Source organism: Streptomyces mutabilis (assembly GCF_014649815.1).
Taxonomy (GTDB): domain Bacteria; phylum Actinomycetota; class Actinomycetes; order Streptomycetales; family Streptomycetaceae; genus Streptomyces; species Streptomyces mutabilis.
Window position 1 is genome coordinate 170,002 of sequence record NZ_BMTT01000013.1, and the last position, 55,519, is coordinate 225,520.

The following is a 55,519-nucleotide window of genomic DNA, read 5'->3' on the forward strand; positions in this document are numbered from 1 at the left end:
CAGGCCCCTGCGGTCGTACGTCACCGGCTCACCGTCGACCGTCAACCGCCCGGCGCGCGGCCGGAGTCCGCCGCTGAGCAGCCGCATCAGCGTGGTCTTGCCGCTGCCGTTGCGCCCCAGCAGCGCCAGGGCGCGCCCCTCGCGCACCGCGAAGTCCAGGCCGGTGAGCACGTCCGGCCCCTCCTCGTACGCGAAGGACGCGCCCCGCAGGGCGACCGGGGCAGGGGGGTGCGGTGACTGCGCCGGTTCGCTCATGACAGCGGTCCTTCCAGTACGAGGGTGAGGGCGGCCAGCGCCGCCAGCAGCGCGACGCTCGCCGCCGTGAACGGCACCGACACGCGCGTCTCGGGCACCAGCACGCGCAGGGTCCCGTCGTAGCCGCGCCCGGCGAGCCCGGACTGGAGCCGCGCCGCCCGGTCGAAGGCCCGCACGAACGCCGTGGCCCCCAGCCCGCCGAGCGACCGCCAGGCGGCGGCCCGGGTGGTGTGCCCCAGCCGCGCCGCCTGCGCCTGACGCACCCGGCGCACGGAGTCCAGCAACAGGAAACTCATCCGGTACGTCACCAGGGCCACGTCCACCACCGGCGCGGGCACCCCGGCCCGCACCAACCGGGGCAGCAGGTCGGACACGGGCGTGGTGAACGCGAACAGCAGCATTCCGAGCGAGGCCGCCGAGGTGCGCAGCAGCAGCTCACCCGCGCGCTCCGGTCCGCCGTCCGCCGCCGCGAGGAACCCGCCCGGACCCCCGACCCGCACGAGCAGCGGCAGCGCCCCCGTCACACAGAAGCCCAGCGGCACCCGGTATGCCCGCCACAGCCGCCGCCACGGCACACCCGCCGGGCCGAGCAGCACGGTGAGCGCCGCCACCAGCACCAGCGCCGCGCCCGGCCAGGGCGGCAGCGAGATCGCCAACACGGTCAGACCCAGCCCCAGCACGGCCTTGTCCACGGGATGCCGGCGGCGCCAGCGACTGCTGTGCGCCGCGGCGTCGATCGGCAGCACTCAGTTCCCTCCGGTGGAGTTCACCCCGCGGGAGCTCCCTCCGGAGGAGTCTCCCCCAGGGAAGTCCTCCTCGGGGGCATCCGCCGCGGGGAAGTGCCTCGGCGTCGCCGACGCCCGCTCCTCGCCCTGCCGGCGCCCCCGGCGCAGCCCGAAGTAGTAGGCCAGCACGCCCGCGCCGATCGCGGCCTGCAGGGCGAACAGTGCCGACTCGATCTCCCCGGACGGAGGTTCGTACAGCGGGGAGAACCACGGCTCGTAGTCCGGTTCGATCTCGGTGATCGCCGTCTCCGCCTCCGCATCGGCACCGGCGAACGGCTCCTCCTTGTGGTCGCCGAGCCCCAGCACCAGCGGCAGCACCGCGAGCGCCGCCACGGCGAGCAGCAGCAGGGCGTTGATCCTCGCGTTGCGGCTCATCGGGCCACCGCCTGCTTCTCGGTCCGCGTCTTGGTCAGCAGCACGCCCAGCCGGGTCAGTTCGCCCTTGCTGGACTGCACCAGCAACCGCATCACGATCACCGTGAGCAGGCCCTCGCTCACCGCCAGCGGGATCTGCGTCACGGCGAAGACGGCCCCGAACTTGCCGAGCGCGCCCGGGAACCCGCTGATCGGGTCGGGGAAGGCGAGCGCCAGCTGCACGCTGGTGATGCAGTACGTCGACAGGTCGGCGACGAACGCGCCGGCGAACACGGTGACCATCAGCGGCACGTCGTACCGGCGCAGCAGCCGGTAGACGCCGTATCCGGCCCAGGGGCCGGCGATCGCCATCGAGAAGACGTTGGCGCCGAGCGTGGTCAGCCCGCCGTGCGCGAGCAGCAGCGCCTGGAAGAGCAGGGTGATGGTGCCCAGCACCGCCATGACCGGCGGGCGGAACAGGATCGCGCCCAGACCGGTGCCGGTCGGGTGCGAACAACTCCCGGTGACAGAGGGCAGTTTCAGGGCCGACAGGACGAACGTGAAGGCTCCGGAGGCGCCGAGGAGCAAGGTGCTCTCCGGGTGCTCCCTGACCTCGCGGGTGAGTGACCGTGCTCCGTGGACGACGAACGGCGCGGACGCGACACCCCAGGCGATCGCGTGCGCCGGTGGCAGAAAGCCCTCGGCTATGTGCATGACTCGGCAGACCCTCTCCAGCACCTCGTGGATGGACGACGCGCCTTGGCCGGTCTCCTGGCTTACGGGTACCACCGCCCGTGCTCCGCCTTCCCGGGTCACGCATGACCCAGTGGCTGCCCGCGAGGGCCGGAGCCGGACTTCCCGATTCACAGTGGCGAGGGCCGCACCGGCATCACACCGGATTTCCCGTTCACCAAGGCGTGATGACGGTAGTGCTCCCGCAAGGGTGGTGACAAGCGGGCCTCCCGCCCCGACGGGCGCGTGTGCCGCTCTCAGCCGGGCTTGTCCCCCTGGCGCTCCATCCGGGCGTACTCCTCGTCGCTCGTCTCGCCGCAGCCCAAGCGCGTGCCGTCGTGGAGCAGCACCTCCGGGCTGGCGATGCTGTCGACGGCCTTGCCGTGCGCCTCCATGGGAGACTCCTTCGGCTGTCGGCGCGGCAACGGCGGCGCGCGTGGTGCGGCCATCGCTGAGTACCCCGGCCCCTGCGGCGGCAACCGCCGGACACGGAGCGTCGCGAACCGTGTCGGTGTTGGGCCGAACGGGTGACTTGGCGTAAGAATTGGCTGGTGCACGCAATGAAGGCGAGTGGATTTCGGGGGAACCGGTGAACAGCCACGACGTCACCGATGAACAGTGGGAAGGGCTCGCCCAGGTCGTTCCGTTGCGCGGGCGCGACGCCTGGCCGTCCTCGGTCGGGCACCGGGCGCTGCCGGAGGCGGTGACGGAGACCCGCCGCCGGTTCGTCGTGCTTCGGGTCAACGTGTTCGCGGACGCCCGCGAGGTCGCCGAGACACTGATGGCGGGCATTCCGGTCCTTCTGGACCTGACCAGCGCGGAGACGGAGGTCGCCAAGCGGGTCCTGGACTTCAGCACCGGCGTCGTCTTCGGCCTGGCCAGCGGGATGCATCGGGTGGACCGCAACGTCTTCCTGCTCACCCCGGCCGGGACCGAGGTGAACGGGCTGATGGAGGGGGCCGCGGACGTCCCCGGAGTGTGACGCGCCCGCCCGGTCCTGACGACCGCGTCCCCCGATCGTAGGAACGCCTTCCGGGCAAAACGGTTCGGCGTACGGCGCGGTCATACGGTCCGACCATGGCAGCGCCACCTGCGTCGACGGCCTCCGTCACCCCGCTCCCGAACCGGCCCCGCGTCACCGAACTGCGGCTGTCCGCCTTCGCCGGGCACCGGCGCGCCGTGCTGCCGTTCGGGCCGCTCACCGTGCTCGCCGGCCCCAGCGGCTGCGGCAAGACCACCGCCCTCAGGGCGTACGACGCGCTGGCCCGGCTCGGTGGCGGCGCCGAGCTCGCGGTGGCGTTCCCCGAGCCGGTGGCCTGCGTGCCCGAGCGGGCCCGGCCCGACGCCCAGCGCCGCCGCGGCTTCCGCATCGGCTGCACGGCCGACGGAGCGGCGGGCCCGGTCCACCTGGACGTCGCCGTGCAGGCGGAGCCCGAGCTGCGCATCGTGGGGGAACGGCTGACGGCCGACGGGGTCGTCCTGCTGGAGACGGCCCTGCGTGACCCCGGTCGCCGCGCCGTGCAGGCGGCCTGGCACACGGCCGGGCCGTCGCCCGTGACCCGGGCCCCGCTGCCGGACGACCGGCTCGGCACCCCGCTGCTGCCGCTCAGGGTGGCGGGAAAGACGGACGGGCAGCGCAAAGTGCTGGCCGCGGCGGAGCAGATGGTGGTCGCCCTGCGGTCCGTCTTCGCCTGCGATCCGCGACCCGGCCGGATGCGGAAACCCGTGCCCACCGGCTCCGGGCGACTGCTCAGCGGCTGCGACAACCTCGCCGACGTGCTGTGGCGCACCCGCACCGAGTGCGGACGGCGGCACGCGCAGTTCGTCGCCGCGGTACGCGACGGCTGTGCGGGGCCCGTCGCGGACGTCCTGGCCGAGCCGTCCGTCGGCGGCGTCGTCCGCGCCCTGCTGGACCGGGGCGACGGAACCCGCACCGGACTGGCCCGGCTCGGCTACGGCGAGCTGCGCTACCTCGCCCTCGCGCTGGTCCTGTTCACCGGGCCCGGGGTGCTGGAGGTCGACCCGGCCGGCGAGGTGCCCGCCGCGCTCCAGACGCTCACCGTCCTCGCCGACGGCTTCGACCGCGGCATGGACGTGCGGCAGCGGGCGGAACTGCTGCGGCTCGCCGCCCGGATGTGCGACCGCGGGCACATCCGCCTCGTCGCGGCCGTCGCCGACGCCTCGTGGGCGGCCGGGGCGGACGGCGTCACGGTGGTACACCTGGAGCCGTGACCGAGCAACCCCTGGACCTCGCGGTACTGCAGCGCAGGCTGGCCGAGTTCGCGGCCGCGCGGCAGTGGCAGCCGTACCACACCCCGAAGAACCTGGTCGCCGCGCTCAGCGTGGAGGCCTCCGAACTCGTCGAGATCTTCCAATGGCTGACGCCGGAGGAGTCGGCCCGCGTCATGACCGACCCGGACACCGCGCACCGGGTCCGGGACGAGGTCGCCGACGTGCTGGCGTACCTGCTCCAGTTCTGCGAGGTGCTGGGCGTCGACCCGCTGGCCGCTCTGGAGGCCAAGATCGAGCGGAACGAGCTCAGGTTTCCGGTGCGTGGGGAACCGGAAGGCTGAGCGAGGAGGAGGGGCCACCTCCGTTATCACTCTACGCAGTCGTTAACGGGCTGGAAATCAATTTGTTGTCCGAAGATTTCCGCCTTCCTCTGGCTTTTCGTCCCACACGCCTTCACTCTGGGTAGTGAACAACGGAGTTCGGGCGGACGCGCCGTGTGCGCGTCGGACACAGACGGGGGCAGCGCATGGACGCTGTGCGGCTCATCGTGACGAGTGGGCGTGCCCTGGCAGCCGGCGGCGAGGTGCCGGACATCCTGACGGAGGTATGGCAGGTGCAGGCCCTGGCGCAGGCGATCGGCAGTCGGCTGGCGGTCTACGGACCACCCGAACTGCGCGGCGAGGCGATCGGATTGACGGAGCTGGCGGGCCGCGGCTGCGGAGTGCTGCGCACCCCCGAGCTGGCGCCGGACGAGTTGCGCGCCGCCCAGCTGACCGAACTGGGCGACGCCCGCCAGGCGCTGATGCGGCTCGGCACCCTGCTCGGCGAGACCGGCATCGCCCTGGTCGGTGCGGCCTGCGCGGCGGACGACGAGGCCACGTACTGGCAGTGCATGGAGGCCATCGACGCGGCGGACGAGTCCCGGGACCGGGTCCTGGAGATGCTGCGCAAACTGGCCGACCGGGACGCGGACTTACCGGAGCGGGAGGCGGGCTAGACACGACACCCGCCACTCGCACCCGCGTACAGCCCCAGTCGTCGCGCCGCTCCTCGTCGGCCGGCCCCTCCGGGCCCCGCCGACTGGAGGCCGGCGTCCAGGGCCGACAGGTCCGCGTTCAGCGCCGCCATCAGCTCCTGCATCTGCCGGAGCAGCCCGTGCGGCCGGGTATCCGCCCCGTCCTGCCGGGGCACGCTCTCTTCGGACATGGCGGCCTCCTCGGCCCCGGCCCCCACGGGGAGGCCGACACGGTTGACGCACCGGCGCACACGCCCGGCGCGGATGCCGGACGATCCGGCTCCGCCCCGGCAAACGATCACCGTCCGGCCCGGTCACTGGCCCGGCCGCGCACCGGCCCGCGGTTGACGCGAATTCACCCTAGGAGGTCCGAGAACACCCCGGGGCGGCCGGAGCCGGTGCGGCGGACCCGCACCGAGCAGGCAGGATGGAGACATGGATCTCCGCATCTTCACCGAGCCCCAGCAGGGGGCCACCTACGACACCTTGCTCACCGTCGCCAAGGCCACCGAGGACCTCGGATTCGACGCCTTCTTCCGCAGCGACCACTACCTCCGCATGGGCTCCGTCGACGGCCTCCCCGGCCCCACCGACGCCTGGATCACCCTGGCCGGCCTCGCCCGCGAGACCGAGCGCATCCGGCTCGGCACCCTCATGACCGCCGGCACCTTCCGGCTGCCCGGCGTCCTCGCCATCCAGGTCGCCCAGGTCGACCAGATGTCCGGCGGCCGCGTCGAACTCGGCCTCGGCGCCGGCTGGTTCGAGGAGGAGCACAAGGCGTACGGCATCCCCTTCCCGAGGGAGAAGTTCGCCCGCCTGGAAGAGCAGCTCGAGATCGTCACCGGCCTGTGGGCCACCGAGATCGGCAAGACCTTCGACTTCCACGGCAGGTTCTACGACCTCACCGAGTCGCCTGCGCTGCCCAAGCCCGCGCAGGCGAAGGTCCCGGTGCTCATCGGCGGCCACGGCGCCACCCGCACCCCGCGCCTCGCCGCACGGTACGCCGACGAGTTCAACATCCCCTTCGCCTCCATCGAGGACACCGAGCGCCAGTTCGGCCGGGTGCGGGCCGCCGCCGAAGAGGCCGGCCGCCCGGCGGACGCCCTCACCTACTCCAACGCCCTCGTCGCCTGCGTCGGCAAGGACGACGCCGAGGTCGCCCGCCGCGCCGCCGTCATCGGCCGCGAGGTCGACGAGCTCAAGGCCAACGGCCTGGCGGGCTCCCCGGCCGAGGTCGTCGACAAGATCGGCCGGTACGCCGCGGTCGGCGCCCAGCGGATCTACCTGCAGATCCTGGACCTCGACGACCTGGACCACCTTGAGCTGATCTCCTCCCAGGTCCAGTCCCAACTGGTCTGAGACCGCCGCGCGGATAACCGAAGGCGCCGGTCACCCGCCCTGTGCGATGGTGTGACCGTCCTGCCGGAGCCCCCGGGGAACACCGACCCGGGGGCTCCCGCGCGTACGGCACCCGTCACATCCACCCGGCCGGAGAGGCCCTCCCCATGTTCCTGACCCTCACCACCACCGGTACCCCCGACCGCCCAGCGACCGACCTCGGTGTCCTGCTGCACAAGCATCCCGACAAGGCGCAGGCGTTCACCACCTCCTTCGGCACGGCCCACGTGCTCTACCCGGAGGCGGAGGAGCAGCGCTGCACGGCGGCGCTGCTGCTGGAGGTCGACGCGGTGGCCCTGGTCAGGCGCGGCAAGGGCAAGGGCCGCGGCGGCGCCCCCGACGCGGCACTCGCGCAGTACGTCAACGACCGCCCCTACGCGGCCTCCTCACTCCTCGCAGTGGCGCTGAGCAACGTCTTCTCCAGCGCCATGCGCGGCGTCTGCAAGGCCCGCCCCGAGCGCGCCGCCGAGCCGCTGCCGCTGCGCGTCCGGATTCCGGCGCTGCCCGCTCGCGGCGGCCCCGACCTCGTACGGCGCCTGTTCGAACCGCTCGGCTGGGCGGTCACCGCGGAGACCGTCCCGCTCGACACCCAGTTCCCCGAGTGGGGCGACTCCCGCTACGTCCGCCTCGAACTGGAGTCCGCGAGCCGCACCCTCGCCGAGGCCCTGCGTCACCTGTACGTCCTGCTCCCGGTGCTCGACGACGCCAAGCACTACTGGGTCGCCCCGGACGAGGTCGACAAGCTGCTGCGGGCCGGCGAGGGCTGGCTGCCCGGCCACCCGGAGCAGAGGCTGATCACGAGCCGCTATCTGTCCCGCCGCTGGTCCCTGACCCGTGAGGCGATGGAACGGCTGGAGTTGATCCGGCTCGCCGAGACCGACGACAGCGACGTCGAGGAGATCGACAACGCCGTCGAGGCGGAGGCCGAGCAGGAGGAGAAGCCGACCCCGCTCGCCGTACTGCGCCGCGAGGCCATCCTCACCGCGCTCCGCGACGGCGCCGCCGCCCGTGTCCTCGACCTCGGCTGCGGCGAGGGCCACCTGGTGCGCGAACTGCTCAAGGAGCCGCGGTTCACCGAAATAGTCGGCGTGGACGTCTCCGTGCGCGCCCTCACCATCGCGTCCCGGCGTCTCGGCCTGGACCGCATGGGCGAGCGGCAGGCAGCGCGCGTCAACCTCTTCCAGGGCTCGCTCGCCTACACCGACAAGCGCCTGGGGGGCTACGACGCCGCCGTGCTCAGCGAAGTGATCGAACACCTCGACCTGCCGAGGCTGCCCGCCCTGGAGTACTCCGTGTTCGGTTCGGCCCGCCCCCGCACCGTCGTCGTCACCACACCGAACGTCGAGTACAACGTGCGCTGGGACACCCTGCCGGCCGGCCACGTCCGCCACCGCGACCACCGCTTCGAGTGGACCCGCGAGGAGTTCCGCACCTGGGCCGACGCGGTCGCCGAACGCCACCGGTACACCGTCGAGTTCCGCCCCGTCGGCCCCGACGACCCCGAGGTGGGCCCGCCCACCCAGATGGCCGTGTTCACCCTGACCACGCCCACCACCTCGACCCCGACCCCGACCGCGTCCACGGCCGAGAAGGAGGCGAAGGCCGCATGACCACCACCGACACCACCGGCACCACCGCGCGGGGCCGCGCCCTGCCGGTCACCGACCTCTCCCTCGTCGTGCTGATCGGTGCTTCCGGCTCCGGCAAGTCCACTTTCGCCCGGCGCCACTTCAAGCGCACCGAAGTCATCTCCTCCGACTTCTGCCGGGGCCTGGTGGCCGACGACGAGAACGACCAGAACGCCAGCCGGGACGCCTTCGACGTCCTGCACTACATCGCCGGCAAGCGCCTCGCCGCCGGCCGCCGCACCGTCGTCGACGCGACCAACGTGCAGCAGGAGGCCCGCCGTCAGCTGATCGACCTGGCCAGGAAGCACGACGTGCTGCCCATCGCCGTCGTCCTCGACGTCCCCGAGCAGGTGTGCGCCGAGCGCAACGCCGCCCGCACCGACCGCGCCGACATGCCCCGCCGGGTCATCCAGCGGCACACCCGCGAACTGCGGCGCTCACTGCGCCACCTGGAACGCGAGGGCTTCCGCAAGGTGCACGTGCTGCGCGGGGTGGCCGAGGTCGAGCACGCCACCGTCGTCACCGAGAAGCGCTTCAACGACCTCACCCACCTCACCGGCCCCTTCGACATCATCGGCGACATACACGGCTGCGCCTCCGAGCTGGAGACCCTGCTCGGCAGGCTCGGCTACGCGGACGGCGTCCACCCCGACGGCCGCACCGCCGTCTTCGTCGGCGACCTGGTCGACCGCGGCCCGGACAGCCCCGGCGTCCTGCGCCGCGTGATGTCCATGGTGAAGTCGGGCAACGCCCTGTGCGTCCCCGGCAACCACGAGAACAAGTACGGGCGCCACCTCAAGGGCCGCAAGGTCCAGCGCACCCACGGACTCGCCGAGACGATCGAGCAGATGGACGGCGAGAGCGAGGAGTTCCGCGCCGAGGTGCGGGAGTTCATCGACGGCCTGGTCAGCCACTACGTCCTCGACGGGGGCAAGCTGGTGGTCTGCCACGCGGGCCTGCCCGAGAAGTACCACGGCCGCACCTCCGGCCGGGTCCGCTCCCACGCCCTGTACGGCGACACCACCGGCGAGACCGACGAGTTCGGACTGCCGGTGCGCTACCCGTGGGCCGAGGACTACCGGGGTCGCGCGGCCGTCGTCTACGGCCACACCCCGGTCCCCGAGGCCACCTGGCTCAACAACACCATCTGCCTGGACACCGGCGCCGTCTTCGGCGGCAAGCTCACCGCGCTGCGCTGGCCGGAGCGCGAACTGGTCGACGTAGCGGCCGAGCGGGTCTGGTACGAGCCGGCCAAGCCACTGCGCACCGAGGCGCCCGGCGGGCACGACGGCCGACCGCTCGACCTGGCCGACGTGCACGGCCGCCGAGTGGTCGAGACCCGGCACGCCGGCCGGATCACCGTGCGCGAGGAGAACGGGGCGGCGGCCCTCGAGGTCATGAGCCGCTTCGCGACCGACCCCCGGCTGCTGCCGTACCTCCCGCCGACCATGGCACCGACCGCCACCTCGGGGGTCGACGGCTACCTGGAGCACCCGAAGGAGGCGTTCGCGCAGTACGCGGCGGACGGGGTGGCGCGGGTCGTGTGCGAGGAGAAGCACATGGGCTCGCGGGCCGTGGCCCTGGTGTGCCGCGACGCGGAGACGGCGCGTACCCGCTTCGGCGTCGGGGGCGCCTCCCGCTCGAGCGCAGCCGGGAGTGGGGGAGGCCCGACCGGTTCCCTCTACACCCGCACCGGCCGCCCCTTCATCGACGACGCGTCCGTCACCGAAGCGATCCTCGACCGTCTGCGCACCGCCGTCGGCGAGGCCGGCCTGTGGGACGAACTGGCCACCGACTGGCTGCTGCTGGACACCGAGCTGATGCCCTGGTCCCTGAAGGCCTCCGGGCTGCTCCGCTCCCAGTACGCCGCCGTGGGCGCGGCCTCCGGCGCGGTGTTCCCGGACGCGCTGGCCGCACTGGAGGGCGCCGCCGCGCGCGGCGTCGAGGTCGCCGACCTCCTCGTCCGCCAGCGTGCCCGCTCCGCCGACGCCGCCGCGTTCACCGACGCGTACCGGCGCTACTGCTGGCCCACCGACGGCCTGGACGGTGTCCACATGGCGCCGTTCCAGATACTCGCCGTCCAGGGCCGCAGTCTGGCCGCCCTGCCGCACGACGAGCAGCTCGCCCTCATCGACCGGCTCGTCGAGCACGACGGCAGCGGCCTGCTGCGGACCACCCGGCGGCTGTACGTCGACACCGGCGACCCCGAGTCGGTTTCGGCGGGCGTCGACTGGTGGCTGGAGATGACCGGCCGCGGCGGCGAGGGCATGGTCGTCAAGCCGGTCGGCGCGCTGGTGCGCGACGCCGAGGGCCGCCTGGTGCAGCCGGGCATCAAGTGCCGGGGCCGGGAGTACCTGCGGATCATCTACGGCCCGGAGTACACGCGCCCCGACAACCTCGCCCGGCTGCGGCAGCGGTCCCTGGGGCACAAGCGCTCCCTCGCCCTCCGCGAGTACGCACTGGGCCTGGAGGCCCTGGACCGCCTCGCGGGCGGCGAGCCCCTGTGGCGGGTGCACGAGGCGGTCTTCGGCGTCCTGGCTCTGGAGTCGGAGCCGGTGGACCCGCGACTGTGAACCCGGGGGTCCGGCGGATGGCGGAGCCCCGCCGGACCCCCACCCGCCCGGAACCGATCCACCCGCGGCCGGGCGCTCGACGCCCGGGTCGGCCCGGCGGGAGGCCGGGAGCACACGGGTCTGCGCGAGCAAGGGGTGAACAGGCGCCCGAATGGTCAGGATGGAGTCATGGGATTCCAAGTCGACTCCGAAGCCGGGCGGCTCACCCGCGTCATCCTGCACCGGCCGGATCTCGAGCTCAAAAGGCTCACCCCCAGCAACAAGGACGCCCTCCTCTTCGACGACGTGCTCTGGGTGCGCCGGGCGCGCGCCGAGCACGACGGGTTCGCCGACGTGCTGCGCGACCGCGGGGTGGCGGTGCACCTCTTCGGCGACCTGCTCACCGAGACCCTGGACGTCCCGGCCGCCCGCCGGCTCGTCCTGGACCGGGTCTTCGACGAGAAGGAGTACGGGGTACTGGCCACGGACCACCTCCGGGCCTCCTTCGAGACGCTGCCCGCCCGCGATCTCGCCGAGGCCCTGGTCGGCGGCATGACCAAGCGGGAGTACCTGGAAGCGCACCCGGAGCCGACCTCCGTGCGCTTCCACGCAATGGAGCTGGACGACTTCCTGCTCGGCCCGCTGCCGAACCACCTCTTCACCCGGGACACCTCGGCCTGGATCTACGACGGAGTCTCCATCAACGCCATGCGCTGGCCCGCCCGGCAGCGGGAGACCGTCCACTTCGAGGCGATCTACCGGCACCATCCGCTCTTCCGGGACGAGAGCTTCCACGTCTGGTCCGAGGGGCAGGCCGACTACCCCTCCACGATCGAGGGCGGGGACGTCCTCGTCATCGGAAACGGCGCCGTCCTCATCGGTATGAGCGAGCGGACCACGCCGCAGGCCGTGGAGATGCTCGCGCACAAGCTGTTCGCGGCGGGGTCCGCACGCACCATCGTGGCCCTCGACATGCCGAAGAGACGGGCCTTCATGCACCTGGACACCGTGATGACGATGGTCGACGGGGACACCTTCACCCAGTACGCCGGGCTCGGCATGCTCCGCTCCTACACCATCGAGCCGGGCGTGGGGGAGAAGGAGCTGAAGGTCACCGACCATCCGCCGGAGCACATGCACCGCGCGATCGCCGCGGGGCTCGGCCTCAACGAGATCCGGGTGCTGACCGCGACCCAGGACGTCCACGCCGCCGAGCGCGAGCAGTGGGACGACGGCTGCAACGTGCTGGCCGTCGAGCCGGGCGTCGTCGTCGCCTACGAGCGGAACTCCACCACCAACACCCACCTGCGCAGACAGGGCATCGAGGTGATCGAGATCCCGGGCAGCGAGCTGGGCCGGGGCAGGGGCGGCCCGCGCTGCATGAGCTGCCCGGTGGACCGTCAGTCCGTATAAGAATTCAATCTCTCGTATACTGTTCCATTGAGTCCCGTCCCACGTACCTCTGGAGCACCCCATGGCGACAGTCCCGATCGCCCTCGCCGGACGCCACTTCCTCAAGGAACTCGACTTCACCGCGGAGGAGTTCCGCGGCCTGGTCGGGCTGGCCGCGGAGCTGAAGGCCGACAAGAGGGCCGGGGCCGAGACGCGGTACCTCCAGGGCAAGAACATCGCGCTGATCTTCGAGAAGACCTCGACGCGCACCCGGTGCGCGTTCGAGGTCGCTGCCGCCGACCAGGGCGCCTCGACGACGTACCTCGACCCCGCCGGTTCGCAGATCGGCCACAAGGAGTCCGTGAAGGACACCGCGCGGGTGCTGGGGCGCATGTTCGACGGGATCGAGTACCGGGGTGACAGCCAGCAGAAGGTCGAGGAGCTCGCCGCCTTCGCCGGCGTCCCCGTCTACAACGGCCTGACCGACGACTGGCACCCCACCCAGATGCTCGCCGACGTGCTCACCATGACCGAGCACAGCGACAAGCCCCTGCACGAGATCGCCTTCGCCTACCTCGGCGACGCCCGCTTCAACATGGGCAACTCCTACCTGGTCACCGGCGCCCTGCTCGGCATGGACGTGCGCATCGTCGCCCCGAAGGCCTACTGGCCCGCCCAGGAGGTCGTCGACCGGGCGAAGGCGCTCGCCGAGACCAGCGGGGCGCGCGTCACCCTCACCGAGACCGTGGACGAGGGGGTGCGCGGCGCCGACTTCGTCGTCACCGACGTCTGGGTCTCCATGGGCGAGCCCAAGGAGGTATGGGCCGAGCGGATCAAGGCCCTGGCCCCGTACGCGGTGACCATGGACGTCCTGCGCGCCACCGGCAACCCGGACGTGAAGTTCCTGCACTGCCTGCCCGCCTTCCACGACCTGGGCACCAAGGTCGGCCAGGAGATCTTCGAGACTCACGGGCTCGACTCCCTGGAGGTCACGGACGAGGTCTTCGAGTCCGCGCACTCGGTCGTCTTCGACGAGGCGGAGAACCGGCTGCACACCATCAAGGCCGTCCTCGTCGCCACGCTGGCCTGACCAGGGCCGTTATCCTGACCGACGGCCCCGGAGCCACCCCTTCCGGTGCCGTCGGCCGCGACCACCGTCGCGCCCCCCGCACCACCAGAAACGAGCACCACCCGCAATGCCCGCTTCCCGCGTCAAGTCCCCCCACCTCCTGGTCGCCGAATCCGGCGCCGACCGCGAAGGCCACGGCCTGAAGCGCACGATGGGGCTGTTCCAGCTCGTCTGCTTCGGCGTCGGCGCGATCGTCGGCACCGGCATCTTCGTCGGGCTCTCCGACTCGGTCGCCGAGGCCGGCCCCGCCGTCGTGGTCTCCTTCGTCCTGGCGGCGATCACCTGCGTCTTCACCGCGTTCGCCTTCGCCGAGCTGGGCGGCGCGATCCCGGTCTCCGGCTCCTCGTACTCCTTCGCCTACGCCGGCCTCGGGGAGCGGACCGCCTTCCTGGTCGGCTGGTGCCTGCTGCTGGAGTACGGCGTCTCCGTCTCCGCGGTCGCCGTCGGCTGGAGCCAGTACGTCAACGAACTGCTCGACAGCGTCCTCGGCGTCCAGCTCCCGCACGCGCTCTCCGCCGGCCCCGGCGACGGGGGCGCGGTCAACCTCCCCGCGGTCATCGTCATCGCTCTGGCCTGCGTGCTCCTGGTGCGCGGCGTACGGGAGAGCGCCCGCGCCACGGCCGCGATGGCCGTTCTCAAGCTCGCCGTCCTGATCGCCTTCTGCGCCATCGGCTTCTACGCCTTCGAGGACGGCAACCTCAGCCCGTTCTCCCCGGCCGGCCTCGGCGGCATCGGCGCCGGCACCACGGCCGCCTTCTTCTCGTACATCGGCTTCGACGCGATCACCACGGCCGGCGAGGAGGCCAAGAACCCGCGCCGGGACATCCCCATCGCGATCCTGGTCTGCATCGGCCTGGTCACCCTGCTGTACTGCGCGGTCGCCGTCGCCGCGATCGGCGCGGTCGGCGGGGACGCGGTCGGTGACCGGCCCGCCGCGCTGTCCTACGTCGTCAACCAGGTCACCGGCTCCACGGTCGGCGGCGGCGTGGTCGCCTTCGGCGCGGTCGTCGCCATCGCCTCCGTGGTGCTCGCCGTGATGTACGGCCAGACCCGCATCCTGATGTCCATGTCCCGGGACGGCCTGATCCCTCGCGTCTTCGAGAAGGTCTCGCCGCGCACCGCGACCCCCGTCGCCGGCACCCTGATCGTCGGCGTGGTCTTCGCCCTCCCCGCGGCCTTCGCCCCGCTGGACGCGGTGGTGAACCTGTGCACCATCGGCACCCTCGCGACCATGGCCGCCGTCAACGTCGCGGTGATCGCGCTGCGCCGCCGCGAGCCCGGCCTCGCCCGCACCTTCCGTGTGCCGCTGTACCCGGTGACGCCGCTGCTCGGCGTCGGCTTCTGCCTCTACCTGGTGTACGAGACGGGCGGGGCGACCTGGCTCCAGTTCGCGGTGTTCCTCGCCTTGGGCCTGCTGGTGTACAGCGCCTACGGCCGCCGGCACTCCCGCCTGGCCCGGACGGGCGCGGACGTCACTCCGCGGGACCCCGCTGAGCGGGTACCGCAGGAAGCCTGAACCAGACCGCCTTGCCCGCCCCGGTGGGCCGGTGACCGCAGGACGAGCTCAGGGCGCGGATCAGCAGCAGACCGCGCCCGTGCTCCTGCCAGGGGTCCGGCGGCTCCTTGCCGGGGCGGGTCAGGTCGCCGGGCGGTGCCGGATCCGGGTCGTGCACCTCCACCTGGCAGCTGGTCGGCATCAGCTCCACGACCAGCTCGATCGGCGAGCCGCCCGCGGTGTGCTCGACGGCGTTGGCCACCAGCTCCGCCGTGAGCAGCTCGGCGGTGTCTCCGTCGGCCGTGTGCTCCAGCTCGGCCAGCGCCGTACGCACCAGGGCACGGGCCACCGGCACGGCCGCTGCGGAGTGCGGAAGTGCGATGCGCCAGGAGGCCGGGGCTGAAGGGTGATCGTGCACGGTCGGTCCGTTTCGTGGAGCAGACAGTTCTGTCCTGCTTTCAACCTTATGAATGGTACGGCGCCACCCGGCAGAGCCGTTCGACGGGCACCGCCGGGACCTCCGGCCCGGCGCCGCAGTCCCCGCACTCAGAGGTCTATCGCGTACCAGTGACGACAGTCACAGAACGGTGATAACTTCGAGTGTCATGAGTCCTTTCACCGGCTCCGCCGCCCCCACCCCCGACTGGCGGCACCTTCGCGTCGATCTCACCGACGGCGTCGCCACCGTCACCCTCGCCCGCCCCGACAAGCTCAACGCGCTCACCTTCGAGGCCTACGCCGACCTGCGGGACCTGCTCGCCGAGCTGTCCCGGGAGCGGTCCGTACGGGCCCTGGTACTGGCCGGGGAGGGGCGCGGCTTCTGCTCGGGCGGCGACGTCGACGAGATCATCGGCGCGACCCTGTCGATGGACACCGCCCAGCTCCTCGACTTCAACCGCATGACGGGCCAGGTGGTGCGGGCCGTGCGGGAGTGCCCGTTCCCGGTGATCGCCGCGCTGCACGGCGTCGCCGCCGGGGCGGGAGCGGTCCTCGCGCTGGCCGCCGACTTCCGCGTCGCCGACCCGTCCGCCCGCTTCGCCTTCCTCTTCACCCGCGTCGGCCTCTCCGGCGGCGACATGGGCGCGGCGTACCTGCTGCCGAGGGTGGTCGGCCTGGGGCACGCGACCCGGCTGCTGATGCTCGGCGACCCGGTGCGGGCGCCGGAGGCCGAGCGAATCGGCCTGATCAGCGAGCTGACCGACGAGGGCCGCGCCGACGAGGCCGCCGCCGCGCTCGCCCGCCGCCTCGCCGACGGCCCGGCCCTCGCGCACGCTCAGACCAAGGCCCTCCTCACCGCCGAACTGGACATGCCTCTGGCGGCGGCGGTGGAACTGGACGCCTCCACCCAGGCCCTTCTGATGAACGGCGAGGACTACGCGGAGTTCCACGCGTCCTTCGCGGAGAAACGCCCCCCGAAGTGGCGAGGGAGGTAGGGGATGTCTTCACCCCAGGGAAGCGTGCCGATCCCAGGGGCGCGGGACGGCGTCGACACGCGGCTCCGCCGCGGGGGGCGAGCAACCACGACGACGCCGCACTCGCCCGCGACGACAAGCCGCCCCCACCGCGTCGCGATCATCGGCGGCGGCCCCGGCGGCCTCTACACCGCCGCCCTCCTCAAACGCCTCGCCCCCGACCGCAAGGTCACCGTCTGGGAACGCAACGCCCCCGACGACACCTTCGGCTTCGGGGTCGTCCTCTCCGACGAGACCCTCGGCGGCATCGGACACGCCGACCCGGCCGTCCACGCGGCCCTCAAGGCCGACTTCGTGCGCTGGGACGACATCGACATCGTCCACCGAGGAACCCGCCAGACCTCCACAGGGCACGGTTTCGCCGCCCTCGGCCGCCGCCGCCTCCTGGAGATCCTGCATGACCGCTGCCGCTCCCTCGGCGTCGACCTGCGCTTTCGCGCCGAGGCCCCGCACCCCGACCGGCTCGCGCGCGAGTACGACCTGGTCGTCGCCGCCGACGGCGTGCACAGCACCACCCGTGAGACCTACCGCGACGCGTTCCGCCCCCGCCTCACCACCCACCGCTGCCGCTACATCTGGCTGGCCGCCGACTTCGCCTTCGAAGCCTTCCGCTTCGACACCGCCGAGACCGAGCACGGCGTGATGCAACTGCACGGCTACCCCTACGCGCCCGACGCCTCGACCGTCATCGTCGAGATGCGCGAGGAGGTCTGGGAGGGGGCCGGCTTCGACGAGCTGGACGAGTCGGAGTCCACCGCACGCTGCGCCAAGATCTTCGCCGACGCCCTCGGCGGCCGGCCGCTGAAGTCCAACAAGTCGGCGTGGACCACCTTCCGCACGGTCGTCAACGAACGCTGGTGGCACGGCAACGTGGTCCTCCTCGGCGATGCCGCCCACACCGCCCACTTCTCCATCGGCTCCGGCACCAAGCTCGCCGTGGAGGACGCCCTCGCGCTCGCCGCCTGCCTGGAGGAACAGCCCACCCTCGAAAATGCGCTCACCGCCTACGAGGAGGAGCGTCGCCCCGTCGTCGCCTCCACACAGCGGGCGGCCAAGGCCAGCCTGGAATGGTTCGAGGACCTGTCCAGGTACGTCGACCAGCCGCCCCGCCGGTTCGCGTTCAACCTGCTCACCCGCAGCCGCCGCGTCACCCACGACAACCTGCGGCTGCGCGACCCCCGCTTCACCGAGTCCGTCGAGCGCGAGTTCGGCTGCCCGCCCGGCACCCCGCCGATGTTCACCCCGTTCCGGCTGCGCGGCCTGACCCTGCGCAACCGCGTCGTCGTCTCCCCGATGGACATGTACTCGGCCACCGACGGCGTCCCCGGTGACTTCCACCTCGTCCACCTCGGGGCGAGGGCGCTGGGCGGCGCCGGACTGGTGATGACCGAGATGGTGTGCGTCAGCGAGCGGGGCCGCATCACCCCCGGCTGCGCGGGCCTGTACACCGCACGGCAGGCCGAGGCGTGGCGGCGGATCACGGACTTCGTGCACGCGCGGGCGCCCGGCACCGCGATCGGCGTGCAGCTCGGGCACAGCGGCCGCAAGGGCTCGACCCGGCTGATGTGGGAGGGCATGGACGAACCGCTCCCCGAGGGCAACTGGCCCCTGGTCGCACCCTCGCCGCTGCCGTACAAACCGGGTGGCCAGGTCCCGCGCGAGCTGTCCCGGGCGGAGCTGACGGACGTCAGGGAGCAGTTCACGGCCGCCGCCGCCCGCGCCGCTCGGGCCGGTTTCGACCTGCTGGAACTGCACTGCGCCCACGGCTACCTGCTCTCCGGCTTCCTCTCCCCGCTCACCAACCGCCGCACCGACGCCTACGGCGGCTCACCGGAGAACCGGCTCCGCTTCCCGCTGGAGGTCTTCGACGCCGTGCGCGGCGTGTGGCCCGAGGACCGGCCCATGACCGTACGCGTGTCCGCCACGGACTGGGCCGAGGGCGGCACGACCCCCGAGGAGGCCGTGGCAGTCGCCCGTGCCTTCGCGGCGCACGGCGCCGACGCCGTCGACGTGTCCACCGGGCAGGTCGTGTCCGACGAACGGCCCGAGTTCGGGCGCTCCTACCAGGCCCCGTACGCGGACCGCATCCGGCACGAGGCCGGCGTACCGGTGATCGCCGTCGGCGCGATCTCCTCCTGGGACGACGTGAACTCGCTGATCCTGGCCGGCCGCACCGACCTGTGCGCCCTCGCCCGCCCCCACCTCTACGACCCGCACTGGACCCTGCACGCCGCGGCCGAGCAGGACTACGAAGGGCCGGGCGTCGTCTGGCCCGCCCCGTACCGGGCGGGCAGCCGCCGCCCGGTCACCGGCCGCACCGACGCCCTCAGGCCCGGACTCACGCTGCACGGCGGGCGTCAGGACGTGTAACCCCAGGCCGCGCTCACCGGACGCAGCGGTTCGGCGATCTCCTCCTCGGCGGGCAGGGCGCGGCCCGGCTGGACCGTGCCGGTGCGGATGTTGTCCCGCCAGTCACCGAGGCCCCGGACCAGCTCGCCGTCGCTCTTCCTGCCGTAGTCGAGCATGGCCGGGTCGTAGTCGACACCGAGGAACGCGCACAGTCGGCGCATCTCCCGCTCGGGGTCGGCGGTGATGTCCTCGTAGCGCACCGTGAAGCCGTCGGCGTCGGCCGCGCGGGCCTCCTCGACGGCGCGCACGTAGGGCAGCACGTCGCCCACGGCCTTGTCGTACGGCCGCTTGACGGGGTCGCTCTCGTGCCAGGAGCGGGCGATCGACTCGGGGTGGCGCAGCAGGAAGACGAAGCGCGCGTCGGGCCAGCAGTCCTTCAGTCGCTGGAACATGTAGACGTTGGCCGGGGTCTTCTCCACGACGAAGTCCTTGCCGGACCGGGTCAGCTCCCGGTGCATCACGCGGTCCCACAACAGGTGCTCCAGGTCACCGCGGTCCAGGCCGAGGGTGCCCATCGCGCGCTGGGAGAACCAGTTGGTGCAGACGACCTCCATCCGGCCGAGGTGCAGCTCGTGCGGCGCGTGCAGCCGCGGGTGGGCGCCCAGCATCATGCGCAGCAGGGTGGAGCCGGAGCGGATGGAGGAGATGATGAAGACGGGCTGCCGCAGCAGCCGCTCGGTCGCCAGCTCCTCGGCCGACGGACATCGGTAGGCGGGCACGGGCCGCTCGGCCGCTTCCGGCGCGGCGGACGCCTTCTTCCCCCTCGCTCTCTGGGGAGCTCTCCGTATCTGGAGGCCGGTGGTGACGGTGAGGGCCCGGTTCAAGTTACGTGCGAGGCTCATGTGTCCGCACGGTAGGTGACGAATCTGAGAAGAGGGTCTGAGAAGGCTGAGGGTTCCTTGAGCGGCGACAAATGTGACAGGAGTCACCGTGAGGTGTCGAGTGCCGCGTAGACCGCCCCCGCGTCGCGCAGCCGTTCGTGCAAGGCGTGGAAGACGGCCGCCGAGCGCGTGCCGGGCCACCCATCGGGCAGCAGCCGGGAGGGCAGACCCGGGTCGGCGTAGGGCAGGTGGCGCCAGGAGTCCAGGGCGAGGAGGTAGTCGCGGTAGGCCGCCTCCGGCGGGGTGTCCGGCCGTCGCTCCCAGTCGCGCAGCACGCGCGCGTGGCGGTCGAGGAACGCCTCGTGCTCCTTGGCGACCGCGGCCAGGTCCCACCAGCGGGCCACCGCCTCGGCGGTCGGCGTGAAGCCCAGGTGCTCACCGCGGAAGAAGTCCACGTAGGAGTCCAGTCCCAGGCGGCCCAGCGCGTACCGGGTCTCCTCGTACAGGCGGGCCGGGGCGATCCACACGCCGGGGGCCGCCGTGCCGAAGCCGAGTCCGGCGAGGCGGGAGCGCAGCACGTGCCGCTTCTGCCGTTCCGACTCCGGCACCGAGAACACCGCGAGCACCCAGCCCTCGTCCTCGTAGGGCGCCGTGGCGTAGATGCGCCGGTCCCCGTCGTCCAGCAACTGACGGGCTTCAACGGAGAGTTCGTAGCCGGCCGCGCCCTCGGCGGTGCGCGCGGGCAGCAGCAGCCCGCGCCGCTTCAGCCGGGACACCGAGGAACGCACGGAGGGGGCGTCCACCCCGACCGCGGCCAGCAGCCGGATCAGCTCGGCGACGGGTACCGGGCCCGGCGCGAAGCGGCCGTACGCGCCGTAGAGCGTGACGATCAGGGACCTCGGGGCGTGCTGCACGTGCTGGTCGGACACATTGATCATCTTATGTCGTCGGCATCATGCCTGGTCGCCCCGGGGATGATCGGGCGGCTGCGGCTGCGGCTGCGGTTGCGGCAGTAGCCGGTAGCGCTGGAGCTTGCCGGTCGCCGTGCGCGGCAGGGCGTCCGCGAAGTGGATCTCGCGCGGGCACTTGTACGGCGCGACCTCGGACCTGAGGAAGGCGCGCAGTGCGTCGGCGTCCCGCTCGGCACCTTCCCGCAGTACGGCATGGGCGACCACGACCTGCCCGCGGTGCGCGTCGGGCCGGCCCACGACGGCCGCCTCCCTCACGTCCGGATGACGCAGCAGCGCGTCCTCCACCTCCGGCCCGGCGATGTTGTACCCCGCGGAGATGATCATGTCGTCGGCGCGGGCGACGTACCGGAAGTACCCGTCGGGCTCGCGCACGTACCTGTCACCGGTGATGTTCCAGCCGCCCCGCACGTACTCCCGCTGCCGCGGATCGGCGAGGTACCGGCAGCCCACCGGGCCCCGCACCGCGAGCAGCCCCGGCTCCCCGTCGGGCACCGGCGCTCCGGACTCGTCCTGCACGCGGGCGTGCCACCCCGGGACCGGGACGCCGGTCGTGCCGGGCCTGATGCCGTCGTCCGCCGCGGAGACGAAGATGTGCAGCAGCTCGGTTGCGCCGATGCCGTTGATGATGCGCAGGCCGGTGCGTTCGTGCCAGGACCGCCAGGTGGCCGCGGGCAGGTTCTCGCCCGCCGAGACGCAGCGCCTGAGACTCGTCACGTCGTACGCGTCCAGTTCGTCGAGCATCGCACGGTACGCCGTCGGCGCGGTGAACAGCACCGACACCCGGTGCTCGGCGACGGCGGGCAACAGCTGCCGGGGGCCGGCCTGTTCGAGCAGCAGCGCGCTCGCCCCGGCGCGCATCGGGAAGATCACCAGCCCGCCCAGCCCGAAGGTGAAGCCGAGCGGCGGACTCCCCGCGAAGAGGTCGTCCGGACGCGGCTTGAGCACGTGCGCGGAGAAGGTGTCGGCGATCGCCAGCACGTCACGGTGGAAGTGCATGCAGCCCTTGGGCCGTCCGGTGGTGCCGGAGGTGAACGCGATCAGCGCCACGTCGTCGGCGGCGGTGTCCGCGGCCGGGTACGGGGTGTCAGGTGCGGTGCCCGCCCGCGTACCGGTTGTTCCGGCGGCCTCCGCGCCGGGCTCCGCGCGGGTCAGCAGGTCGTCGGGCGCGTCCCCGCCGTACGTCGTGATCCGCAGCCCCGGGATCTCCGCCTTGGCGAGGTCGTCGACGGCCCGGACGTCGCACAGCGCGTGCCGCACCCGGGCGATCGCGCAGATCGCGCGCAGCTCGGGCGGGCGCTGCTGGGCCAGCACCGTGACCGCCCCCGCCCCCGCCTTCAGCACCGCCAGCCAACAGGCCGCCAGCCACGGGGTGGTGGGGCCGCGCAGCAGCACCCGGTTGCCCGGGACGACACCGAGGCCGCCGGTGAGGAGGCGGGCGACCCGGTCGACCCGGGCCCGCAACTGCCCGTACGTCCAGCCGTCCCCGGACGCGGTGCGGAAGACCGGGCGGTCGTCGGGCGGGCCGGTGAGCAGCTCGGCCGCGCAGTTCAGCCGGGCGGGGTAGCGCAGCTCCGGCAGGTCGAAGCGGAGCTCGGGCCACTGGTCGGGGGGCGGCAGATGCTCGCGCGCGAAGGTGTCGACGTGGCCGGAGCGGTGCGGCTCCGCGCGATGCGTCTGCGCCATGGCGGTTCGCCCCCTGTGTCGTGGTGGGCTCGCGCAACGAGCGTATCGTGAGGGTGACGACAGTCAACGGTGCGCGATAACCTCGGGCGTGGCCCGGCGGGCAGGAGCACGGGACGCGGCAGGGGTCGTCGTGGCGGGGGACAGGGCAGGGGAAGGGGCCGTCGATGACCGCATTCTCGCTCGAACCGGCACAACTCGCCTGGTGCGCCGAGGTGCGCGCCCTGGCCGCCACACGGCTGCGCCCGCTGGCCGAGAAGGGCGAGCCGGGCCGCGTCAACCGCGCCCTCCTCGTCGAACTGGGCGCCCTCGGGCTGCTGCCCCGCCTGTTCACCTCGGGCGCCCTCGACCTCTGCCTGATGCGCGAGTCCCTGGCCCACTCCTGCACGGAGGCCGAGACCGCGCTCGCCCTCCAGGGCCTCGGCGCGCACCCCGTCCACGCCCACGGCACCGAGACCCAGCGCGCCCGCTGGCTCCCCCGGGTGAGTGACGGCAGCGCGGTCGCCGCTTTCGCCCTCAGCGAGCCGGACGCCGGCTCGGACGCGGCCGCGCTGAGCCTGGGCGCGGAACCGGACGCGGGACCTGAGGACACCGGCGCGGTGGAGACCGGAGCGGCGTACGCCGGGCGCCGCGGGGCGCCCGGCACCACGCGGCCCGTGACGCCCGACACCGCGACGGCCGAAAGGCCCGGTACCGGTACCGCGAGGCCCGGAGCGGGGCGCGGCGCGGAGACGAGCCGACCACCGGGCCCCGGAACACCTGTCACCGGACGGCCGGGCCGGGAGGCGAGTCGACCGGCCCCGGACGCCGACGGGCCCGGTGCCCGGCAGGCCCCGGCCTCCGCCTCCCTCGCCGCCGACCGCGACGGCCCCTCCGCCTGGCGGCTCACCGGCGAGAAGTGCTGGATCTCCAACGCCCCCGAGGCCGACTTCTACACCGTCTTCGCCCGCACCACCCCCGGCGCCGGCGCCCGCGGCGTCACCGCCTTCCTGGTGCCCGCCGACCGCCCCGGCCTCACCGGCACTCCCCTCGACATGCTCTCCCCGCACCCCATCGGCGCCCTCGCCTTCGACGCCGTCCCCGTCACCGCCGACGACGTCCTCGGCGAGGTCGACCGCGGCTTCCGCGTCGCCATGGACACCCTCAACCTGTTCCGCCCCAGTGTCGGCGCCTTCGCCGTCGGCATGGCGCAGGCGGCCCTCGACGCCACCCTCGCGCACACCACCGCCCGCGAGGCCTTCGGCGGCAGACTGCGCGACCTGCAGACCGTCGCCCACCAGACCGCCGAGATGGCCCTGCGCACCGAGGCGGCCCGCCTGATGGTGTACGCGGCGGCGACGGCCTACGACGAGGGCGCACCGGACGTCCCGCGCCGCGCCGCGATGGCGAAGCTCCTCGCCACCGAGACCGCCCAGTACGTCGTCGACCGCGCCGTCCAACTGCACGGCGCCCGCGCCCTGCGCCGCGGCCACCTCCTCGAACACCTCTACCGGGAGGTGCGCGGCCCGCGTGTCTACGAGGGTGCGAGCGAGGTGCAGCGCGGCATCATCGCCAAGGAGCTGTACCGCACCCTGGACGCGACGACCGAGGAGGCCGGCGCATGACCGCCGAACGGCTCAACCCGCCCGAACTCTCCCCGCCCACCGGCTTCTCCCACGCCGTCGTCGCCACCGGCACCCGCGTCGTGTTCCTGGCCGGCCAGACCGCCCTCGACACCGACGGCAAGGTCACCGGCGACACCCTCGTCGCCCAGTTCGAACAGGCCCTCACCAACCTCCTCACCGCCCTGCGCGCCGCCGGCGGCACCCCGGCCGACCTCGCCCGCGTCACCGTCTACGCCACGGACGTCGCCGCCTACCGCACGCACGCCGCGCGACTCGGCCGCACCTGGCGCGAGCTGGCCGGCCGCGACTACCCCGCGATGGCGGTCGTGGAGGTCGTACGCCTGTGGGACGAACGGGCGTTGGTGGAACTCGACGGATTCGCCGTACTGCCCTGACGCGCCCGCAGACCTGGGACTCCCGGATGCCGGACGTCGAACCGACCGCGGGAACCATCGAGTACGAGGACACCGGCGGCGACAGCCCCGTCGTCGCCCTCCTGCACGGCCTCGCCGAGAGACGGACCGCCACCGAACGGGACCCGCCACCGAACGCGAGCTGCCACCGAACGGGAACAGCCACTGGGACGCGCCACAGGGACTCGCCACCGAAGGGGTGACGGTCACCCCCGCCGGCCCGTCCTCCCGGTACCAGTGGAACCCCCCCCATTCCGACCGACCGGGAGGCCCCCGTGCCCGTACGATCCGCAACCCTCGCCACCGCAGCCGGCGCCGCCCTCTTCCTGCTCGCCGCCCCCGCCGCGACGGCGGCCCCGCACGACGCCCGCCACGTCACCGAGTCGGTGACGATCGACCCGACCGGCCGCATCGCCGCCGACGGCACCGTCACCCTTTCCGGCACGTACCGCTGCACCGGCAGCACCGGCCCCGTCTTCGTCGGCTCCACGGTGAGCCAGAGCGACCCGAACGTCCGGTACAGCGTCGGCGGCACCCTCGCGGTCTGCGACGGCCTGGAGCACCGCTGGGTCGACACGGGCTCGCTCGACGCGGGCAAGCTCAAGCCGGGCCCGGCCCACGTCGAAGCCACTCTGGTCGAGCTGCGCCCCGTGGGCATCGTGCCGCTCCCGAGCTTCCACGCGCGGCACAGCCAGGACGTGACCCTGGTGCAGAGCTGAGCCCCGGACACCGTCGGCCCCCGCACCGGGCGGATGCGGGGGCCGACGGCGGGGTCCGCCGTGGGTCAGGGACGCTGCATGGTCTCCGTGCCGGGCCGCGGCGAGCGCGGGGGAAAGTTGCGCTGCTGCGGAAGGGACACCGGGTCCGGGGACGCCGGACCGCCCGTCCCGGCGCCCGGCGCGGACGTGTCGCGTTGCCGGTGGCGCGGAGTCACCGCACGGCGGGGCGGGCGGGTCAGCGTGATCTGCCGGACGATCTGCTGGAAGCAGACCAGCGCGGCCAGCCCCGGCAGGGCCGCGGCCGCCGCGTCGCTGAGCGTCCTGGGCGCCTGGGCGATGCACAGCAGCATCGCGATGGCCGAGAACAGCAGGACCACGGCCCAGGAATGGACCGCGCGCCGCTGGTGCAGCGCGGACCGCAGCACGGCCAGCGACGCCACCAGCCAGGGGCCGTAGACCAGCAGCGGCCACCAGGGCACGACGCTGCCGCGGGTGCGGGTCGCGGCGGCCAGGCGCAGGGGCTCGTAGGCCACCATGCCGCCGAACAGGCTCACGGAGGCCGCGATGACCGCGGCGAGCGCCGCCACGAACAGGCTCGTGGCGCGCAGTCGGCTCAGCCGTTTGCGGATCTTGCGGTGGCTCGTGGGGGTGTCCCGCAACGGCGGCAACTCCGCAGTGATCTCCTGCAGATTGCTCAACGGCGTGCCCGGCGCGGGAGCAAGAGCCGACGTGTCCGCTCCGTGCGGCACGGGGGGTTGCCGCTCCATCGCGTCCTGGAGCAGGAACGCGAGTTCCTCGGCGGGGTCCCAACCGGGCTCCGGCGGGACCAGCGCTTCCTGGAAGGCGTGCTCGGGGGCGCGGTGCCGTCCGCTTCCCATGGAGCGGAAGGGACCCTCGCCGTAGGACAAGTGATGCTGGAACTGTTCCTCGTGCATGACGCCTCGGGTCACTCCGCCCGGGTGTACGTCAGGGCCGCCTGGGACCGTCCCCAACGCTCGGCGAAGCCGGCCTCGAGCTCGGTCATGACGTCCAGGAAACGCCGCGGCACGGGCTCCGTCACCCGGAGCGGGACGGGGAGTTCGCCTCTGGTCAGGATTCCGTCACCCGGTGACGGCCAGTGGTTTCTGCCGAGCCGGTAGGTGTACGGACCAAGCTCCACCGATTCCCCGTTTTCCTTCGTCATATCCGAAGTAACGTCTGCCTTGTCCGTCGGATGCGCGGCAGTCGAGTGAACGATTCCTGCGATTCTTCGATACTTACCCAATCCAGATTTCACATCGGATCGACAGTATCGCTGTACGAAAAGCAGGAATGCGGGCCGGAGCGAGGAAATGGGGCAGCCTGGCGCGCCACGGCACAGCGGACGCCCCTCAGCCGCCCGTGCCCGCGGGGTGGACGACGGCGGGACGCGGCTCGCCGTGGAAGACGTGACGGGCGTGCCAGTCACGGTGGGCGGCGGCGACGGGGAGCGTGCCGGGCTGCGGGCCGACCAGGGGACGGCCGGCGAGTGCCGTGACGTGCTCGCGGGCAGCCGGACTGTGCCCGACGAAGCGCTGCGAGACCAGTATCCGCAGGTCGTCCCCGATTCCGAGGACACCCTTGTCGAAGAGCTTGTGGTGCAGCGTGCACAGGCACAGCCCGTTCTCGACGTCGTCGGGCCCGTCGAACGCCCACCAGCGCACGTGGGCGGCCTCCAGCCCGACCGGCACCGCGCCGATCCTGCCGTCGTAACCGCAGAACGCGCACCGGTACTCGTAGGCGGTCAGCACCTGCTCCCGCATCCGGCGGTTCCGTTGCCGCCGCGCCGGTGCCAGTCGCTCGGTCCGCACCGGTTCCAGGTCCAGGCCGACGGCCTCGCACAGTTCGCCGTGGAGGGAGGGTGGGAAGTGCAGGTCGAGCAGCAACCGCGCCATCCTGCCGAGCAGCCCGGGGTCACCGCGCAGCGCCGCCCTCAACTCCCGCGCCAGCCGCCCGGTGGCGCCCGTCTCCCGCAGGTCCCCTATCCCGCTCCCAGGACTGCCGGGTCCCCGGTCCGTGACCACTTCCCACACGCCGTCGCTGGTCAGGTGGTGGAAGGGGTAGGCGGGTGTCGTCCTGTGGGGCGGACCGTACTCGGTCAGCAGCCGCTGCAGGTCCCGCTCCACCGCGGTGTACCGCAGTCCGCCGTCGGGATCGCCCTGGAACCGGCCGAGGGCGTACAGGAGCAGCAGCGGCTTGTGCGGGGCGCGGGTCCCGCTCCGGGTCCACTGCCTCAGCGTCCCGATCCGCTCCAGCCAGTCCATGGGGGCGATCGTAGCCCGGCCCTCCCGCACGGAGGCCCGCCGCAGTCGCTCTGACGGCTTCACGCGGACGGCGACTGAGGGATCACCAGGCCCTCCTGGGCGACGACGGGGGCGTCAACCGCAGCGAGGTCGCCCGCCGTCGGAGTTCCCGGCGTCGCTCTGGCCCGGGACAGTCAGGTGGCCGACGGGCGCGCAGCCGTCGTCGGGATGTGTGCCTGGGAGAAGTCCGGCCGTGCCGTCGGGGCGAACGCCGCGCGATAGGCGGTGGGTGTCGTCCCGAGAGTGCGGCGAAAGTGCAGCCGCAGGTTCGAAGGGCTCCCCAGACCGCATCGGTCGGCTATGTGGTCGACGGCGAGCTCGGTGCTCTCCAGCAGTTCCCGGGCGCGGTCGAGCCGGGCGGTGAGCAGCCACCGCAGGGGCGTCGTGCCGGTCTCGGTGACGAACCGCCGGGCGAAGGTCCGCGGTGCCAGGTGCGCGTGCGCGGCGAGTTGCCGGACCGTCAGTGGCTCGTGCAGACGGGCCAGCGCCCAAGCCCGGGTGGGCGCGAGGGTGACGCCGGGTGCCTCGGGAGCCAGCGGGCGTTCGATGTACTGCGCCTGCCCGCCGTCGCGGTGGGGAGCGGAGACCAGGGAGCGCGCCACCTGGTTCGCCGTCTGCGCGCCCAGGTCGCGTCGCACCAGGTGAAGGCACAGGTCGATGCCGGCCGCGACGCCCGCCGAGGTCAGCACCTGTCCCTCGTCCACGTAGAGCACGCGCGGGTCCACCGACACCCTCGGATACCGCGCCGCCAGTTCGTGCGCGTGCTTCCAGTGAGTGGTGGCCTTGCGACCGTCCAGGACCCCGGCTGCCGCCAGCGCGAACGCACCCGTGCAGATAGACACCAGCCGCGCGCCCCGGGCGCGGGCCCCCGCCAGCGCGGCGAGCACGTCCGCCGGGAGCTGCCGCAGGTGCGGTTCGTATCCCGGGACCACCACGGTGTCCGCGCCGCGCACCGCTTCCAGTCCGGCCGTCACCGTCACGGCGAACCCCGCCGCGGTCGGGACCGACCCGGCGGTCCGTCCGCACAGGGTCAGGTCGTAGGGATCACCGGGCACGGAGATGAAGACCTGGGCCGGGATGCCCAGGTCCAGGGGCAGCACGTCGTCCAGGACCAGTACCGCCACTCGGTGCGGTGTGGCGGGGGTGGCAGTTTCCTCTCGCACGGAGGCAAGTCTGCCACTGTCACCGGCAGTCGGCGCAGCCGATCATCGATGCCATGAACGACGAGATGACCACCGGCGTCCCGCCGCTCCCCGACACTCCCCTCGCCCGCCGCGCTTTGGCCCTGGTACGCGAAACGGAGTCCACCGCGACCGCCAACCACAGCGTCCGCAGCGCCCTGTTCGCCCGCCTCCGCGCCGACCACCAGGGTGCGGAGCCGGGGCGCGACTACGATCCGGAGCTGCTGTTCCTGGCCTGCGTCCTGCACGACATCGGCCTGACGCAGGCGGGCGACCGCCACCAGCGGTTCGAGGTGGACGGTGCCGACACGGCCGCGGAGTTCCTCACCGCGCAGGGCCTGCCCACCGCCGCCGTCGACGCCGTGTGGGAGGCCGTCGCCCTGCACACGACGCCGGGCATCGCCGAGCGCCGCGGCACCCTGTGCGCGCTGGTGCACCAGGGGACCGGCATGGACTTCGGCTGGGACACCGACTGCGTCGACGACGCCACCGGCGCCGCGATCCACGCCGCCTATCCGCGGCTGTCCATGGCCACCACCCTCACCGACGAGATCGTCGCCCAGGCACAGCGCCGTCCGGAGAAGGCCCCGCCCTTCTCCATCGCGTCGGAACTGCTGCGGGAGAGGTCCGTGCCGCCGCACAGGACCCGGATGGAGACCATGGCCGACGCCGCGCGCTGGGGCAACTGACCATGACCACATACGGGATCCTGCTGTTCGACACCGCGCAGGAACTCGACTTCGCCGGTCCGTGGGAGGTGCTCACCACCTCCTCCGGACTGCGCGGCGGCAAGGACGACGTCCTGCTCGTCGCCGAGCGATCCGCACCCGTCCGCTGCTCCCAGGGCATGCGGGTACTGCCGGATCACACACTCGGCGACCACCCGCCGCTGGACGTCGTCCTCGTACCGGGCGGTTCCGGCGCCCGGGAGGTCGAGCCGCGCAACGAACGGGTCACCGGCTGGCTCACCGACACCGCCGCGCGCGCCACCTGGGTGGTCGGTGTCTGCACCGGAACCTTCCTGCTCCACGCCGCCGGCCCGGCCCGGTCCCGCCGGGTCGCCACCCACTGGCAGTACGAGGAAGCGCTCGAAGAACGCGGCGACGTCACCGTCGTACGGGACTCCCGCTATGTCGTCGACGGCAACCTGCTCACCAGCCAGGGCGTCTCCGCCGGCATCGACAGCACCCTGTGGCTCGTCGGCCGGCTGCACGGGCGCGAACACGCCCGCGCCGTGCGCCGCGCCCTCCAGTACGACCCGGCACCCCCGTACCTGGCGGACGAGCCCGTCCCACCACCCACGACCGACCGAGAAACGGAGCACCGACCGAAATGAACCGCCGTACCCTCCTGCACGCCACCACCGCACTCGGCGCCGCGACGCTGACCGCCGGCGCCGCCACCCGGGCCGACGCGGCGACCCCGGCAACTCCCGCGCGCAACCGTCCATTACGCGTACACGTCGTCATGTTCGACGGTGTGGAGGAACTCGACTTCACCGCCCCGTACGAGCTGTTCTCCGCCTCCGGCTACTTCGCCGACCGGGAGGTGGACGTCCGCTACGTCACGCTCGACGGTCCGCGTACCGTCGAGGCGGCGTACGGCACCAGGCTGCGCGTCGACCACGGTTGGGCTCCTCGGGACGCGGACCTCCTCGTCGTCCCCGGCGGCGGGTACGCGCGCCGCGAGGACCCCGGCGTGTGGGCCGAGATCCGGCGGGGTTCCCTGCCTCGGGCCCTGGCCGCCGCGACCCGCCCGGGCCTGACCGTCAGCGCGCTGTGTACGGGCGTCATGCTGCTCTCCGCCGCCGGGCTGACCAAGGGGCGCCCCTGCACCACCCATCACCGGGCGCGGGCCGACCTTGAGGAGCAGGGCGGCGTGCTGAAGAACGCCCGCGTGGTCGACGACGGTGACCTGGTCACCGCCGGCGGGGTGACCTCCGGGCTGGACCTCGCCCTGTGGCTGGTACGCCGGGAACTCGGCGCGGACGCCGCGGTCGGTCTGGAGGAGATGCTCGAGTACGAGGCCCGCGGCACGGTATGGGCCGCGCGGGGCGGTCAGTGAGAAGCGCCCGAAGCAGGCGCTGACCTTCCGCACCGGCCAAAGGCCGACGGCAGGGTCCCACAGGCGAAGCCGCTCCCCCTCTGGCTCGTTACCCGTGCGGGTAAGGAGGGGGGAGCGGCGGTGTCTGCTCTGAGAGCCGTCAGATGTCCCGAAGGAGACGAGCCCCCTCGGTGGCCTGCCACGATGCGAGGCCATCAGCCACTGACCCGGGCGAATGAACTCACAGTCGTTTCACGCTCGTGCCGCTTGATGAAGCCGAAAGTCCCAGAAAAGTCCCGGAGGACTTCTGCGACACGCCTCCTTTACCACCTCGCCCGGTGCTGGGACGACGGCCCCCGGGCGGCCCCGAAAGGTGACTGTGTTGTGCATTGAGAGTTATCTGCCTCTGCAGGGTGACGAAGGGTAAACGCCAGGTGACCAGCCTTGTGAGGGCGCGCACAGGGCTCACGTCACATGGGGTTGGGGTTAGTAGACGCCGACGGCCGCTCGCCGCGTGGTCGCCAGCCGTCCGGTTCGTCACGCGGCCGGTCTGCGAAGCGGCGTAGTAGGTCACACACTTGTCGCGACGCCGGAGCGTTCCGCAGTGTGTTCGGCGTACCGGGGAGCCGAGCGCCGGGACCGGACGGGTAGAGCCCGTCCGTGATCCAGACACCGGCCCTGATGACGCGAAGCCGCGTCCAACGCGGACACCGCGTCGCCGACCCCCCCCGTCGGCCTCCCCATCACGTTCCCGAATGGAGAGGTACACCCGTGTACGCCATCACGCGCCGTCCCGACTTCCGCAAGTCCGCCGTGGCCTCCCTCGCCGCCGCTGGCGCCGCCGCAGTCACCCTTACCCTCGCCCCGAGCCCGGCACACGCCGCCGAGCCGGCCAAGACGTCCACCGCCCAGACCCAGGCCCAGAGCGACAAGATCAAGGCCATCGTCAAGGCCGGCGAGAAGAAGCACGGCGACGACCTCGACGGCTGGATCCGCACCGCCCTGGACGTCATGGACGTCAAGAACATCCCGGGCACCTACGACGGCCTGCACCGCAACATCATGCGCGAGTCGTCCGGCAACCCGCACGCGCAGAACAACTGGGACGTCAACGCCCGGAACGGCATCCCCTCGAAGGGCCTGCTCCAGACGATCCAGCCCACCTTCGACGCCTACCACGTCAAGGGCACGAAGGACTCCATCACCGACCCGGTCGCCAACATCGTCGCCGCCTGCAATTACGCGGCCGACAAGTACGGATCCATGGACAACGTCGACTCCGCCTACTGACCGGCGGACCCACCGACCGCCTGAGCCCCGGGGACGACCGGTCCCGTGCGGAGGCCGGCGGGGCCCAGGCAGCACGGCGGGGCCGGAGAGGACGACTCGTTCCTCCGGCCCCGCCTGCGTCGCACCCGGTGCGTCCCGGAAAGTCGCAGAGGTGTCACCACGCCCCCTGCGGCCTCGCGTTCATGCAGGTTGGAAGGGGGATGACGGCGTCTTTCCGGAACCCTTTCAGATGTCCCGGAAGAGACCAGCGAGCGCTGTGACCTGCCGTGATGAGTGCGCAATGGCCGCTGACCTGCGCGAATGGTCTTTCGGTTCTTTCACGCTCGTGCCGGTTGATGGGGCTGGAAGTCCCAGAAAAGTCCCAGAGAGATCCCACTACTGACGGGTGCCTTTCGGCTCTATACGGCAGTACGGGCTCGTCGGCCGCCTCCTTCGCCACGAGAGCGAACCTGCTTGTCGAGCACCGGGCGCTCATGATGCCTTGCGGGATGGTCCTGATGATCGACGACAACTTCCCGGCCGCCGATGGCAGTGAGCCGACAGCGTCGGTCGACCCTCGCGCGACCTGGGGACGAGCGGCCTGTCGCGCGAGCCCGGCGAGCGAAGGCACAGGAGCTGATGGAGCGGGCTATCGCCGAGGGCTGCGTGCGCAGAACTCCCAACGAAATGAACTTTAGGGGGTCAAGCGCCGAACCGGGCGGCGATGGCGTCGCGCAGGGAAGCGGGGCGGCGCTCGCCCGTCGGGGCGTCGTTGCACTCGGCGCCGCCGCGCGGCGGTCCGGTCGGGGCCGCGCGGTACAGGTGGGGGGCGCCCTCAACCGCAGCATTGTTCGCAGCGCCGAGCATGCCGTCTCCTCGACCAGATCAAGTTCGGAGATTGCCGGAACGAAAGATCGGCTGTTCAGCAGCCGGTCGGCGCGGGGCCCCTGCTCGCCCGCGGCCCGGTAAGCGGCGAGCTTGGCCGGGTCCTGCCCGGCCTCGGCCCCGTCGGGGTTGAGCGCCTTGTTCACGGGTTCGAGCGCTGCCTGCAACTGGTCGCGCTGCTCGGCTGCCTCGGGCGCCTGCTGCTGCGCGGTGACGAGCTGCTGCCCGTTGGTCGGGTCTGCGGCGGGCGGTGCGGGCGGGGTGCCCCGGTCCGTGTTCGGCAGGTGCGAGCCCTGCTCGCCGGACGGGGCTGGCGGTGCGCTCGGGTCACCGCCCTTGCCCGAGCCGCCCTTGATCGGCCAGATCGGGCCGCCGTCGCGGCGGAAACCTAGGGCACTCTCGCCCGCGCGGGGGTGGACGGGCAGAGCGGGAGCGTTCATCTGAACAGTTCCTGTCAGAGGGGCGGGGTACCTTCAGCCCGTGCGAGATGTAACGGGACAAGAAGCAGAAGCCGAATGGCTGCGGTTCGAAAAGCAGATCGCGGAAGAGGCGCGCCGCATGTACCCGGATGCGCGGGTGGAGCACAACGCCCACGTCATGGGGCGGATCAGCAGGAAGCCGCGGCAGATAGACGTTTTGGTGACAGCGAACGTCGGGCCGCACTCGATCATGATCGTGATCGAGTGCAAGTGGCGTCGCCGACGGGTCGACGTCGGTGTCATCGACGGACTGATCGGCAAGCTGGAAGACGTTGGCGCCGACCGAGGTGTTCTGTTCGCGAACCTCATCCCGACAGAGGCGGCGCGTCAGCGCATGGAGAATGCGACCCAACCGCGCCTTGACGGCTATGTCTTCAGGCTTGAGCCGCGCCTCTCAAGAGCTGAGGCAGAAGAGATTGTGTCTCAACACGACCTGTACTATTTCGACGATGATCCGATCCCGTCGGCAACTGAGGCCAAGCTCAAGGATGCCTTTGAACGGTTGCGGTTCGACGCTACGTGGTGAACGGCTTGCGTGGCCGAGCGGCTCGGTCCGGGTGGCGTGCTAATTCTCGATGACACCGGGTTCGTCAAGAAGGGCACCACGTCGGCCGGGGTCAGCCGGCAGTACACCGGTACCTCGGGGAAGATCGACAACTGCCAGATCGGTGTGTTCGCCGCCTATGCGACCGGTTCGAGTCCCTGGTGGACCGGGAGCTGTATCTACCGAAGTCCTGGACCTCCGACCGCGACCACTGCTGGTTGGCGAAGATCCCCGACGAGCGGGGCTTCGCGACCAAGGGGGAGCTGGCCAGAGACATCGTGCGCCGCTGTCTGGCCGCGGGTCTACCAGCTGCCTGGGTGACCGCGGATGAGGCGTACGGGCAGGACTGGAACTTCCGCCGCCTGCTCGAACAGCTCGGCCTCGGTTACGTGGTAGCGGTGCCCAAGTCCCAGCAGATCAGGTCCCTGGCCGGGATCTGGCGCATCGACGAGCTCATCGCCGAAGCCCCCGCCGATGCCTGGCAGCAGCTGTCTTGCGGCGACGGGGCGAAGGGCCCACGCGTCTATCACTGGGCTGCGGCGAAACTGCCCGCCAACATCATCTTCGATCCGGATCCGCCGACCCATCACCGCTGGGTGTTGGCCCGCCGCAGTCTCTCCGACCCCGGTGAGATCGCCTACTACCTCGCTCACGCGCCCGTCGGCATCGAGATCGACGAACTCGCCCGGATCGCCAGCATCCGATGGGCGATCGAAGAATGCTTCCAGGCCGCGAAGAACGAATGTGGCCTGGACGAGTACGAAGTCCGCCGTTACCCCGGCTGGTACCGCACATCACCCTCGCCATGCTCGCCCACGCCGTCCTGACCGCACTCGCCGCCCAGGCCACCGTCGAGGCCGTAAAGGGGCTGCAGAAACGGATCAGCCCTCGTCCCGCTCACCGTGGCAGAGATCCGGCGGCTCCTGGACACTCTCTTGCCTCATCCCCGAGCCGACCACTATCCCGTCACCCACGCACTGAACTGGTCCGGCTGGAGAAGACGCCGCCAGGCCATCGCCCGCCACTGCCTCTACCGAAAACGCAGCTCAGGACACGAAACGCTGCTGGAGTACTAGGCCGTGGGCCTCTGGCTCGTCTGCTTGGCTGGCCCGCTGTCGCCGCTCATGCGTTGTATCGCGGCTCAGCCAAGCAGCGCTGAGATCTGGTGGGCACAGTCCACGACCTCGGACCCGTACATCCGTCCGGGCGAGGATTGCATGCGAGACAGTGGAACGACCACGCAGACCGCCGCAATCGGCTCTCCATCCGCGACCACCGGTGCGCTGACGCTAGTGAGACCGACTGCGCGCCCCTCGATCGTCTCCACCCAGTCCTCTGGCCCCACGTCGCCGTTCAGCGCCTGCGTGGCCGAGCCCCCGTGGGCCAATGGGATGGAGGTGCCAGCCGGGTAGCTCACTTGCAGCTCGTGGTGCACGTTGATCTCGAGGCTGCACACGCGTTGGCTGCCTCGTACGACCCACAGCATCGAAGTCTCGCTGATCCGGTGGGACAGCTCCTTGAGGAGGGGCGTGGCGACCTCGATCATCCGCGTCGTCAAGAACCGGGGACCAAGGTGGTATCGGCCGTCGGCAGAGCGTTGGAGGAGTCCGTGAGTCGCCAGCGCGTTAGCGAGGCGGTGAGCCGTTGGAAGACTCAGATTGAGCGCCTTGCCGATCTCGGTGGCCGTCAAGGGGTTGTACTCGCACAGGTCGACGATCGCCATGCTCTTGTCCAGAACACCTACACGACTCTCCTGCCGTTCGTCAGCCACGACGCCCAGGTTACCTGCTGCATCTGCGGTCATATTCCCTCCATGTCGGCTGGGCCAGGTGTTGAGGCGCCGCCGTCTCGTGGATGGTACGTGAGGGGGCGCCTCAACGCCCGTGGTTCAAGCGGGTCAGAGCGAGGTCGGCACGACAACTGCGAGTAGCGCGAGAAGCGGCGCGGCGAGAACCACGTATCCGCTGTAGCCGAGCATCCGGCGCTGGAAAGCTCGACGATCGTGCACTTCGGCACTCGCGAGCACGATGACTCCGTTTGTCGAGAACGGACTGACATCCACCACGGTGGCACAGAAGGCGAGCGCCGCGATGAAGCCGACCGCCCCGAGATCGCCGGTCGCGAGCAGCGGCGCGGCCAGCGGCAGAGCGATGAAGATGATGCCGATGGACGACCCGACGGCCGAGATCAGGCCGACTGCGAGGAAGAGAACGAACGCGGTGAGCAGCGGCCAAGGGATCTCGACGGCCTGCTCTCCAGCGAAGTTGATTGTCCCGTTGGCGTCCAGCACGCCCATGTAAGTCACGACGCCGCAGACCAGGAGGGTCGCCGGCCAGGCGATCGAAGCCATGGCGGCGTCGACCCGGCGCGGAGAGAGGAGCAGCAGGCCGGCGCTGAGGCACATCGAGGTGATGCCGACATCCAGGCCACGCAGCGCGCCTAGCAGAAGCGCACCGATGGCAAGCAGAGTGACAGTTGGCTCCCAGATGGCGCTTCTGGTGCCGGGGTTCGCGTGCGGCTCCTCGGTCGCCTCCAGTGTCGCCACACCCTGACGTGCTGTTCCGTTCGCGCCACCGTGGGCCAGCTCGGGGGCACTGACGTCGGTGCTCTTGTCGGCCTCACCCGATCGAGCCGGGCCTGTATCTCCGCATCCATCGTCGACGTGGTCGACGACATCCCCGCCGCGAAGCAAGTTACGGCCCCGAATAGCAAAGAGTGCAGCGGCAAACAGGATGTTCAGCGCGAAGGGAACGAGGAACAGAGTCAACGGGGGGACGTCGATACCAAGATTGCCCGCAACGGTGCCAACGCCGGCCGAATAGACGGTGATGGGTGAGAAGGCCGTGCTGAGGGCACCGTGGCTGATCATCATACCCATCAGCAGCGGGTCGATTTCGTACCGTCGTGCAAGAGGCATCGCGATGGGCGCCAGCATTGCGACAGCCATTGGCGAGCCGAGTGCCATCAGGGCTGCGGCCAGCAGGAACATCAACCAGACAATGGCCCAAGGGCGCCCGCGGACCACTCGAAGGGAATGGTCCATGACCAGATCGACTGTGCCGTTGGCCTTGGCGATGCCGAAAAGCAGTGTGAGCCCGACGACGATGACGAAAAGGTCACCGGGAAAATAAGAGAACACGTCGTCGAGGGACAGGCCCGAAACCCATCCACCCACGATGAAAGCGGCAGTGAACCCGAGAAGCCCCATGTTGATGGGACGCGTCGTCGCGATGGCGAACAGCGCCACCAGGACCGCGATGGAGATCAAGTGGACCATCTCTACCTCCGCGGCTCTCATATTGTGAGAGCTGACTTTTGGAATGTGAGTCGCGTCACCCTATGACCCTGGTCACGCTCTGACAAGAGGCGAGTTGGGCCGACTCCTGACGTGTCACCAGGCTGACGCCCGAGTGGTCACGTTCGCCGCCTCGCTCTTGCGCACTTGGAAAGCGAACCCATACGCTCTCACTATCTAGCATCGTGGCTTCATATATTGAGAGGTGTAGATGTCGAACCTCCTCTTCAACGGTCCCCGTGGACCTCTCGCGGGACTGCGTGTCCTCGAGGCAGCGAACGTCTACGCGGGTCCTTTCGCGGCGTCACTGCTGGGTGACTTCGGTGCCGAGGTGCTCAAGATCGAGATGCCTGGCGCCGGGGACCCGCTCCGGGCGATGCACCCGTTCGACGGCGACGAGCCGCTCACCTGGACGTCGATTGCGCGGAACAAGAAGTCGATGACCCTGGACCTGCGGGTCGAGGAAGGCCGGGAGATCTTCCTTGAGCTAGTCGCCTCGCACGACGTCCTCATCGAGAACTTCCGGCCCGGCACGCTCGACCGCTGGAAGCTCACAGCCGAGGACCTCCGGGCGGCGAACCCGGACCTCGTCATCACCCGCGTCAGCGGCTTCGGCCAGACGGGCCCCAACTCGCCCATGGCGGGTTTCGGCACCCCGGCAACGGCCTTCACAGGCTATGTCTATGGCACCGGTTTCCCCGACCGTGAGCCGGTCCTGCCTCCCATCTCCCTCGTCGACTATGTCGCCGGACTGTTCGCCGCTTTCGGCACGTTGGTTGCCGTGCGTCATCGCGACGTCGCCGGCGGACCTGCGCAGGAGGTGGATGTCGCTCTCTATGAGTCACTGCTTCGCTTCCTCGAAGGCATGGTCACCCAGTACGACCGGCTTGGAACACTGACCGAACGGCAGGGAAACCAGTTTCCCGCCAGCGTCCCCTGTGGACTCTTTAGGGGCAGCGACGACGTGTGGATGGTTCTGTCAACGAGCAGTGACCGGACCTTCAACCGGCTCGCAGAACTGATGGGACGATCCGACATGCTCACCGACCCGCGGTACTGCACCAACCGCGCACGAGTGGAGAACCGCGACGCCGTCAACGCCGTCGTAGAGCAGTGGTTCGGAGAGCGCACCGGGGATGAGATCCAGAGGCTGTGCGACGCGGCGAGCGTGCCTGTTAGTCGCGTCAACTCCATGGCGGACGTCTTCACCAACCCGCACGTGCGCGAGCGCGGCAGCCTCGTCGAGGTGGCCCACCCCAACCTTGGAACCGTCACCATGCCCGGCGTCGTGCCGCGCCTGACGAGCACCCCGGGGGCGATCACCAGTCCCGGTCCCAGGTTGGGCGAACACACCGATGCCGTCCTTGGGATGTTGGGACGCGACAATGCCCAGATCAGGGCCCTCCGTGAGCAGGGAGTGATCTGACGTGAAGATCACGATCACTGACGTCGTCCTCCGCGACGGGCTTCAGGACGAAGACGTCATCGTCAGCACCGAGGACAAGGTGCGCATCGCTCAGGCCCTTCACAGTGCGGGCCTGACCCAGCTCGAGATCGCCTCCTTCGTCAACCCTGCGCGGGTACCTCAGATGGCCGACGCCGCCGAGGTCGTGGCGCAGACCAGGGACATCCCGGTGCGCCGCACCGCACTCGCGCTCAACGCCGAGGGGGTTCGAAGAGCGGCCACCAGTGGGGTTGAGTGCATCCAGATCGCAGCCTCCGCCAGCAACGCGCACAGCCGCGCCAACGCCGGACGCGGCTCAGAGGCGGCTCTAGAGCAACTGCGTGAGGTCATTGCCGAGTTCCCCCTGATCCCCTTCATCGGCGGGATCTCCACCGCATTCGTCTGTCCCTTCGACGGTCCTGTCCCACTAGGGCAGCTGGTGAAGATCGTGAACCAGATGGCCGGCATGGGCGTGGAGCGGATCTCACTGGCCGACACGATCGGGGTCGCCACCACCGAGCAGGTCATCGCCGTGCTTCGCGCCGTCCGCTCTGAGCTCCCGGATCTGGAGATCGGGCTCCACCTCCATGACGCCCAGGGCCAGGCCCTGCAGACCGCAGAAGCCGCTCTTGCGGAAGGGATCCAACACTTCGACAGCGCGCTCGGTGGTTACGGCGGTTGTCCGTTCGCACCTGGGGCCCATGGCAACGTGGCCACCGAGCGGCTCATCAGCCTGTGCCACCAGCTTGGCGTTACCACCGGCATCGACCCCGAAGGCATCGCCGCAGCCAACCTCATCCTCGAAGAAGCGCTTGCGAGTGGCACGAAGTTCAAGCCAACCGCCACGAACTGAGGCATCACCTGCGGCTAACCTCGGCGCCTGCTCTGCCGCCCCTCCTGGTTGTGGTGCGGCCCAATGCGCGCTCCTCCGGCAATGCCGAGTCGGACCGCCCCGAGCCCGAGCCCGACGTACCTTCGGGTCGGACGCATTGCGCTGTAGCCCCACCCCCAGCACGATCTGGTTCCCCGCACTCTTGGCGGGTAGGACTTCGGTAGCATCCGTCAGGCGACAAGCAGCACGGGGATTGGCGAGAAGTCCCTTGACTGGATCGAGATCCCTGAGGACAAGCGCCGGCCGGGTAAGACGCAGGTACGACGCGGCAACGGGAATGCCGTTGTGGGGAGTCGAGGTGCTGTACGTGCAGTCCTCGTTCGGTCGGAAGTCGACGGTGACGGCGAAAGTCACGGTCGGTGCCGAGGAGGAGGCGAAGGTCGCTCCGCTGAGCCCGATCGGATTCTCCGAAGGTCCCGGCACCCTGAGCCCCGAGGACTAGGCCGCAGTCGACGATCGGCACTGATCAAAGTCCGACCGTCGCTGCGCCCGTGGTGCCGCCGCCTGGCGGGACTACGAGGCCCGGTTCCAGGAACCGAGGACCATGAGGGTCTTCGTGCCGGTCACCTGGCCGGCGTGTCGGAGGCCGTCGATGACCTGCTGCAGGTGCTGGATGTCGCGGACGCGGACGTGGACGAGGGCATCGGGAGCCCCGGCGATGGTGAACACCGCCTGGACCTCGGGCACTTTATAGGCCGTTCGGACTATCTCGTTAACCCGGGTGGTCCCCGTGTAGGACAGCTCGATGAAGGCCTCGATGCCCCACCCGAGCTTGGCGTGATCGACCTGGACGCTGAAGCCGGTGATGACACCGGTTTCCCGCAGACGGTCGACGCGGCGCTTGACTGCTGCCACCGACAGCCCCACCTGAGGCGCGATGTCCGAGAAGGTCCTGCGGCCGTCCTCGTGCAACAGGCGCAAGACCCGGCGGTCCACATCATCGATTTCGATCACCAGATCACTCCCTGCGATTCCGGCCTTTGGGTCCAACTAATTTACGTGAAGAAGCTCTAGAGTACAAGGACTTGCGTATTAGGGTAAATTTGAAGCAACTTCCTTGCGTACCGTTCAGGTCTACTGCTCTCCTGGCTCCGCGCCTGTCACAACGTCGAGGAGGCCTGGGATGAGCATCGAAACTGCGGTGTCGCTGGAGGACAAATACACGGCCCGAAGCGGTCGCGCGCTGATGTCGGGTGTCCAAGCGCTCGTCCGCCTCACGCTCGAGCAGCGGCGTGTGGACACCTCGCGCGGTTTGAACACCCGCGCCTTCGTGACTGGGTATCAGGGGTCGCCGCTGGGTGGTGTCGACCTGGAGATGGGGCGGGCCTCCCGCCACCTCGACGAGGCTGGGGTGCTGTTCCGGCCGGGGCTGAACGAGGAACTGGCCGCCACGGCGGTCGCCGGCACCCAGATGCTCAGGCAGCTCCCGGGCCGGCGCCACGACGGGGTCACGGGCTTCTGGTACGGCAAGAACCCCGGACTGGACCGGGCCGCCGACGCGATCCGCCACTCCACGGTGGCCGGGACCGCCGCCCTGGGTGGCGCGGTCGCCTGGATCGGGGACGACCCGGGCAGCAAGTCCTCCACGGTGCCCAGTTCGTGCGAGCCCATGGGCCAGAGCCTGTCCATGCCGCTGCTGGCGCCCGGGTCCGTGGCCGAGATCATCGAACTCGGTCTGCACGCCGTAGCGCTCTCAAGGGCATCGGGACTCTGGACGGGACTGAAGATCGTCGCGGACATCGCTGACGCCTCGGCCGTCGTCGACTTGGACGCGCTGGACCGGGTGGTGCCCGTGCCGCACGGGGATGACCGTGGCGCACACCCCACCCTGGTGGGGCCCGCCTCGCTGGACGCCGAGCACGACATGCTCACCCGTCGCCTGGACGTGGCGCGCGCCTACGCCCGTGAGCACGGCCTGAACCGTATCCACTTCAGCGCCCCGCAGGCCGGTCTCGGTCTGTTGGCATCGGGCACCACCTTCGCGGTGCTGCAGCGGGCACTGGCCGACCTGGGCTTCGACGAGGCGGCCATGGACGCCCTGGGCATCCGGCTGATCCGGCTCGCGATGCCGTTTCCGCTGTGTGCCGACGACCTGGTGGCGATGACCGCCAACCTGGATCAGGTCCTCGTGATCGAGGACAAGGTGCCCTTCCTGGAGGGACAGCTGAAGCAGGCCCTCTACCGCACGCCGGACGCCCCGGTCGTGGTGGGGCGGCAGGACGAGGAGGGCCGTCCGCTGCTGACCTCCCGCGGCACATTGGGCGCCGAGGACGTGGCCAGGGTGCTGGCCGCGCGCATCGGAGCGGAACGCCTTCCGCACCGGGCGACGGCGCATCTGCGTTCTCTGGCGGCTTCCCCGTCCACGCGCAGGAAGCTGCCGATGGTCGCGTCGCGCACTCCGTACTTCTGCTCCGGCTGCCCACACAGCGCCTCGACCAGGACCGGCGGCGACACTCTGGTCGGTGTCGGCATCGGCTGTCACAGCATGATCGCGCTGGAGGGGGAGGGCCGCGGCCGGCAGGTCGGACTGACACAGATGGGAGGTGAAGGAGCCCAATGGTTCGGGCTCGCGCCCTTCACCGACGACCTCCACTTCGTGCAGAACCTCGGCGACGGCACCTTTCACCACTCCGGGTCGCTCGCCATCCGTGCCGCCGTGGCCGCCGGCGTGCGCATGACCTACAAGCTGCTCTACAACGACGCCGTCGCCATGACGGGCGGTCAGCGTCCGGAAGGACGGCTGGATGTTCCAGCGCTGACGCGGTGGCTCGCCCTGGAAGGCGTACGCCGCATCGTCGTCACCACGGCGGACCCGGCCGACTACCGGGGCGTGCGCCTGGATCCGGTCGCCGCCGTCCGCCACCGTGACGAGTTGCCAGACGTCGAGAAGGACCTGGCGGCGGTCGACGGTGTCACGGTTCTTATCCACGACGACCGGTGCGCTGCCGAGGAACGGCGGCTGCGCAAGCGCGGGCAGCTTCCCACCCCCGCAGAGAAGGTGGTCATCAATGAGCGGGTGTGCGAGGGGTGCGGAGACTGCGGAGACGTGTCGACGTGTCTGTCGGTCCAGCCTGTAGACACCGAGTTCGGCCGCAAGACGCGTATCCACCAGCCCTCCTGTAACTCGGACTTCAGCTGCTTGAAGGGCGACTGCCCCTCATTTCTGCTGGTGGAGCCGGGCAGGCAGCGGCGCTCGGAGCTGCCGCCGCTGCCCGTGACACTGACCGAGCCCGAGGTGGTGGTCAGCCGGGACGAGGTGCTGCTGCGGATGCCCGGTATCGGGGGCACCGGCGTGGTCACCGTCTCGCAGATCCTGCAGATGGCCGCGCACATCGAGGGCCGGTACGCCGCAGGACTCGAACAGACCGGGCTCGCCCAGAAGGGCGGGCCGGTGGTCAGCGATGTGCGCATCTCCTCCAAGCCCGTCATCGGTGCACTGCGCGCCTCCGGTGCGACGGCGGACGTCCTCGTCGGGTTCGATCTGCTGGGAGCGGCGGCCGCGGCGAACCTCGCGGTGGCCCGCGCCGGTCACACCATCGCCGTGGTCAACACGGCCGTCGTCCCCACCGCCGCCATGGTCACCAACCGGGTCGCCGTCCCGGATTCGCCGGCCGACGCCCTCGAACGGATCGAGACGACGACCCGGCCGGAGGACAATCTCTATCTCGACGCCCAGGGGATGGCCGAGGCGCTCTTCGGCGACCACATGCCGACGAACATGCTGCTGGTCGGGGCCGCGTACCAGCACGGGTGCGTGCCGGTCTCCGCGGAGGCGATAGAAGCGGCCATCGCACTCAACGGCGCGGCCGTGGAGAAGAACCTCGCCTCCTTCCGGTGGGGGAGGGCCGCGGTCATCGACCGCGGGGCCGTGCGGCGCGCCCTCGCGGCACCCGAGACGCCCCCGGTCAGTGTCACACCGGCCGCCGAGGGGATCGCCGCCTCCGCGGCCGCGCCCGGGCAGCTCCGCGACATCCTGGCCGTACGCGTCACCGACCTGATCGGCTACCAGAACACGGCATACGCCCGCCGGTACGCCGACAGCGTGCAGCAAGTCGCCGCGCACGCACGGCAGCGGGCCGGCACTGAGGCCGGTGAACGCATCGCCGTGGCCTACGCCAGGGGACTGCACCGGTTCATGGCGTACAAGGACGAATACGAAGTCGCACGGCTGCACCTGGACACCGTCGAGCAGAGCAGAATCCGTTCCGCCTTCGGCCAGAACTCCACGACGTCGGTACTGCTGCACCCGCCCGTGCTGCGCACACTGGGAATGCGGCGCAAGATCCGGCTGCGCCGCACCGCGCCCGTCGTCTTCCGCACACTGCGTGCGATGCGTGCGCTGCGCGGCACCCCCCTGGACGTCTTCGGCCACGCCAAGGTCCGCCGGGTCGAACGCGAGCTGGTCGACGAGTACCAGCGACTCGTCGCGACCGCCGTCGACCACCTCACCCCCGACAACACGTCGCACGTCCTGGCCGTCGTGGACCTGGCCGAGCGGGTCCGGGGCTACGAGGACATCAAGCTCGCCCGGGTCGCCGAGTTCCGTAACCAGGCCCGCGCCGCACTGGAGCGGTGCACCGCCGGAACAGCCGCCATCGGTTGACCGCGGACGCCCGGCGCCTCGCCGATGTCACCAGGCGCCCGGCCGCCACCGTAGGCAGCCGACCGCCGCCAGCCCCAACCCGTCGTGTCCCAGGAGAGCCCCGTGCCCGTCGACCGTCTACTGCCCTCACCCGAAGCCGAGGACCTGATCCAGCTGACACGTGACCTCGCCGACAAGGAACTCGCCACCCGCGTGGCGGAACACGAACGATCCAGCATCTACCCGGCCACTGTGTTCACCGTCCTGGGACAGGCCGGACTGCTGGGACTGCCCTACCCCGAGGAATACTGTGGCGGCGAACAGCCCTACGAGGTCTACCTGCAGGTCATCGAAGAACTGGCCGCCCGTTGGGCGGCGGTGGCGGTGGCCATCAGCGTCCACACACTGGCCACCCTCCCCCTGTTCACACACGGCAGCCCGGCCCAGCGGGAACGGTGGGTGCCGGACATCCTCGCCGGCGAACTCATCGGCGCGTACAGCCTGTCGGAGCCCCAGGCAGGCTCGGACGCCGCCGCGCTGACCTGCAAGGCGGCGAGGGAGGAGAACGGCTACCGCGTCACGGGCGCCAAGGCGTGGATCACGCACGGCGGAGAGGCCGACTTCTACATGCTGTTCGCCCGCACCGGTCCCGGCAGCGACGGCATCTCCTGCTTCTTCGCCCCCGGCAGCGCCGACGGCCTGTCCTTCGGCAGCCCCGAGGACAAGATGGGACTCCACGCGATCCCCACCACTTCGGCCTACTGGGACCGAGTGCTGCTGGGCGAAGACCGGCTAGTTGGCAAGGAGGGCCAGGGACTCCCGATCGCCTTCGGTGCACTGGACTCGGGCAGGCTGGGCATCGCCGCCTGCGCCACCGGGTTGGCCCAGGCGGCGCTGGACGCGGCCGTCGCCTACGCCAACGAGCGCACGACCTTCGGCCGGAAGATCATCGACCACCAGGGACTCGGTTTCCTCCTCGCCGACATGGCCGCCGCCGTCGACTCCGCGCGCGCCACCTACCTCGACGCCGCCCGCCGTCGTGACGCCGGGCGCCCCTACGGCCGCCAGGCCAGTGTCGCCAAACTGATTGCCACCGACGCCGCGATGAAGGTGACCACCGACGCCGTCCAGGTCTTCGGCGGCTACGGATACACCCGCGACTATCCCGCCGAGCGGTACATGCGCGAGGCCAAGATCATGCAGATCTTCGAGGGGACCAACCAGATCCAACGCCTGGTCATCAGCCGCCGGCTGGCCGGCTGACTGGGCTTGAGCAAGGGAGCATCATAGACATCTTCCGGTGCGGCGCCGTGATCACCTGCCGCCTCGGGCCTGGGGGCGGCCACCGCTACGCTGCTCGCCCGGCAGGGCGCGCACGTCTACGGCGAGCAGGTGTTCGCGTATCGGCCCACGCCCTCAGCTTGCGGAGTACTTTGCGCACAGTTCGTGCTTGAGTACTTTGCCGGAGGCGTTCCGCGGCAGTGTGTCAAGCACGACCACCCCGGTCGGCTTCTTGTAGGACGCCAGCTTGTCGCGGCACCATGCGGTCAGGTCGTCCAACGTCGGCGGCGTCTGTGCGTCCCGGGACCACGACGGCGACCGGGGTCTCGCCCCAGCGCTCGTGCTGCCGCCGCCTCGGCGACAGCCGGATGGCCGGCGAGGGCGTTCTCCACTTCGGCGCAGTAGACGTTCTCACCGCCGGAGATGATCATGTCCTTCTTGCGATCCACCACATGGAGGGAACCCTCATCGTCGGCGCCGGCCAGGTCGCCGGAGTGGAACCAGCCGCCCTCGAATGCCTCTGCTGTGGCCTGCGGGTTGTTCCAGTACCCCATCATCGTGTTCGGCCCGCGGTAGACGATTTCGCCAACCTCGCCGGGTGCGACATCGTTTATGTTCTCGTCGACGATGCGCGCCGAGACGGTCGGCAGGAGCTTACCCACCGAGTCGATCTTGCGAAGCGCGTCCTTCGCCTCGAGTACACAAGTGACCGGCGACATCTCGGTCTGGCCGAACACGGCGATGGTGGCGGCTCCCGAGAACGTCTCGGCCATACGCTCCAGCAAGCTCACCGACGCAGGGCCGCACCCCAGAAGATCTTCCGCAGTGACCGGGCCCGAGCCGAGGCCGACGAACGGGAGCACAGCACCTGCCACTGCGCCGGGACCATGAACGTGCTCGTGGCCTACTCGGTCTCGATGACGTCCAAGGTCTGTTCCGCGTCGAACTGGCCGCTGGGCATGATCACGGTAGTCGTGCTGATCAGCAGGGTCGGGGCCAGATAGCCGATCGCGCCGATGTGGAACATCGGCGAGGCGCACAAGGCGATCTCGTCGTCGTCGAGCATGCGCAGTGCCCTGATGCCCGTGAATGACTGCATCAAGGTTCAGGTGAGACAGCATCACGCCCTTCGGCTTGCCGGTCGTCCCCGAGGTGTACATGATCAACGCGATGTCCTGCTCGCAGACGGTGACGTCCGGTGGCGGCACCGTCGCCGCACGGAGCACGTCCTCGTAACCCTCGGCGCCGGGACCGGCCTCTTCGCGGCCGGTCCCGGTCTCACCAGGCAGCCCAGATCCATGCCCACCCGGGACCGCACCGCACCGGCCAGCGCCGCAAGCCCGGAGTCCGCGATCACCATGCGCGCACCGCTGTCACTGAGACCCGTACATCCTGAATCTCTGCTGGTCAGGGGTACTGGCGTGGGTGGCCGGTGGCGTACTCGTGCTGGTCGCGGGCGGGAGGCTGGAGTGTAAATCCTAGGAGCCCAGGCGCTCAGGGTGGCTGTTGGTCGAAGCGGCGGTTCGGCGTTGATCGTGGTGCTAGCCAGCTCGGCATACTCGCCGGGGACGGCGATGTCCGTTGGCTGTGCGGTGCTGTGTCCAGCGTGAACCGCACAGGGGCTTTGGTTCGCTTTCGCGAGCCCGGCCGATAGTCGCCCTCGTTTGCATGGGCGGGGTATTCTCATTCATTGATAGGCAGTCTCACTTGGAGGTGTTCATGAGTTCGCCCGGCTCGTCGACGGTTTTGGGTAAAGGGGCGGGCGCTTTGGACCGGGGCCTCGCCATCCTGGACCACCTCGCGGTGGTGCAGACTTGCTCTACCCAGGACCTCGCCGCGGCCCTCGTCCTGAGCCGGAGCACCACCTACCGTCTGGTTGACCGGCTGCTGGAGCAGGGCTGGCTGGCGCAGGAACCGCGCGGCGGACTGCTGCGGCTGGGGCCCGCCGCCGCTCGTCTGGGCTCCACCGCCGTCCGCTCCACTGGGCTGACCGCTGAGGCGGTGCCAATCCTGTTGCGTCTGATGCAGCGGACGGAGGAGACCGCGAGCCTCGCGGTGCCCAACGGTCTCACCATGGTCTTCGTGCATCGCGAGAGGGGTCCGCGACCAGTGGCCGTCACGGGCGAACTCGGGGTCGCCCGCCCGCTGCACTGCACTTCGTTGGGCCGTTCCTGGTTGGCCGCGCTGCCCGACGAGCGACTCGAGGAAAAGTTCACCGAACTGGTTGCTTCTCCGGAGTCTCCAGTCGACGCGGACTCGGTCCGGTCGTTGCGCGAGGTGGTCGAGAAAACTCGGCGGCGCGGCTGGGCTGAGGATCGGCGAGAGTTCGACCAGTCGAGCTGCTGCTGCGGTGCGGCCGTCTACGACCACACGGGGCTGCCGGTGGCGGCCATCAGCGTGGCCGGGGTGGCCGACCGCATGGAGGATGTGCTGGGGGAGGTGGGGCCACAGGTCGCGCGGGCCGCTGCCGAGATTTCGGCGAACCTCGGGTATGTGGACCGCCGTGCTCCGGCGTGACTGGCGGAGCTGATCACGCGTCTGGGGCCCCGCTCAAGGCATGAGCATGAGGGGGACCCCAGACGCGTGGTGGTTACTCGCTCCGGACGCGGACGCTGAGTTCCGGGATCCGGTGCGCGCGCACCCACCTCTCATCGACGGTGACCCCCAGTCCAGGCCCTTCGGGTACCGCCACCATGCCGTTCTCCACCTGCACGGGAGCCGTCAGCACACCTTCGCGCAGGGGGTTCTCGCCCTGGTCGGCTTCGAAGAGCAGCGGCTCTCCGCCAGCCATGCCATATGGCGCGCGCGGTATGGACGACAGCAGCTGCAGGGTCGCTGCCTGGGCCAGTCCCGTGCCCCAGCAGTGTGGTGACAGGCGCAGGTTGAACGCTGCGGTCAGCTGGCGGATCACTTGGGCTTCGGTGAAGCCGCCGCACTTGGCGATGTCCGGCTGGACGATGTCGAAGTGGCGCTCGGTGATCGGGTCCCGAAAACCGTACCTGGTGTAGAGGGCCTCGCCTCCGGAGAGTGGCAGGTGCAGATCGCGCAACTCCCGCCAGCCGACCGTGTCGTTCGGGGCAACGGGCTCCTCCACCCAGTACGGATCGAGGTCGCGGATCCTGTCCAGCGAGCGGCGCGCCCCGGCGGCTGTGGTGTTGGCGTTGTAGTCGACGATGACCAGCCCGTCGTCGCCCATGGCCTCACGGGCGGCGAGGGTACGACGGCGGTCCTCCTCCGGCGTCAGACCGATCTTGATCTTCACGGCGGTGAAGCCGTCGTTGGCGTGCGCCCGCATGGTGTCGCGGAACTCGCCCGGGTCGCGGGTGACGGTCACATAGCCGGACGACGCGTAGGCGTCTACCCGGTCGTGCAGCCGTCCGCCCAGCAGGTGGGCGACGGGCACGCCGAAGGACCGGGCCTGGGCGTCCCACAGCGCGATGTCGATGCCGCTGGCCGCTGCGACGTGCAGGCCACCGGAGGTGAGGTGGTAGTTGAGCGAGAGCCGGTCCAGCAGGAGATTCTCGCGGATGTCGGCAGGTGCACCCACCAGGGCGTGGGCCTGCTCGTGGAGGAAGGGTGCGACGAGCCGTGGCGGGCCGAAAGACTCGCCCCAGCCGACGGCTCCGTCGGAGGTTGTGATCTTGACTAGGGTGGCCACCCGAGCCGGTACGCGGGCCTTGGCCGAACCGAAGCCGCCGCCGGCCAGGCGCGCCTCCAGCGGGAAGGTCTCGACAGTGGTGACCGTGGTGCGGGTGCTCACCTGGAGCCCTCCTCGGGCGGCTCGTACTCGGCGATGGTTCTCGGGGTCCATACCGGCCCATTCTCGCTCTGCGGGGGCCGGGCCTGTGCGGCCATGCCGCCGTCGATGTTGAAGACCTGCCCGGTAACCCAGGAGGCAAGGTCCGAGGCCAGATAGAGGACGCCGGAGGCGATGTCGTCGGGCACGCCCTCGCGGCCCAGCGGGATCTGCTCGGCGCGGAATCGGCGGGCGGCCGGGTCCGGATCGCTGGTCTCGACCGCGACTGCGCCCGGGCGGACGGCGTTCACTCGGATTCCCCAGGGGGCCAGGTCTACCGCCACAGCCCGGGTGAAGGAGTCGACGCCGCCCTTCACGGTGTCGTAGGGGATGTGGTTGCGGTGGGCGCGGGCGGCGGCGTGTGAGCTGATGTTCACTACGGAGCCGGGACGTTCCGCGTGGGCCAGGGCGCGGGCCAGGCGGTGTGTGGGGTGGAAGAGGAGTCCGTGGTTGATCCGGTTGAAGTTCTCCCAGACCTCGCCGGTCAGCCGGAGGAAGGGGCCGAAGGCGCGGGCGTCCACACGGGCGTAGGCGTTGTTGACGAGCGTGTCTACGGTGCCGTAGCGGCTCTCGGCGAGTGCGAAGGCCTCTTCGGTGCCCGCCTCGGTGGAGAGGTCGCACAGGGCGGCGACGGCGTCGCCCCCGGCGGCGCGGATGTGCCGGACCGTCTCCTCGGCGGCGTCGGCTGCGAGGTCGGCGACGACGACTCGCGCTCCCTCGGCTGCGCAGCGGATCGCGATGGCCCGGCCGATGTTGTGGGCCCCGCCGGTGATCATGGCGACGCGGCCGGCCAGGAGTCCGTAGGAGGGGGTCGGGTGGGTCATACCGTGCTTCCGTTCTCGATGGTGGTGGAGTCCGTCCCGCGCTTACGGTCGTACCGGGCGTGCAGTTCTGCCTCGATCTCTTCCAGAGTGCGTCCCCTGGTCTCGTGTACGCGCAGGGCGCAGAAGAGGAACCCGATGATGTTGCCGCCGACGAAGAAGAGCATGGTGGCGACCAGCCCCCAGGCGTCCCGCATGATGGGGAAGCCGAAGGTGATGCTCAGGGTGGCCAGCCAGCTGACCATGCAGGCCATTCCCATGGCGGCGCCCCGGATGCGGAGCGGGAAAATCTCGCCGAGCACGACCCAGTTGACCGGGCCCCAGGTCAGTGAGTAGCTGACAAACATTACGCTCATGGCGGCGAGCATTGCGCCGGGGTTCATGCCGTCGCCGCGCGATGCTTCGTACGCCATCCAGGTCATGCACAGGGTCATCGCAGCGCTGCCGGCCAGTAGGAGCCGGCGGCGACCGACGCGGTCGATCAGCTGGAGTCCGACCAGGACCGAGACGACTTTCACCATGCCCAGGGCGATCGTGTAGATGAGCGCATTGTCGTGGGCGAGTCCCAGGCTCTCGAAGATGTTGGGTGCGTAGTAGGTGACGATATTGAGACCGGTGTACTGGGTCAGGATCGGGATGCCAATGCCGATCACGATGGCTGGACGCACCCAGCGGGCGAGGAGCTCGTGGTGACCGGCGCTCTGCTGCACGGACACCTCTTTCATGGCCTCGAAGTCGCGCCGCGCCTCCTCGGCTGGGCGGGTGCCGTCGAGGAGGGCGCGGGCCTCGTCCTCACGGCCGTTGAGGACCAGCCATCGGGGGCTTTCGGGGAGAAGTTTCAGCCCGGCGATGAGGACCACTGCGGGGATAGCGCCGGAGCCGAGCATCAGGCGCCAGTCGCCGGATCCGGAGAGGGCGAGGTTGGTCAGGTAGCCGAGCAGCAGGCCGGTGACGATCATCAGCTGGTTGAGTCCGGTGAGCCGGCCCCGGGTACGGGCTGGTGCCATCTCCGCGAGGTAGACCGGCACGAGCGAGGAGGAACCGCCCACGGCCAGGCCGAGGAAGACGCGGGCCGCGACGAGCCAGGCGTTGTCGGGTGCCACTGCACAGGCGAGAGAACCGACGACGTAGATCAGTCCGATCAACAGGAGAACGGGACGACGGCCGAACCGGTCGGCGAGATGTCCGGCTGTGAGCGCACCGAACACGGCGCCTGCGGCGATGCCACCGACGAGCATGCCGGTGGTGACGGCGCTGGGCTCGAAGCCGGGGGTCTTCTCGATGAAGGACAGGGCCCCGGCGATGACGCCCGTCTCGTACCCGAAGAGGATGCCGCCGAGGGCCCCGAAGAAGTAGATGACAGCCGGGCGGGGCGGACGCAAAGGCGGGACCGCCGAGTGGTAGATCCGGGGGGCGGCTCCGTCGGCGGTGCTGACCTGTTTCGACATGGACGTCTCCTTGAGAAGCATTCTTTCAGTCCCAATGAATGAGAATGCCAACCAATGGATGGGAAGTATGGTGGTGTGACCGTAAGGCAGAACCCCCTGGGCCGCAATGCCCAATTCACATGCACGGGAGCCGCACATGAATAGAACTCGCATCACCACCGAACGTCTGTGCGCCGAGATCGGTGATGTGGGGGCGCAACTGTGCTCCCTGCGCGGACGCGCCGCCGACGGAACGGAGCGGGAAGTCCTCTGGGACGCCGGGGAGCCCTGGGCCTGGCACGCACCGTTGCTCTTCCCGGTGATCGGGCGGCTGCCCTGCGACACGCTGACGCACGACGGCGCAGGGCTCGCCATGCCCAAGCACGGCTTCGCCCGGGACCAGCGGTTCCGAACCTTGCGCGCCGGGGTGGACGGGGTGGTCCTGGAACTGACGGACACCCCGTCCACCCGGCGGCACTTCCCCTTTCCGTTCCGCGTCACGGCGGACTTTGGTATCGAGGAGGACCGCCTGCGGATCCGGCACACCGTCGAGAACCCTGGACCGCGCCCGCTGTCCTGTTCTCTCGGCCTGCATCCGGGATTCTGTCGTCCGCTGCCTGGGGCGGCTTCCCGGGCCGGACACCGGATCGTCTTCGCCGAGCCGGAGACCGCGCCGGTGCGCAGGGTCGATGCGGACCTACTGACGCCCGAGTCAATGCCGACGCCGGTGCGCGGGCGTGAACTGCTCATCGGGGACGAGCTGTTCACGGACGGTGCGTTAGTGTTCGACGTGTTGCGTTCGCGTGCCTTGACCTACACAGCACCGGGCACGCCCGAACTGCGCCTGGCCTGGGAGGGGTTCGAACAGCTCGCGGTTTGGGCGCCTCTGGGGGCGGAGTTGCTCTGTATCGAGCCGTGGTACGGGCTGCCGGCTCCGGCTGATGCCCCGAGCCCGACCGCAGAAGGACTGGGGCCGCTCCGGCTGGAGCCGGGAGAACACCGCACCTTCACGATGGACATCACTGTCCCTGGCTGACGCCAGTGCCGGAGGTCCGCTCCGTCTAAGGCGACTGAGCGACTATCTGGGACGTCACGCACGGTCGGTGTCGTGCACCCTGGGCCGTCCGGACTCAGCCAGGCAGAAGGAGTCGGCCGTCGACCCGCCGCGGAATGGCTGACGGGCCGTCCCGCAGCTCCTCCGGCAGCACCGCAGCCGGGGCATTCTGCCAGGTCACAGGGCGAACAAAACGCCGCACGGCCGTCGGTCCGACCGAGGTATGCAGGCTGTTGGTGGACGGCCAGGGTCCGCCGTGGTGTTGCGCCCACGCCACCATGACCCCGGTGGGGAAGCCGTTGTAGACCAGCCGTCCGGCCAGAGGGCGCAGTACCTCTGTCAACCGGGTGACAAGCTCCGTCTCGTCTGGCTCGGCGTGGATGGTGCCGGTCAGCGAGGCGGGCAGCGCGGTGAGGACATCAGCCAGGGTGCCCGCATCGTAGCGGGCCACGATCAACGCGGGACCGAAGCACTCCTTAGGCGGCGTCTGAGCAAGAGTTCTGGCGTCCACCTCCAGCAGACGCGGGCTCACCGAGAACCCTGCGCCGGCGGGCACACCGCCGGTCGCACCGGCCTGGCCCTTCCACTCTTGGGTGTCCTCCTCGTAGGCTTGGGCAATCCGAGCGTTGAGTAGGGTCAGCGCGGGGGTGGTTTCGATCAATCGGGTCGCCTCGGTGATCAGTTTGTCACCGTCCGGGCCCCTGGGTACCAGCACCAGGTTGGGCTTGGTGCACAGTTGGCCTGCAGAGCCGGTGACAGAGCCCACCAGCCCAGTTGCGATCTCCGGGCCTCGCACACGAGCGGCACTCTCCGTGACCACGAGGGGGTTGAGGCCCGCGAGTTCGCCGTAAAAGGGAATGGGGTCGGGCCGCGAGTTGACGGCGTCGAGCAGGGCCTGTCCGCCGGAGAGGGAACCGGTGAAGCCGACGGCCTTGATCTGCGGGTGGGTTACGAGCGCGCGGGCGGCTTCCCGGCCGAAGACGAGGCCGACCAGCCCGGCTGGGGCGCCGGCTGCGGCGACGGCCGCCTCCAGCGCCTCGAACGCAAGCAGCGACAGTCCCGGATGGGAGTCGTGCGCCTTGATAACGACCGGGCAGCCGGCCGCGAGGGCCGAGACGGTGTCGCCGCCGGGGACGGAGAAGGCGAGCGGGAAGTTGCTCGCCCCGAAGACGGCGACCGGCCCGAGTGGCACCAGCATCCGTCGCAGGTCGGGGCCCGGACCCATCGGTGTGTCAGCGGCGTGGTCGATCGTGGCTTCCAGGAAGGAGCCTTCCTCGACGACGCCGGCGAACAGCCGGGCCTGGTAAACCGTGCGGCTCACCTCGCCGTTCAGCCGCGCTTCGGGCAGTGCTGTCTCCCGGCGGCCCAGCTCGACGATCCGGGCCCGACGGGCCTCCAGTTCGTCAGCGGCGGCGTGCAGGACAGCGGCGCGCAGGGGGCGCCCGGCCCGTTCGTAGCTCCGGCCCGCGTCGGCGGCCCGGCGTACGACGGTGTTTACCTCGGCGGGTGTGGAGCGGGCCGCGACGTCCGCCACAGCCTGCCCGGTCGCCGGATCGATGCTCTGGATGCGATTCATGGATTTACCTGGCTCAGTGGTCACTGTTCGGTCTGTGCGTACTCGGCGTCCGGATGGGGACGCTCCACCGGTGGCGTCATCCGGTAGCCATTGCCCTCGTAGTCGAAGCCCTGCATGGTTACTTCGTTCCGGCCGTCGGAGGCGGAGGCGTAGAACGCGCGGATCTCTGTGATCAGACCTGTCTTCGGGTCGAAGCTGTACCACTCGTCACCGCGCAGATATCCGCCGAGCCGGGTCTTCCAGTGCGTCCACTCAATGACAGCCTGGAGGGACTCAGGCTCGACCACGATCCGTTCGATGGACCAGGCGGACCCGATGTCCAGCACCAGTCGCCGCCAGTTCTCGGCGATGGTGGTGGCCCCGGTCCAGGGGCCTGCCAGGCCGGGCGGGAAGTAGTGCACCGCGTCGGAGGTGAACTGAGAGGCCATCTTGGTGACGTCGGCCTCGTTGCAGCCGTCGAAGTAGGTGCGGATGGTGTTCTCCATCCGCACCCGCTGTACCGCCGGGTCGAGTTCATCGAAGCGGGTCATGCCGAGATCCCCTCGGTTCGGTTTTCGGGCTGGGCGGCCTTCCAGGCCGCGTACTCGGCGAGAGTCTCAGCGCTCGGGGGGTATGTGTCCCACAGCGGTTGTCCGTTGCGTACGCGCTTGTAGAGCCAGTGCTCCAGCTCCTCCTGCTCCATGGCGGGCCTGGCGATCTCTGCGGCCAGGGCGCGGGGCACGACAATGACGCCGTCGCGGTCGCCCACCAGGATGTCACCGGGGTATACGGCGACACCGGCACAACCGATCGGCACGTTGAGGTCGGCGACGTGGAAGGATGCGGGACGGGTGGTGGCGGTGACAGCCCGCGCGTAGGCGGGAAAGCCCAGTTCGGCGATGGCCGTGCCGTCCCGGAGGGCGCCGTCGGTCACGAAGGCCGCCGCGCCACGCTTCATAGCCCGGGTCACCAGCATGTCGCCGGCCGAGGCGGCCGATGTGTCGTCGCGACTGTCGACCACGAGGACCTGGCGGGGGCCGACGGTTTCAATGGCCTCCCATTGCAGGACGTTGCCAGTGCGGTAGGGGTCACCGACCGGGTCCACGTCCTCGCGGCACGGAATGAACCGCATGGTGTACGCCTCGCCGACGAACCCCTGGAAACGGTCACCGAGGGGGGAAACACCGACGAGGAAAGGCTGCCGGATACCGCGCCTGTAGAGCTGGGTGGCGAGTGTCGCGGTGCTGGCGCGACCCAGCAGCTCGAAGTCGGAGTCGTCAAGTGGGGGCGGAAGGTATGTGGACACCGCATGGTCCTTTCTCACGTGTGAGGCGGCGTCCGTCTCGAGACGGCGGCCACCAACGTCGCGACGGCTTCCCGGAACGCTAACATCAGAACACAGCGAAATCCCATTCACAAAAACTAAATCCCAACCATTGGGACTTGAGGTTATCGTGCGACTTGCGACCATCAGCCACCGAGGCACCAGGACCACGGTCGTCAGCTCCGGAGACGACGGCTGGCGCACCACCCGTACCCCGCTTCTTGACCTGATCGGCGGTGCATCGCCGCACGCCGATGGGGAGTCAGTGAAC

At 70.6% G+C, this 55,519-nt stretch carries 54 protein-coding genes, 1 pseudogene and 1 riboswitch (2 of these 56 running past the window's edge); of the genes and pseudogenes, 29 read left to right on the forward strand and 26 right to left on the reverse strand.

All coding sequences use genetic code 11. From position 1 onward, the window contains the following. The 5 genes from IE142_RS24855 to IE142_RS24875 form a co-directional block, all read right to left on the reverse strand. A protein-coding gene (locus tag IE142_RS24855) for an ATP-binding cassette domain-containing protein (protein WP_191887812.1) crosses the window boundary here: on the reverse strand, positions 1-255 show its beginning. 606 nt of this gene lie to the left of the window's left edge; 255 of the gene's 861 nt are visible here — the first part of the coding sequence; it begins with the start codon at positions 253-255; the stop codon falls past the left edge of the window. Beyond that, positions 252-1,001, reverse strand: a complete 750-nt coding sequence (gene cbiQ / locus IE142_RS24860; RefSeq protein WP_191887813.1) for a cobalt ECF transporter T component CbiQ — start codon at positions 999-1,001, stop codon at positions 252-254. Before cbiQ ends, IE142_RS24855 begins: the two co-directional genes overlap by 4 nt. Further along, positions 1,002-1,415 carry an energy-coupling factor ABC transporter substrate-binding protein gene (locus IE142_RS24865; RefSeq protein WP_191887814.1) on the reverse strand — a complete coding sequence of 138 codons (414 nt, stop codon included), beginning with the start codon at positions 1,413-1,415 and terminating at the stop codon, positions 1,002-1,004. Next, positions 1,412-2,107 carry an energy-coupling factor ABC transporter permease gene (locus tag IE142_RS24870; protein ID WP_191887815.1) on the reverse strand — a complete coding sequence of 232 codons (696 nt, stop codon included), beginning with the start codon at positions 2,105-2,107 and terminating at the stop codon, positions 1,412-1,414. Before IE142_RS24870 ends, IE142_RS24865 begins: the two co-directional genes overlap by 4 nt. 30 nt (positions 2,108-2,137) lie before the next feature. Beyond that, positions 2,138-2,323: riboswitch (cobalamin riboswitch) on the reverse strand. A gap of 59 nt (positions 2,324-2,382) precedes the next feature. Further along, positions 2,383-2,574, reverse strand: a complete 192-nt coding sequence (locus tag IE142_RS24875; protein WP_191887816.1) for a hypothetical protein — start codon at positions 2,572-2,574, stop codon at positions 2,383-2,385. Positions 2,575-2,714: 140 nt separating this feature from the next. Here IE142_RS24875 and IE142_RS24880 point away from each other — a divergent pair, with 140 nt between their 5' ends. The 4 genes from IE142_RS24880 to IE142_RS24895 all read left to right on the forward strand — a co-directional run bounded on the left by IE142_RS24880 (position 2,715) and on the right by IE142_RS24895 (position 5,354). Continuing rightward, the gene (locus IE142_RS24880; RefSeq protein ID WP_191887817.1) at positions 2,715-3,107 is read left to right on the forward strand and encodes a cell division protein SepF; all 393 of its coding nucleotides are present in this window, start codon (positions 2,715-2,717) and stop codon (positions 3,105-3,107) included. A gap of 95 nt (positions 3,108-3,202) precedes the next feature. Beyond that, positions 3,203-4,357 carry an AAA family ATPase gene (locus IE142_RS24885; protein WP_191887818.1) on the forward strand — a complete coding sequence of 385 codons (1,155 nt, stop codon included), beginning with the start codon at positions 3,203-3,205 and terminating at the stop codon, positions 4,355-4,357. Continuing rightward, positions 4,354-4,698 carry a nucleotide pyrophosphohydrolase gene (locus tag IE142_RS24890; RefSeq protein ID WP_191887819.1) on the forward strand — a complete coding sequence of 115 codons (345 nt, stop codon included), beginning with the start codon at positions 4,354-4,356 and terminating at the stop codon, positions 4,696-4,698. The genes IE142_RS24885 and IE142_RS24890 overlap by 4 nt, the downstream gene beginning before the upstream one ends. 185 nt (positions 4,699-4,883) lie before the next feature. Beyond that, positions 4,884-5,354 (forward strand): DUF6099 family protein, encoded by a 471-nt coding sequence (locus IE142_RS24895; RefSeq protein WP_043378771.1) that lies wholly within the window; start codon positions 4,884-4,886, stop codon positions 5,352-5,354. Here the strand turns inward: IE142_RS24895 and IE142_RS24900 are convergent. Further along, complete coding sequence (locus IE142_RS24900) at positions 5,351-5,563, reverse strand: hypothetical protein (RefSeq protein ID WP_191887820.1); 213 nt, start codon at positions 5,561-5,563, stop codon at positions 5,351-5,353. The genes IE142_RS24895 and IE142_RS24900 overlap by 4 nt on opposite strands. A gap of 244 nt (positions 5,564-5,807) precedes the next feature. On the opposite strand from IE142_RS24900, the gene IE142_RS24905 reads away from it, so the two are divergent. From IE142_RS24905 to IE142_RS24930, 6 genes are all read left to right on the forward strand, one after another. Continuing rightward, entirely contained in the window at positions 5,808-6,731 is a 924-nt protein-coding gene (locus IE142_RS24905) for an LLM class F420-dependent oxidoreductase (protein WP_191887821.1), read from the forward strand. Positions 6,732-6,877: 146 nt separating this feature from the next. Then, positions 6,878-8,380 carry a 3' terminal RNA ribose 2'-O-methyltransferase Hen1 gene (locus IE142_RS24910; RefSeq protein WP_191887822.1) on the forward strand — a complete coding sequence of 501 codons (1,503 nt, stop codon included), beginning with the start codon at positions 6,878-6,880 and terminating at the stop codon, positions 8,378-8,380. Then, positions 8,377-10,971 (forward strand): polynucleotide kinase-phosphatase, encoded by a 2,595-nt coding sequence (locus tag IE142_RS24915; RefSeq protein ID WP_191887823.1) that lies wholly within the window; start codon positions 8,377-8,379, stop codon positions 10,969-10,971. The genes IE142_RS24910 and IE142_RS24915 overlap by 4 nt, the downstream gene beginning before the upstream one ends. 168 nt (positions 10,972-11,139) lie before the next feature. Continuing rightward, a complete protein-coding gene (locus tag IE142_RS24920) occupies positions 11,140-12,363 on the forward strand; it encodes an arginine deiminase (RefSeq protein ID WP_191887824.1) in 1,224 nt (407 codons plus the stop codon). Positions 12,364-12,424: 61 nt separating this feature from the next. After that, positions 12,425-13,432 carry an ornithine carbamoyltransferase gene (argF, locus tag IE142_RS24925; protein ID WP_191887825.1) on the forward strand — a complete coding sequence of 336 codons (1,008 nt, stop codon included), beginning with the start codon at positions 12,425-12,427 and terminating at the stop codon, positions 13,430-13,432. Between the two features lie 106 nt (positions 13,433-13,538). Beyond that, positions 13,539-14,987 carry an amino acid permease gene (locus tag IE142_RS24930; RefSeq protein WP_191887826.1) on the forward strand — a complete coding sequence of 483 codons (1,449 nt, stop codon included), beginning with the start codon at positions 13,539-13,541 and terminating at the stop codon, positions 14,985-14,987. On the opposite strand, the gene IE142_RS24935 is transcribed toward IE142_RS24930, so the two are convergent. Beyond that, on the reverse strand, positions 14,944-15,384 hold the full coding sequence (locus tag IE142_RS24935) for an ATP-binding protein (RefSeq protein ID WP_191887827.1): 441 nt from the start codon (positions 15,382-15,384) through the stop codon (positions 14,944-14,946). The two genes, IE142_RS24930 and IE142_RS24935, sit on opposite strands and share 44 nt — an antisense overlap. 187 nt (positions 15,385-15,571) lie before the next feature. Between IE142_RS24935 and IE142_RS24940 the strand changes: the two genes are divergently transcribed. Both IE142_RS24940 and IE142_RS24945 read left to right on the forward strand, forming a co-directional pair. Next, on the forward strand, positions 15,572-16,399 hold the full coding sequence (locus IE142_RS24940) for an enoyl-CoA hydratase family protein (protein WP_191887828.1): 828 nt from the start codon (positions 15,572-15,574) through the stop codon (positions 16,397-16,399). Between the two features lie 3 nt (positions 16,400-16,402). Beyond that, complete coding sequence (locus IE142_RS24945; RefSeq protein ID WP_191887829.1) at positions 16,403-18,808, forward strand: bifunctional salicylyl-CoA 5-hydroxylase/oxidoreductase; 2,406 nt, start codon at positions 16,403-16,405, stop codon at positions 18,806-18,808. On the opposite strand, the gene IE142_RS24950 is transcribed toward IE142_RS24945, so the two are convergent. The 3 genes from IE142_RS24950 to IE142_RS24960 all read right to left on the reverse strand — a co-directional run bounded on the left by IE142_RS24950 (position 18,796) and on the right by IE142_RS24960 (position 22,322). Continuing rightward, on the reverse strand, positions 18,796-19,689 hold the full coding sequence (locus IE142_RS24950) for a sulfotransferase family protein (protein ID WP_191887830.1): 894 nt from the start codon (positions 19,687-19,689) through the stop codon (positions 18,796-18,798). The genes IE142_RS24945 and IE142_RS24950 overlap by 13 nt on opposite strands. Before the next feature lie 83 nt (positions 19,690-19,772). Then, on the reverse strand, positions 19,773-20,606 hold the full coding sequence (locus IE142_RS24955) for a PaaX family transcriptional regulator (protein WP_191887831.1): 834 nt from the start codon (positions 20,604-20,606) through the stop codon (positions 19,773-19,775). Positions 20,607-20,621: 15 nt separating this feature from the next. Beyond that, entirely contained in the window at positions 20,622-22,322 is a 1,701-nt protein-coding gene (locus IE142_RS24960) for an AMP-binding protein (protein WP_229830856.1), read from the reverse strand. A 164-nt stretch (positions 22,323-22,486) separates the two neighbouring features. Between IE142_RS24960 and IE142_RS24965 the strand changes: the two genes are divergently transcribed. The 3 genes from IE142_RS24965 to IE142_RS24975 all read left to right on the forward strand — a co-directional run bounded on the left by IE142_RS24965 (position 22,487) and on the right by IE142_RS24975 (position 25,055). Beyond that, positions 22,487-23,923 carry an acyl-CoA dehydrogenase family protein gene (locus IE142_RS24965; RefSeq protein WP_191887832.1) on the forward strand — a complete coding sequence of 479 codons (1,437 nt, stop codon included), beginning with the start codon at positions 22,487-22,489 and terminating at the stop codon, positions 23,921-23,923. Then, positions 23,920-24,318 (forward strand): RidA family protein, encoded by a 399-nt coding sequence (locus IE142_RS24970; RefSeq protein WP_191887833.1) that lies wholly within the window; start codon positions 23,920-23,922, stop codon positions 24,316-24,318. The genes IE142_RS24965 and IE142_RS24970 overlap by 4 nt, the downstream gene beginning before the upstream one ends. A gap of 293 nt (positions 24,319-24,611) precedes the next feature. After that, positions 24,612-25,055, forward strand: coding sequence for a DUF6299 family protein (locus IE142_RS24975; protein ID WP_191887834.1), 444 nt, complete (start codon positions 24,612-24,614; stop codon positions 25,053-25,055). Positions 25,056-25,120: 65 nt separating this feature from the next. Here the strand turns inward: IE142_RS24975 and IE142_RS24980 are convergent, their stop codons facing one another. The 4 genes from IE142_RS24980 to IE142_RS24995 form a co-directional block, all read right to left on the reverse strand. After that, positions 25,121-25,990: a DUF2637 domain-containing protein gene (locus IE142_RS24980; RefSeq protein WP_191887835.1), complete on the reverse strand. Its 870-nt coding sequence runs from the start codon at positions 25,988-25,990 to the stop codon at positions 25,121-25,123. An 11-nt stretch (positions 25,991-26,001) separates the two neighbouring features. Further along, positions 26,002-26,214, reverse strand: coding sequence for a hypothetical protein (locus tag IE142_RS24985; RefSeq protein ID WP_229830858.1), 213 nt, complete (start codon positions 26,212-26,214; stop codon positions 26,002-26,004). 211 nt (positions 26,215-26,425) lie between these two features. Then, a complete protein-coding gene (locus tag IE142_RS24990) occupies positions 26,426-27,337 on the reverse strand; it encodes a phosphorothioated DNA-binding restriction endonuclease (RefSeq protein ID WP_191887837.1) in 912 nt (303 codons plus the stop codon). Positions 27,338-27,510: 173 nt separating this feature from the next. Beyond that, complete coding sequence (locus tag IE142_RS24995; RefSeq protein ID WP_052412239.1) at positions 27,511-28,539, reverse strand: GlxA family transcriptional regulator; 1,029 nt, start codon at positions 28,537-28,539, stop codon at positions 27,511-27,513. Between the two features lie 53 nt (positions 28,540-28,592). Between IE142_RS24995 and IE142_RS25000 the strand changes: the two genes are divergently transcribed. The 4 genes from IE142_RS25000 to IE142_RS25015 all read left to right on the forward strand — a co-directional run bounded on the left by IE142_RS25000 (position 28,593) and on the right by IE142_RS25015 (position 31,890). Next, the gene (locus IE142_RS25000; RefSeq protein WP_191887838.1) at positions 28,593-29,246 is read left to right on the forward strand and encodes an HD domain-containing protein; all 654 of its coding nucleotides are present in this window, start codon (positions 28,593-28,595) and stop codon (positions 29,244-29,246) included. Between the two features lie 2 nt (positions 29,247-29,248). Further along, complete coding sequence (locus IE142_RS25005; protein ID WP_191887839.1) at positions 29,249-29,893, forward strand: DJ-1/PfpI family protein; 645 nt, start codon at positions 29,249-29,251, stop codon at positions 29,891-29,893. After that, positions 29,890-30,621 carry a DJ-1/PfpI family protein gene (locus IE142_RS25010; protein ID WP_191887840.1) on the forward strand — a complete coding sequence of 244 codons (732 nt, stop codon included), beginning with the start codon at positions 29,890-29,892 and terminating at the stop codon, positions 30,619-30,621. The genes IE142_RS25005 and IE142_RS25010 overlap by 4 nt, the downstream gene beginning before the upstream one ends. A gap of 750 nt (positions 30,622-31,371) precedes the next feature. Next, positions 31,372-31,890 carry a transglycosylase SLT domain-containing protein gene (locus tag IE142_RS25015; protein ID WP_191887841.1) on the forward strand — a complete coding sequence of 173 codons (519 nt, stop codon included), beginning with the start codon at positions 31,372-31,374 and terminating at the stop codon, positions 31,888-31,890. A gap of 681 nt (positions 31,891-32,571) precedes the next feature. On the opposite strand, the gene IE142_RS25020 is transcribed toward IE142_RS25015, so the two are convergent. Further along, positions 32,572-32,736, reverse strand: coding sequence for a hypothetical protein (locus IE142_RS25020; protein ID WP_191887842.1), 165 nt, complete (start codon positions 32,734-32,736; stop codon positions 32,572-32,574). A 498-nt stretch (positions 32,737-33,234) separates the two neighbouring features. Here IE142_RS25020 and IE142_RS25025 point away from each other — a divergent pair, with 498 nt between their 5' ends. After that, positions 33,235-33,759, forward strand: a complete 525-nt coding sequence (locus IE142_RS25025; RefSeq protein ID WP_191887843.1) for a restriction endonuclease — start codon at positions 33,235-33,237, stop codon at positions 33,757-33,759. A gap of 9 nt (positions 33,760-33,768) precedes the next feature. After that, a pseudogene (locus IE142_RS25030) lies at positions 33,769-34,758 on the forward strand (IS701 family transposase); the annotation flags it as partial. Between the two features lie 160 nt (positions 34,759-34,918). On the opposite strand, the gene IE142_RS25035 reads toward IE142_RS25030, so the two are convergent. Beyond that, on the reverse strand, positions 34,919-35,581 hold the full coding sequence (locus IE142_RS25035) for an IclR family transcriptional regulator (RefSeq protein WP_191887844.1): 663 nt from the start codon (positions 35,579-35,581) through the stop codon (positions 34,919-34,921). Between the two features lie 93 nt (positions 35,582-35,674). Then, the gene (locus tag IE142_RS25040; protein ID WP_191887845.1) at positions 35,675-37,054 is read right to left on the reverse strand and encodes an SLC13 family permease; all 1,380 of its coding nucleotides are present in this window, start codon (positions 37,052-37,054) and stop codon (positions 35,675-35,677) included. A 229-nt stretch (positions 37,055-37,283) separates the two neighbouring features. Here IE142_RS25040 and IE142_RS25045 point away from each other — a divergent pair, with 229 nt between their 5' ends. The 3 genes from IE142_RS25045 (at position 37,284) to IE142_RS25055 (ending at position 39,850) form a co-directional block, all read left to right on the forward strand. After that, entirely contained in the window at positions 37,284-38,498 is a 1,215-nt protein-coding gene (locus tag IE142_RS25045) for a CaiB/BaiF CoA transferase family protein (RefSeq protein ID WP_191887846.1), read from the forward strand. A gap of 1 nt (position 38,499) precedes the next feature. Then, positions 38,500-39,369 carry a hydroxymethylglutaryl-CoA lyase gene (locus tag IE142_RS25050; protein ID WP_191887847.1) on the forward strand — a complete coding sequence of 290 codons (870 nt, stop codon included), beginning with the start codon at positions 38,500-38,502 and terminating at the stop codon, positions 39,367-39,369. A gap of 337 nt (positions 39,370-39,706) precedes the next feature. Further along, positions 39,707-39,850, forward strand: a complete 144-nt coding sequence (locus IE142_RS25055; protein ID WP_191887848.1) for a hypothetical protein — start codon at positions 39,707-39,709, stop codon at positions 39,848-39,850. Positions 39,851-39,921: 71 nt separating this feature from the next. Here IE142_RS25055 and IE142_RS25060 read toward each other — a convergent pair whose 3' ends face one another. Next, complete coding sequence (locus IE142_RS25060) at positions 39,922-40,362, reverse strand: Lrp/AsnC family transcriptional regulator (RefSeq protein ID WP_191887849.1); 441 nt, start codon at positions 40,360-40,362, stop codon at positions 39,922-39,924. A 169-nt stretch (positions 40,363-40,531) separates the two neighbouring features. Between IE142_RS25060 and IE142_RS25065 the strand changes: the two genes are divergently transcribed. Together IE142_RS25065 and IE142_RS25070 are read left to right on the forward strand one after the other, a co-directional pair. Further along, entirely contained in the window at positions 40,532-44,011 is a 3,480-nt protein-coding gene (locus tag IE142_RS25065; RefSeq protein WP_191887850.1) for an indolepyruvate ferredoxin oxidoreductase family protein, read from the forward strand. A 102-nt stretch (positions 44,012-44,113) separates the two neighbouring features. After that, positions 44,114-45,253 (forward strand): acyl-CoA dehydrogenase family protein, encoded by a 1,140-nt coding sequence (locus IE142_RS25070; RefSeq protein WP_191887851.1) that lies wholly within the window; start codon positions 44,114-44,116, stop codon positions 45,251-45,253. Positions 45,254-45,406: 153 nt separating this feature from the next. Here IE142_RS25070 and IE142_RS37685 read toward each other — a convergent pair whose 3' ends face one another. Together IE142_RS37685 and IE142_RS36955 are read right to left on the reverse strand one after the other, a co-directional pair. Next, positions 45,407-45,550, reverse strand: a complete 144-nt coding sequence (locus IE142_RS37685) for an AMP-binding enzyme (protein ID WP_368857243.1) — start codon at positions 45,548-45,550, stop codon at positions 45,407-45,409. Beyond that, complete coding sequence (locus IE142_RS36955; protein WP_368857244.1) at positions 45,538-46,431, reverse strand: AMP-binding protein; 894 nt, start codon at positions 46,429-46,431, stop codon at positions 45,538-45,540. The genes IE142_RS37685 and IE142_RS36955 overlap by 13 nt, the downstream gene beginning before the upstream one ends. 559 nt (positions 46,432-46,990) lie before the next feature. On the opposite strand from IE142_RS36955, the gene IE142_RS25080 reads away from it, so the two are divergent. Continuing rightward, positions 46,991-47,788 carry an IclR family transcriptional regulator gene (locus IE142_RS25080; RefSeq protein ID WP_191887852.1) on the forward strand — a complete coding sequence of 266 codons (798 nt, stop codon included), beginning with the start codon at positions 46,991-46,993 and terminating at the stop codon, positions 47,786-47,788. A 73-nt stretch (positions 47,789-47,861) separates the two neighbouring features. Here IE142_RS25080 and IE142_RS25085 read toward each other — a convergent pair whose 3' ends face one another. Genes IE142_RS25085 through IE142_RS25095 form a run of 3 tightly spaced genes read right to left on the reverse strand, consistent with a single transcriptional unit; the run spans position 47,862 to position 51,336 of the window. Beyond that, positions 47,862-49,031, reverse strand: coding sequence for a mandelate racemase/muconate lactonizing enzyme family protein (locus tag IE142_RS25085; protein ID WP_191887853.1), 1,170 nt, complete (start codon positions 49,029-49,031; stop codon positions 47,862-47,864). After that, complete coding sequence (locus IE142_RS25090; RefSeq protein ID WP_191887854.1) at positions 49,028-49,891, reverse strand: SDR family NAD(P)-dependent oxidoreductase; 864 nt, start codon at positions 49,889-49,891, stop codon at positions 49,028-49,030. The genes IE142_RS25085 and IE142_RS25090 overlap by 4 nt, the downstream gene beginning before the upstream one ends. Continuing rightward, positions 49,888-51,336, reverse strand: coding sequence for a sugar porter family MFS transporter (locus tag IE142_RS25095; protein ID WP_191887855.1), 1,449 nt, complete (start codon positions 51,334-51,336; stop codon positions 49,888-49,890). Before IE142_RS25095 ends, IE142_RS25090 begins: the two co-directional genes overlap by 4 nt. A 136-nt stretch (positions 51,337-51,472) precedes the next feature. Between IE142_RS25095 and IE142_RS25100 the strand changes: the two genes are divergently transcribed. Then, positions 51,473-52,351, forward strand: coding sequence for an aldose epimerase family protein (locus IE142_RS25100; RefSeq protein ID WP_191887856.1), 879 nt, complete (start codon positions 51,473-51,475; stop codon positions 52,349-52,351). Positions 52,352-52,445: 94 nt separating this feature from the next. Here IE142_RS25100 and IE142_RS25105 read toward each other — a convergent pair whose 3' ends face one another. Genes IE142_RS25105 through IE142_RS25115 form a run of 3 tightly spaced genes read right to left on the reverse strand, consistent with a single transcriptional unit; the run spans position 52,446 to position 55,230 of the window. Further along, entirely contained in the window at positions 52,446-53,945 is a 1,500-nt protein-coding gene (locus tag IE142_RS25105; protein ID WP_191887857.1) for an aldehyde dehydrogenase (NADP(+)), read from the reverse strand. Positions 53,946-53,965: 20 nt separating this feature from the next. Next, a complete protein-coding gene (locus tag IE142_RS25110) occupies positions 53,966-54,475 on the reverse strand; it encodes a nuclear transport factor 2 family protein (protein ID WP_191887858.1) in 510 nt (169 codons plus the stop codon). Next, entirely contained in the window at positions 54,472-55,230 is a 759-nt protein-coding gene (locus tag IE142_RS25115) for a ribonuclease activity regulator RraA (RefSeq protein WP_191887859.1), read from the reverse strand. Before IE142_RS25115 ends, IE142_RS25110 begins: the two co-directional genes overlap by 4 nt. 148 nt (positions 55,231-55,378) lie before the next feature. Between IE142_RS25115 and IE142_RS25120 the strand changes: the two genes are divergently transcribed. Beyond that, on the forward strand, positions 55,379-55,519 hold the beginning of the coding sequence (locus IE142_RS25120) for a fumarylacetoacetate hydrolase family protein (RefSeq protein ID WP_191887860.1). The gene runs 690 nt beyond the window's last position; the window shows 141 of its 831 coding nt (coding positions 1-141); the start codon lies at positions 55,379-55,381; its stop codon lies off the right edge, out of view.

Bases quoted from the DNA above. Each gene is read 5' to 3' on its own strand.
- IE142_RS24905 (WP_191887821.1), top strand. From the start codon at position 5,808: ATGGATCTCCGCATCTTCACCGAGCCCCAGCAGGGGGCCACCTACGAC.
- IE142_RS24945 (WP_191887829.1), top strand. From the start codon at position 16,403: ATGTCTTCACCCCAGGGAAGCGTGCCGATCCCAGGGGCGCGGGACGGC.
- IE142_RS25000 (WP_191887838.1), top strand. From the start codon at position 28,593: ATGAACGACGAGATGACCACCGGCGTCCCGCCGCTCCCCGACACTCCC.
- IE142_RS24865 (WP_191887814.1), bottom strand. From the start codon at position 1,415: ATGAGCCGCAACGCGAGGATCAACGCCCTGCTGCTGCTCGCCGTGGCG.
- IE142_RS24900 (WP_191887820.1), bottom strand. From the start codon at position 5,563: ATGTCCGAAGAGAGCGTGCCCCGGCAGGACGGGGCGGATACCCGGCCG.
- IE142_RS25105 (WP_191887857.1), bottom strand. From the start codon at position 53,945: ATGAATCGCATCCAGAGCATCGATCCGGCGACCGGGCAGGCTGTGGCG.
- IE142_RS24870 (WP_191887815.1), bottom strand. From the start codon at position 2,107: ATGCACATAGCCGAGGGCTTTCTGCCACCGGCGCACGCGATCGCCTGG.
- IE142_RS24885 (WP_191887818.1), top strand. From the start codon at position 3,203: ATGGCAGCGCCACCTGCGTCGACGGCCTCCGTCACCCCGCTCCCGAAC.
- IE142_RS25035 (WP_191887844.1), bottom strand. From the start codon at position 35,581: ATGACCGCAGATGCAGCAGGTAACCTGGGCGTCGTGGCTGACGAACGG.
- IE142_RS25095 (WP_191887855.1), bottom strand. From the start codon at position 51,336: ATGTCGAAACAGGTCAGCACCGCCGACGGAGCCGCCCCCCGGATCTAC.
- IE142_RS24915 (WP_191887823.1), top strand. From the start codon at position 8,377: ATGACCACCACCGACACCACCGGCACCACCGCGCGGGGCCGCGCCCTG.
- IE142_RS25005 (WP_191887839.1), top strand. From the start codon at position 29,249: ATGACCACATACGGGATCCTGCTGTTCGACACCGCGCAGGAACTCGAC.
- IE142_RS25100 (WP_191887856.1), top strand. From the start codon at position 51,473: ATGAATAGAACTCGCATCACCACCGAACGTCTGTGCGCCGAGATCGGT.
- IE142_RS24920 (WP_191887824.1), top strand. From the start codon at position 11,140: ATGGGATTCCAAGTCGACTCCGAAGCCGGGCGGCTCACCCGCGTCATC.
- IE142_RS24960 (WP_229830856.1), bottom strand. From the start codon at position 22,322: ATGGCGCAGACGCATCGCGCGGAGCCGCACCGCTCCGGCCACGTCGAC.
- argF (WP_191887825.1), top strand. From the start codon at position 12,425: ATGGCGACAGTCCCGATCGCCCTCGCCGGACGCCACTTCCTCAAGGAA.
- IE142_RS25065 (WP_191887850.1), top strand. From the start codon at position 40,532: ATGAGCATCGAAACTGCGGTGTCGCTGGAGGACAAATACACGGCCCGA.
- IE142_RS24910 (WP_191887822.1), top strand. From the start codon at position 6,878: ATGTTCCTGACCCTCACCACCACCGGTACCCCCGACCGCCCAGCGACC.
- IE142_RS24990 (WP_191887837.1), bottom strand. From the start codon at position 27,337: ATGGACTGGCTGGAGCGGATCGGGACGCTGAGGCAGTGGACCCGGAGC.
- IE142_RS25090 (WP_191887854.1), bottom strand. From the start codon at position 49,891: ATGACCCACCCGACCCCCTCCTACGGACTCCTGGCCGGCCGCGTCGCC.
- IE142_RS24895 (WP_043378771.1), top strand. From the start codon at position 4,884: ATGGACGCTGTGCGGCTCATCGTGACGAGTGGGCGTGCCCTGGCAGCC.
- IE142_RS24965 (WP_191887832.1), top strand. From the start codon at position 22,487: ATGACCGCATTCTCGCTCGAACCGGCACAACTCGCCTGGTGCGCCGAG.
- IE142_RS25040 (WP_191887845.1), bottom strand. From the start codon at position 37,054: ATGGTCCACTTGATCTCCATCGCGGTCCTGGTGGCGCTGTTCGCCATC.
- IE142_RS25110 (WP_191887858.1), bottom strand. From the start codon at position 54,475: ATGACCCGCTTCGATGAACTCGACCCGGCGGTACAGCGGGTGCGGATG.
- IE142_RS25010 (WP_191887840.1), top strand. From the start codon at position 29,890: ATGAACCGCCGTACCCTCCTGCACGCCACCACCGCACTCGGCGCCGCG.
- IE142_RS25080 (WP_191887852.1), top strand. From the start codon at position 46,991: ATGAGTTCGCCCGGCTCGTCGACGGTTTTGGGTAAAGGGGCGGGCGCT.
- IE142_RS24940 (WP_191887828.1), top strand. From the start codon at position 15,572: ATGAGTCCTTTCACCGGCTCCGCCGCCCCCACCCCCGACTGGCGGCAC.
- IE142_RS24980 (WP_191887835.1), bottom strand. From the start codon at position 25,990: ATGCACGAGGAACAGTTCCAGCATCACTTGTCCTACGGCGAGGGTCCC.
- IE142_RS36955 (WP_368857244.1), bottom strand. From the start codon at position 46,431: ATGTACACCTCGGGGACGACCGGCAAGCCGAAGGGCGTGATGCTGTCT.
- IE142_RS24970 (WP_191887833.1), top strand. From the start codon at position 23,920: ATGACCGCCGAACGGCTCAACCCGCCCGAACTCTCCCCGCCCACCGGC.
- IE142_RS25045 (WP_191887846.1), top strand. From the start codon at position 37,284: ATGTCGAACCTCCTCTTCAACGGTCCCCGTGGACCTCTCGCGGGACTG.
- IE142_RS24875 (WP_191887816.1), bottom strand. From the start codon at position 2,574: ATGGCCGCACCACGCGCGCCGCCGTTGCCGCGCCGACAGCCGAAGGAG.
- IE142_RS24955 (WP_191887831.1), bottom strand. From the start codon at position 20,606: ATGATCAATGTGTCCGACCAGCACGTGCAGCACGCCCCGAGGTCCCTG.
- IE142_RS24930 (WP_191887826.1), top strand. From the start codon at position 13,539: ATGCCCGCTTCCCGCGTCAAGTCCCCCCACCTCCTGGTCGCCGAATCC.
- IE142_RS25020 (WP_191887842.1), bottom strand. From the start codon at position 32,736: ATGCTCGGCGCTGCGAACAATGCTGCGGTTGAGGGCGCCCCCCACCTG.
- IE142_RS24950 (WP_191887830.1), bottom strand. From the start codon at position 19,689: ATGAGCCTCGCACGTAACTTGAACCGGGCCCTCACCGTCACCACCGGC.